This window comes from Vibrio sp. SCSIO 43153 (assembly GCF_023716625.1).
Classification (GTDB): domain Bacteria; phylum Pseudomonadota; class Gammaproteobacteria; order Enterobacterales; family Vibrionaceae; genus Vibrio; species Vibrio rotiferianus.
In genome coordinates, this window is sequence record NZ_CP071856.1 from 1,898,994 (window position 1) to 1,956,664 (window position 57,671).

Annotated in this window: 50 protein-coding genes, 1 tRNA gene and 2 pseudogenes (2 of these 53 cut by a window edge); 32 read left to right on the forward strand and 21 right to left on the reverse strand. The window is 44.5% G+C overall.

Annotated elements, in window-relative coordinates:
* Nucleotides 1–502, forward strand: the 3' end of a protein-coding gene (locus tag J4N37_RS24700) for a nucleotidyl transferase family protein (protein WP_252042691.1). 1,280 nt of this gene lie to the left of the window's left edge; only the last 502 of its 1,782 coding nucleotides appear in the window; its start codon lies off the left edge, out of view; it ends in the stop codon at nt 500–502.
* Between the two features lie 392 nt (nt 503–894).
* Nucleotides 895–968 (forward strand) — tRNA-Cys (locus tag J4N37_RS24705).
* 199 nt (nt 969–1,167) lie between these two features.
* Here the strand turns inward: J4N37_RS24705 and J4N37_RS24710 are convergent.
* Both J4N37_RS24710 and J4N37_RS24715 read right to left on the reverse strand, forming a co-directional pair.
* Nucleotides 1,168–2,360, reverse strand: a pseudogene (locus J4N37_RS24710) (ISL3 family transposase).
* Nucleotides 2,361–2,492: 132 nt separating this feature from the next.
* Nucleotides 2,493–4,028 carry a methyl-accepting chemotaxis protein gene (locus J4N37_RS24715; protein WP_252042693.1) on the reverse strand — a complete coding sequence of 512 codons (1,536 nt, stop codon included), beginning with the start codon at nt 4,026–4,028 and terminating at the stop codon, nt 2,493–2,495.
* Between the two features lie 476 nt (nt 4,029–4,504).
* Here J4N37_RS24715 and nirB point away from each other — a divergent pair, with 476 nt between their 5' ends.
* The 4 genes from nirB to cobA all read left to right on the forward strand — a co-directional run bounded on the left by nirB (nt 4,505) and on the right by cobA (nt 9,478).
* Nucleotides 4,505–7,063, forward strand: a complete 2,559-nt coding sequence (nirB, locus tag J4N37_RS24720) for a nitrite reductase large subunit NirB (protein WP_252042694.1) — start codon at nt 4,505–4,507, stop codon at nt 7,061–7,063.
* 14 nt (nt 7,064–7,077) lie between these two features.
* Entirely contained in the window at nt 7,078–7,401 is a 324-nt protein-coding gene (gene nirD / locus J4N37_RS24725; protein ID WP_005473845.1) for a nitrite reductase small subunit NirD, read from the forward strand.
* Between the two features lie 172 nt (nt 7,402–7,573).
* Nucleotides 7,574–8,422: a formate/nitrite transporter family protein gene (locus tag J4N37_RS24730; protein WP_252042695.1), complete on the forward strand. Its 849-nt coding sequence runs from the start codon at nt 7,574–7,576 to the stop codon at nt 8,420–8,422.
* A 297-nt stretch (nt 8,423–8,719) separates the two neighbouring features.
* Nucleotides 8,720–9,478, forward strand: coding sequence for a uroporphyrinogen-III C-methyltransferase (gene cobA / locus J4N37_RS24735; RefSeq protein ID WP_252042696.1), 759 nt, complete (start codon nt 8,720–8,722; stop codon nt 9,476–9,478).
* Nucleotides 9,479–9,500: 22 nt separating this feature from the next.
* Here the strand turns inward: cobA and J4N37_RS24740 are convergent, their stop codons facing one another.
* Nucleotides 9,501–9,941, reverse strand: a complete 441-nt coding sequence (locus J4N37_RS24740) for a DUF4174 domain-containing protein (protein WP_252042698.1) — start codon at nt 9,939–9,941, stop codon at nt 9,501–9,503.
* Between the two features lie 120 nt (nt 9,942–10,061).
* Here J4N37_RS24740 and J4N37_RS24745 point away from each other — a divergent pair, with 120 nt between their 5' ends.
* Nucleotides 10,062–10,550 (forward strand): NYN domain-containing protein, encoded by a 489-nt coding sequence (locus tag J4N37_RS24745; RefSeq protein ID WP_252042699.1) that lies wholly within the window; start codon nt 10,062–10,064, stop codon nt 10,548–10,550.
* 104 nt (nt 10,551–10,654) lie between these two features.
* Here J4N37_RS24745 and J4N37_RS24750 read toward each other — a convergent pair whose 3' ends face one another.
* On the reverse strand, nt 10,655–11,986 hold the full coding sequence (locus tag J4N37_RS24750; RefSeq protein WP_010451687.1) for an anaerobic C4-dicarboxylate transporter: 1,332 nt from the start codon (nt 11,984–11,986) through the stop codon (nt 10,655–10,657).
* Between the two features lie 475 nt (nt 11,987–12,461).
* Here J4N37_RS24750 and J4N37_RS24755 point away from each other — a divergent pair, with 475 nt between their 5' ends.
* The 3 genes from J4N37_RS24755 (at nt 12,462) to J4N37_RS24765 (ending at nt 17,242) form a co-directional block, all read left to right on the forward strand.
* A complete protein-coding gene (locus J4N37_RS24755) occupies nt 12,462–14,078 on the forward strand; it encodes a methyl-accepting chemotaxis protein (RefSeq protein ID WP_045388846.1) in 1,617 nt (538 codons plus the stop codon).
* Nucleotides 14,079–14,240: 162 nt separating this feature from the next.
* Entirely contained in the window at nt 14,241–14,981 is a 741-nt protein-coding gene (locus J4N37_RS24760; protein WP_252042700.1) for a siderophore ferric iron reductase, read from the forward strand.
* An 89-nt stretch (nt 14,982–15,070) separates the two neighbouring features.
* Nucleotides 15,071–17,242 carry a TonB-dependent receptor gene (locus tag J4N37_RS24765; RefSeq protein ID WP_252042701.1) on the forward strand — a complete coding sequence of 724 codons (2,172 nt, stop codon included), beginning with the start codon at nt 15,071–15,073 and terminating at the stop codon, nt 17,240–17,242.
* A 70-nt stretch (nt 17,243–17,312) separates the two neighbouring features.
* On the opposite strand, the gene J4N37_RS24770 is transcribed toward J4N37_RS24765, so the two are convergent.
* Nucleotides 17,313–17,501: a DUF2986 domain-containing protein gene (locus J4N37_RS24770; protein WP_252042702.1), complete on the reverse strand. Its 189-nt coding sequence runs from the start codon at nt 17,499–17,501 to the stop codon at nt 17,313–17,315.
* A 72-nt stretch (nt 17,502–17,573) separates the two neighbouring features.
* Between J4N37_RS24770 and J4N37_RS24775 the strand changes: the two genes are divergently transcribed.
* Nucleotides 17,574–18,083 carry a GNAT family N-acetyltransferase gene (locus J4N37_RS24775; protein WP_038883169.1) on the forward strand — a complete coding sequence of 170 codons (510 nt, stop codon included), beginning with the start codon at nt 17,574–17,576 and terminating at the stop codon, nt 18,081–18,083.
* A gap of 58 nt (nt 18,084–18,141) precedes the next feature.
* A complete protein-coding gene (locus tag J4N37_RS24780) occupies nt 18,142–18,531 on the forward strand; it encodes a nitrous oxide-stimulated promoter family protein (protein WP_010451695.1) in 390 nt (129 codons plus the stop codon).
* 31 nt (nt 18,532–18,562) lie between these two features.
* On the opposite strand, the gene J4N37_RS24785 is transcribed toward J4N37_RS24780, so the two are convergent.
* Nucleotides 18,563–19,723, reverse strand: a complete 1,161-nt coding sequence (locus tag J4N37_RS24785) for an MFS transporter (protein WP_010451697.1) — start codon at nt 19,721–19,723, stop codon at nt 18,563–18,565.
* Nucleotides 19,724–19,899: 176 nt separating this feature from the next.
* Nucleotides 19,900–20,334: a thioredoxin TrxC gene (trxC, locus tag J4N37_RS24790; RefSeq protein ID WP_010451698.1), complete on the reverse strand. Its 435-nt coding sequence runs from the start codon at nt 20,332–20,334 to the stop codon at nt 19,900–19,902.
* A 165-nt stretch (nt 20,335–20,499) separates the two neighbouring features.
* Between trxC and J4N37_RS24795 the strand changes: the two genes are divergently transcribed.
* Nucleotides 20,500–21,597 (forward strand): ketoacyl-ACP synthase III, encoded by a 1,098-nt coding sequence (locus J4N37_RS24795; RefSeq protein WP_252042703.1) that lies wholly within the window; start codon nt 20,500–20,502, stop codon nt 21,595–21,597.
* Nucleotides 21,598–21,667: 70 nt separating this feature from the next.
* Here the strand turns inward: J4N37_RS24795 and J4N37_RS24800 are convergent, their stop codons facing one another.
* From J4N37_RS24800 to J4N37_RS24815, 4 genes are all read right to left on the reverse strand, one after another.
* A complete protein-coding gene (locus tag J4N37_RS24800; protein ID WP_252042705.1) occupies nt 21,668–22,993 on the reverse strand; it encodes a DUF1501 domain-containing protein in 1,326 nt (441 codons plus the stop codon).
* Between the two features lie 9 nt (nt 22,994–23,002).
* Nucleotides 23,003–24,550 (reverse strand): DUF1800 domain-containing protein, encoded by a 1,548-nt coding sequence (locus tag J4N37_RS24805; protein ID WP_252042706.1) that lies wholly within the window; start codon nt 24,548–24,550, stop codon nt 23,003–23,005.
* A gap of 392 nt (nt 24,551–24,942) precedes the next feature.
* A complete protein-coding gene (locus J4N37_RS24810) occupies nt 24,943–26,211 on the reverse strand; it encodes a hydroxymethylglutaryl-CoA reductase (RefSeq protein ID WP_252042707.1) in 1,269 nt (422 codons plus the stop codon).
* 541 nt (nt 26,212–26,752) lie between these two features.
* Nucleotides 26,753–27,766: a helix-turn-helix domain-containing protein gene (locus J4N37_RS24815; RefSeq protein WP_252042708.1), complete on the reverse strand. Its 1,014-nt coding sequence runs from the start codon at nt 27,764–27,766 to the stop codon at nt 26,753–26,755.
* Between the two features lie 149 nt (nt 27,767–27,915).
* Between J4N37_RS24815 and J4N37_RS24820 the strand changes: the two genes are divergently transcribed.
* The 4 genes from J4N37_RS24820 to J4N37_RS24835 are packed head-to-tail and all read left to right on the forward strand — an operon-like array spanning nt 27,916 to nt 31,847.
* Nucleotides 27,916–29,037: an HlyD family secretion protein gene (locus J4N37_RS24820; protein WP_041052960.1), complete on the forward strand. Its 1,122-nt coding sequence runs from the start codon at nt 27,916–27,918 to the stop codon at nt 29,035–29,037.
* The gene (locus tag J4N37_RS24825) at nt 29,027–30,040 is read left to right on the forward strand and encodes a DUF2955 domain-containing protein (RefSeq protein ID WP_017189078.1); all 1,014 of its coding nucleotides are present in this window, start codon (nt 29,027–29,029) and stop codon (nt 30,038–30,040) included. Before J4N37_RS24820 ends, J4N37_RS24825 begins: the two co-directional genes overlap by 11 nt.
* A gap of 29 nt (nt 30,041–30,069) precedes the next feature.
* Nucleotides 30,070–31,191, forward strand: a complete 1,122-nt coding sequence (locus J4N37_RS24830) for an AI-2E family transporter (RefSeq protein WP_252042710.1) — start codon at nt 30,070–30,072, stop codon at nt 31,189–31,191.
* Nucleotides 31,188–31,847, forward strand: coding sequence for a potassium channel family protein (locus J4N37_RS24835; RefSeq protein ID WP_009705362.1), 660 nt, complete (start codon nt 31,188–31,190; stop codon nt 31,845–31,847). The genes J4N37_RS24830 and J4N37_RS24835 overlap by 4 nt, the downstream gene beginning before the upstream one ends.
* A 67-nt stretch (nt 31,848–31,914) precedes the next feature.
* Here the strand turns inward: J4N37_RS24835 and manA are convergent, their stop codons facing one another.
* The 5 genes from manA to uhpT form a co-directional block, all read right to left on the reverse strand.
* Nucleotides 31,915–33,138, reverse strand: a complete 1,224-nt coding sequence (gene manA / locus J4N37_RS24840; RefSeq protein WP_252042711.1) for a mannose-6-phosphate isomerase, class I — start codon at nt 33,136–33,138, stop codon at nt 31,915–31,917.
* 118 nt (nt 33,139–33,256) lie between these two features.
* The gene (locus tag J4N37_RS24845) at nt 33,257–34,597 is read right to left on the reverse strand and encodes an MFS transporter (RefSeq protein ID WP_252042712.1); all 1,341 of its coding nucleotides are present in this window, start codon (nt 34,595–34,597) and stop codon (nt 33,257–33,259) included.
* Nucleotides 34,598–34,602: 5 nt separating this feature from the next.
* A complete protein-coding gene (uhpB, locus tag J4N37_RS24850; RefSeq protein ID WP_171357279.1) occupies nt 34,603–36,102 on the reverse strand; it encodes a signal transduction histidine-protein kinase/phosphatase UhpB in 1,500 nt (499 codons plus the stop codon).
* Nucleotides 36,102–36,710 carry a response regulator transcription factor UhpA gene (gene uhpA, locus J4N37_RS24855; RefSeq protein ID WP_045367819.1) on the reverse strand — a complete coding sequence of 203 codons (609 nt, stop codon included), beginning with the start codon at nt 36,708–36,710 and terminating at the stop codon, nt 36,102–36,104. Before uhpA ends, uhpB begins: the two co-directional genes overlap by 1 nt.
* Before the next feature lie 297 nt (nt 36,711–37,007).
* Nucleotides 37,008–38,405 (reverse strand): hexose-6-phosphate:phosphate antiporter UhpT, encoded by a 1,398-nt coding sequence (gene uhpT, locus J4N37_RS24860; protein ID WP_045388798.1) that lies wholly within the window; start codon nt 38,403–38,405, stop codon nt 37,008–37,010.
* Between the two features lie 396 nt (nt 38,406–38,801).
* On the opposite strand from uhpT, the gene J4N37_RS24865 reads away from it, so the two are divergent.
* The 6 genes and pseudogenes from J4N37_RS24865 to J4N37_RS24890 all read left to right on the forward strand — a co-directional run bounded on the left by J4N37_RS24865 (nt 38,802) and on the right by J4N37_RS24890 (nt 43,767).
* Nucleotides 38,802–39,800: a helix-turn-helix transcriptional regulator gene (locus J4N37_RS24865; protein WP_252042713.1), complete on the forward strand. Its 999-nt coding sequence runs from the start codon at nt 38,802–38,804 to the stop codon at nt 39,798–39,800.
* Between the two features lie 266 nt (nt 39,801–40,066).
* Nucleotides 40,067–40,411: a hypothetical protein gene (locus J4N37_RS24870; RefSeq protein WP_252042714.1), complete on the forward strand. Its 345-nt coding sequence runs from the start codon at nt 40,067–40,069 to the stop codon at nt 40,409–40,411.
* Nucleotides 40,408–41,397: a metal-dependent hydrolase family protein gene (locus tag J4N37_RS24875; protein WP_252042715.1), complete on the forward strand. Its 990-nt coding sequence runs from the start codon at nt 40,408–40,410 to the stop codon at nt 41,395–41,397. Before J4N37_RS24870 ends, J4N37_RS24875 begins: the two co-directional genes overlap by 4 nt.
* A gap of 80 nt (nt 41,398–41,477) precedes the next feature.
* A complete protein-coding gene (locus tag J4N37_RS24880) occupies nt 41,478–42,110 on the forward strand; it encodes a DUF3299 domain-containing protein (protein WP_010451735.1) in 633 nt (210 codons plus the stop codon).
* Nucleotides 42,111–42,221: 111 nt separating this feature from the next.
* Nucleotides 42,222–43,449 (forward strand): annotated as a pseudogene (locus tag J4N37_RS24885) (carbohydrate porin).
* A gap of 99 nt (nt 43,450–43,548) precedes the next feature.
* Nucleotides 43,549–43,767 carry a DUF6500 family protein gene (locus J4N37_RS24890; RefSeq protein ID WP_005446898.1) on the forward strand — a complete coding sequence of 73 codons (219 nt, stop codon included), beginning with the start codon at nt 43,549–43,551 and terminating at the stop codon, nt 43,765–43,767.
* A 44-nt stretch (nt 43,768–43,811) separates the two neighbouring features.
* Here J4N37_RS24890 and J4N37_RS24895 read toward each other — a convergent pair whose 3' ends face one another.
* The gene (locus J4N37_RS24895; protein ID WP_252042717.1) at nt 43,812–45,515 is read right to left on the reverse strand and encodes an FAD-dependent oxidoreductase; all 1,704 of its coding nucleotides are present in this window, start codon (nt 45,513–45,515) and stop codon (nt 43,812–43,814) included.
* 151 nt (nt 45,516–45,666) lie between these two features.
* On the opposite strand from J4N37_RS24895, the gene J4N37_RS24900 reads away from it, so the two are divergent.
* The 3 genes from J4N37_RS24900 to J4N37_RS24910 are packed head-to-tail and all read left to right on the forward strand — an operon-like array spanning nt 45,667 to nt 46,842.
* Nucleotides 45,667–45,960 (forward strand): ArsR/SmtB family transcription factor, encoded by a 294-nt coding sequence (locus J4N37_RS24900; protein WP_010451739.1) that lies wholly within the window; start codon nt 45,667–45,669, stop codon nt 45,958–45,960.
* A 25-nt stretch (nt 45,961–45,985) separates the two neighbouring features.
* Nucleotides 45,986–46,387 (forward strand): YeeE/YedE family protein, encoded by a 402-nt coding sequence (locus tag J4N37_RS24905; RefSeq protein ID WP_010451740.1) that lies wholly within the window; start codon nt 45,986–45,988, stop codon nt 46,385–46,387.
* 14 nt (nt 46,388–46,401) lie between these two features.
* Entirely contained in the window at nt 46,402–46,842 is a 441-nt protein-coding gene (locus J4N37_RS24910) for a YeeE/YedE family protein (RefSeq protein ID WP_010451741.1), read from the forward strand.
* 16 nt (nt 46,843–46,858) lie between these two features.
* Here the strand turns inward: J4N37_RS24910 and J4N37_RS24915 are convergent, their stop codons facing one another.
* Nucleotides 46,859–47,722 carry an endonuclease/exonuclease/phosphatase family protein gene (locus tag J4N37_RS24915; protein WP_010451742.1) on the reverse strand — a complete coding sequence of 288 codons (864 nt, stop codon included), beginning with the start codon at nt 47,720–47,722 and terminating at the stop codon, nt 46,859–46,861.
* Between the two features lie 307 nt (nt 47,723–48,029).
* Here J4N37_RS24915 and nrdD point away from each other — a divergent pair, with 307 nt between their 5' ends.
* Complete coding sequence (nrdD, locus tag J4N37_RS24920) at nt 48,030–50,150, forward strand: anaerobic ribonucleoside-triphosphate reductase (RefSeq protein WP_010451743.1); 2,121 nt, start codon at nt 48,030–48,032, stop codon at nt 50,148–50,150.
* A gap of 86 nt (nt 50,151–50,236) precedes the next feature.
* The gene (gene nrdG / locus J4N37_RS24925) at nt 50,237–50,707 is read left to right on the forward strand and encodes an anaerobic ribonucleoside-triphosphate reductase-activating protein (RefSeq protein WP_010451744.1); all 471 of its coding nucleotides are present in this window, start codon (nt 50,237–50,239) and stop codon (nt 50,705–50,707) included.
* Nucleotides 50,708–50,855: 148 nt separating this feature from the next.
* On the opposite strand, the gene J4N37_RS24930 is transcribed toward nrdG, so the two are convergent.
* Nucleotides 50,856–52,241 carry an MATE family efflux transporter gene (locus tag J4N37_RS24930; protein WP_252042718.1) on the reverse strand — a complete coding sequence of 462 codons (1,386 nt, stop codon included), beginning with the start codon at nt 52,239–52,241 and terminating at the stop codon, nt 50,856–50,858.
* 155 nt (nt 52,242–52,396) lie between these two features.
* On the opposite strand from J4N37_RS24930, the gene J4N37_RS24935 reads away from it, so the two are divergent.
* The 3 genes from J4N37_RS24935 to J4N37_RS24945 all read left to right on the forward strand — a co-directional run bounded on the left by J4N37_RS24935 (nt 52,397) and on the right by J4N37_RS24945 (nt 55,284).
* Nucleotides 52,397–53,254 carry an AraC family transcriptional regulator gene (locus tag J4N37_RS24935; RefSeq protein ID WP_252043311.1) on the forward strand — a complete coding sequence of 286 codons (858 nt, stop codon included), beginning with the start codon at nt 52,397–52,399 and terminating at the stop codon, nt 53,252–53,254.
* Between the two features lie 155 nt (nt 53,255–53,409).
* Nucleotides 53,410–54,597, forward strand: coding sequence for an amino acid aminotransferase (locus J4N37_RS24940; RefSeq protein ID WP_252042724.1), 1,188 nt, complete (start codon nt 53,410–53,412; stop codon nt 54,595–54,597).
* 12 nt (nt 54,598–54,609) lie between these two features.
* The gene (locus tag J4N37_RS24945; RefSeq protein ID WP_038883119.1) at nt 54,610–55,284 is read left to right on the forward strand and encodes a putative ATP-dependent zinc protease; all 675 of its coding nucleotides are present in this window, start codon (nt 54,610–54,612) and stop codon (nt 55,282–55,284) included.
* A 31-nt stretch (nt 55,285–55,315) separates the two neighbouring features.
* Here the strand turns inward: J4N37_RS24945 and J4N37_RS24950 are convergent, their stop codons facing one another.
* Both J4N37_RS24950 and J4N37_RS24955 read right to left on the reverse strand, forming a co-directional pair.
* Nucleotides 55,316–55,864 carry a hypothetical protein gene (locus tag J4N37_RS24950; RefSeq protein ID WP_038883116.1) on the reverse strand — a complete coding sequence of 183 codons (549 nt, stop codon included), beginning with the start codon at nt 55,862–55,864 and terminating at the stop codon, nt 55,316–55,318.
* Between the two features lie 137 nt (nt 55,865–56,001).
* Nucleotides 56,002–56,373: a YgiW/YdeI family stress tolerance OB fold protein gene (locus tag J4N37_RS24955; protein WP_252042725.1), complete on the reverse strand. Its 372-nt coding sequence runs from the start codon at nt 56,371–56,373 to the stop codon at nt 56,002–56,004.
* 164 nt (nt 56,374–56,537) lie between these two features.
* Between J4N37_RS24955 and J4N37_RS24960 the strand changes: the two genes are divergently transcribed.
* On the forward strand, nt 56,538–57,671 hold the 5' portion of the coding sequence (locus J4N37_RS24960) for a cobyric acid synthase (RefSeq protein ID WP_252042726.1). The gene runs 318 nt beyond the window's last position; only the first 1,134 of its 1,452 coding nucleotides appear in the window; the start codon lies at nt 56,538–56,540; its stop codon lies off the right edge, out of view.

Consider the following 57,671-nt stretch of genomic DNA (forward strand, 5'->3'; position numbering starts at 1 on the left):
AGAGTATGCGGCGGGAGATGTTGATGAGTTATTCGTATTTGTAATTGAAGAAGATAAATCCTTTTTCAAATTTGAAGATCGCTTGAAGTTAGTCTGCGAAGCTACAAATCATCTTGAGAATGTGACTGTTCTTAGGGGAGGCCGGTTCATTTGTACAGAGTTGACGTATCCAGATTACTTTGAAAAAGATACTAAAGAAGCTAAAGCAGATGCGTCAATGGAAGCTTGGTTCTTTTGTGAGTATATTGCAAAGAAACTTAATATTGGCAAAATATTTCTAGGCGATGAACCCAATTGTATGATTACAAAGCAGTACAATGACAAGATGCAAGAATTACTACCAGGCTATGGTATAGAAGTTGAAATAATCGATCGTATATCCACAGGTGGGCAGGTGATAAGTGCTTCGAAAGTAAGGGCTTATTTGAAGGAGCAAGATTTTCAATCGATTAAACCAATTGTTCCTGAGGCTACATATCGCTTCTTAAAGGCAAACTTTTAAATGTAATTGGGCCCGATTTGATAGAGCTCTTAGTGCTTGAGAACAATAAAATTCGGTAAGGCGCCTCCATTCGAATATATAGAATTATTAGGCCCCGTCAGTGATGACGGGGCTTTTTGCATTTGTTAGTTTGTTTTTCACACGACAGCACGGCAGATTTTTAGTGGTCGTAATCGTTATTGGCGGGAGAGTTGAAGCTTAGTGGTTTGACAAAGTGCTAAAGGCATACGGAGCTTGTATGCAAAGTCGCCATCTTGATGGTCTTTTTAGCTAACGTTCTTTTTTAACAAATTAATCTTTGACTAAACGAAATAAATCATTAAAGTACACGCCTGTTCTAGGGGGAAGTCCCGAGACAACTTTTCAAATGTTTCTCTACGAAACTCAAAGATGGCGCCTTGGCAGAGTGGCTATGCAGCGGATTGCAAATCCGTGGACCTCGGTTCGATTCCGGGAGGCGCCTCCATCTATATTTTCCATTTTATTCACCAACTGAACTGTCGCTACGTATCAAGCAATGACTTTGTTTCACCCTTAATTTTGTTGCATCGATGGCCCCAAAACAACCGCATTCAAAACCGAGCAGTTCTTTGCTTTTGCGTTATTACTATGTCTCTAGCTAGGCAATAGATATAGGAATGTTTTCTAAAGGCAAAAAAGAAGGTTCATCGCGGCTTTCCGGGGAAAGCCGCTTTTATCTTTAAGAAGAAGTAATCAGTATCTCGATAGCCATATCCCATCCGCTTGATTAACTTTATCTTGTTATTTATCCCTTCAAGCGTACAGGTATTCAGCGGATAGCTTGCTGAAGCAGTGATCCCATGAAGGTATGGACGGAGTTTTCGAGCGAACTCTTTGAGCGGCTTAATTCCACTCTCATTCACTTGTTCCAACCATACCTGCCACAAGTTTTTAGCCTGAAGTTCAGAGCCGCAACGCCACAGTTCCTTTAATTGCGCACCCAGTAAGTAGGTTGTCATTAAGTCCCGATTCATATTCAATATTTCAGTGAGGTAGCTTTCCTGTTGTGTATTTAAATTATCCCTATTTTTCAATAACACCCAGCGCGAACGCTTGACCCATTGCCTTGCTTTTTTATCCTGCTTTAGTTTATTGGCTTGGTCGACTCTGACTCTATCCATCACTTCACGACCGAACTTAGCAACAACGTGGAAACAAGTCAAACGACACGGGCATTTGGGCAATGCTCTTGGACTTCAAGGTCAAAAGCCGTATTCATATCCATTGCTACTGCTTCGATATTTTTGCCATGCTCACTTAGCAGTTCAAAGAACGGTCGAATATCCTTGCGGCCGACCTAGCCTATCCAGATAACCTGATGACTTTTCGCATCTGCAATGACTGTCGCGTAACGGTGCCCTTTAAAAATGGCAAACTCAAGAGTTGCCTCCCCCCATTCCCTTGCTTTTTTACCCCATTGTGGTACTACTTGTTGAAGCCGACGTTTATCTATCTCTTTGATTGTGTGCCAATGAACGCCTGTCACTTGGGCTATATGTTTAATTGGTAGCAGGGGCAACAACTGCTCTATATAGCTTCGTAGGCGGTTAGTGATACGAGCATAAGGTTCCAACCAAGATAGTCGTTCTGTTTTAATGCCACAGTGACTGCACTTGATGCGTCGGGTTTGAACGGATAGTTCAACGGGAACTCCTAGCAGTGTGGCTTCCTTCACGTTACGCCATTGATACTCATGTATGGCTTGAGCTTTAAGCCCGCACGAACACCTAGCGATAGAATTAGGTTTGAGAGTGAGCTTTATTAATGATGCAGTCTGATGAGACTTTACTATATGAAAGCCTTCCCAGAATGAAGATAGGAAAGTATGATTCGACATGAAAACGGTAGTTTGTGTAGGTTTTGTTTGGCGATAAAACTCTATCACTTACTACCGTTTTTGTTTTCAGTTCCCGCTTATCCGCGATGAACCAAAAAGAAGGGCCTTATATGATTCAGGCCCTTCGTTTCATTAGCGGTTGAATTGAGTCATTAAGCGCTGCATTGCTTCGATACTGTCGACGAGTTGACTGGTTCGCTCAATTGAAGTGTTTGACGTCTCTGATGTGTCGTCTGCTAACTGCTTGATGTTGATGACGTTTCGGTTGATCTCTTGTGTCACACAAGCTTGCTGTTCTACTGCGGTAGCAATTTGATGACTACTATCAGTTACAGAGTCAAGCTTAGCCGAAATCATTCGAAGAACTTCACCCGTTTGGTCAGCTCGTTCCTTGCAGTTATTCGACAGTTCATTACCTTTTTGCATTGCTTCGACCGCAAGGTTAGCAGTGTCTTGCAGTTGCTTAATCATAGAGTGAATTTCACTAGCAGAAGAGCCAGTCTTCGACGCAAGATTTCTCACTTCATCTGCAACGACTGCAAAACCTCGACCAGCTTCACCGGCTCTTGCTGCTTCAATTGCAGCATTGAGGGCCAGTAGATTAGTTTGCTCGGAAATTGCAGTAATGACTTCCAAAATGCTGTCTATTTTTTGGCTGTCATTGGAAAGCTGATTAATGATAGATTGCGAACGAGTAAGCTCCTCATCTAAGGCGTCCACTTCAGATATTGTCTGTTCTATGCTCGTTAAACCTTTCTGTGATTCAACATTTGCTTGTTCGGTTAGTTGAGAGGCGTCAGTAGCTGCCGTTGAAACTTCATTGATGGAGTTAGTCAGCTCTTCAACTGCGGCTGCGACTTGTTCAGTTTCGCTACATTGTTGCTGAAGGCTTTGACCAATACTCTGTATGGTGCCGAATTCATCTTCTGCTGATGCCAATATTTTCCCTGAAGTTTCACTCGCTCGACCTGAAACTGCTCTTAGCTCAGCTTTGCGCATCATTAAAGCCAACTCAATGCGTGAGTAGTCATCTTTATGATTCGTGTATGGGTACTCCATTAACTCATTTTCATACGCTTGCTTTGTTAGCTCAGACAGATCGTCAAAGCGTTTCTTTTGCATGAGAGCATTCCCGCAAAGCAGTAACGCAAGTAGAGCTGGTATTAGCAGTAACCAGTTTGCTGACATCACGCTTAAAGCGAGTAAGGAAGCCAGAAGGGCAGGTAAGCCAATAGCATTTATAAGGTGATACTTGAAGCGAGGTCTTACTTTCGCTTTATTGTGTGAGATTTGTTTGTAAAGGCTTTCTGCGCGTAGGATTTGTTCTTGGGAAGGCTTAGACCGAACCGATTGGTATTCAATCACGTTACCTTGAGGATCTCGAATTGGCGTTACAAATGCGGAAACCCAATAGTGGTGCTCGTTGTCACTGCATTGGTTCTTTACCAGCCCCATCCAGCTCTTACCAGCTTTGAGATATTCCCACATTTGTTTAAATGCGGCTTTCGGCATGTCTTTATGACGAACCATATTGTGAGGGTTGCCAATGAGTTCATGATCTTCATACCCAGCTATGTCACAAAAGTCACTATTTGCATAGGTGATATGACTGCTAGGATCGGTTGTGGAGATCAAGTTGGCAGCTTCGCTAAATTCCTTGTTGAGCATATTAGTCGTTCTATTTTTACTGTTGGTTAGAAGAGTTGTGCTAAAAGCAAGAACTCAGACTGTTGATTTTCAAGCAATAGTTTAGATTTGGAATGAAGATCAACATATGACACAAGTCAATTTGAGCAGATTATTTATAAACAAAAGTGAAAACTATGAAATCGATTCTTATTATTTGCCAAATCAATTTAATTAATATTATCAATTTCATTTTTGCCTGATTGGTGTCTCGAAAACGGCCTAGTTTGACGACTTTTACTTGATTTATTAAAAATTATTAACAGCCTAGTGAGGTGGTGACGGTTTACTACATAAATATGTGGCAAATTTACTGCTAAACCCTCTTGCAGCTAAGGTTTTTTATCATCTACCCCTTTAGGGTAGTTTGATTCCGTAATTGATTTACATCATGTATTAATTTTCTTTCACATTTAACAATGCGCTCAGTTATAAGAACCTAACCCTTAGGAAGTATTATGAGCAAGTTGAAGCTGGTCGTTATCGGTAACGGTATGGTAGGGCACCGTTACATTGAAGACTTAGTCGAAAAAACGGATGCATCTCAATATGAGATCACCGTTTTCTGTGAAGAACCACGTGTCGCTTATGACCGTGTCCACCTTTCTTCTTACTTTTCTCACCATACAGCGGACGAGTTATCTTTGGTTAAAGAAGGTTTCTACGAGAAGCATGGTGTGAATATGTTAATTGGCGAGCGTGCCATTAACGTAAACCGTGAGAAGCGTATCGTTCATTCAAGCACTGGTCGTGAAATTCAATACGACAAGCTGATTATGGCAACTGGCTCATTCCCGTTCGTTCCACCTATCAAGGGCCGTGAAAGTAAAGACTGTTTTGTTTACCGCACTATCGAAGATCTAAAAGCGATCGAAGCGTGCGCGAAGAAGAGTAAAGTCGGCGTGGTTATCGGTGGCGGTCTACTTGGTCTTGAAGCGGCGGGAGCATTGAAAGCGCTTGGCGTTGAAACTCACGTTGTCGAGTTTGCTCCGAAGTTGATGGCTGAACAGCTAGATCAAGCGGGTGGTAATCAACTTCGCCAAAAAATCGAGAACATGGGTGTTAAGGTTCATACGAGCAAAAACACACTTGAAATCGCTCCTGAGGGTAAAGATGCGCGTAATGTTATGCGTTTTGCCGATGGTACTGAACTAGAGACAGATTTCATCGTATTCTCTGCAGGTATTCGTCCACAAGATAAGCTGGCTCGTGACATGCAGTTGGATGTTGCACCACGTGGTGGTATTGCCATTAACGACTTCTGTCAGACATCTGATGAGAACATTTACGCGATTGGCGAGTGTGCTTCTTGGAATGAAACCTTCTACGGGTTAGTTGCTCCTGGTTACAAGATGGCAACGGTAGCGGTTGACCACATTGTGGGTAACGACAGCAAGTTCGAAGGTGCTGACATGTCAGCGAAGCTTAAATTACTTGGTGTGAAAGTTGGTTCTATCGGTGACGCTAACGGTCGTACTCCTGGTTGTAAGAGTTATGTTTACCAGAACGAAGAGCAAGAAGTTTACAAACGCTTAATCGTATCAGAAGACAACAAGAAGCTTCTTGGTGCGGTGATGGTCGGTGATACTTCTGACTACGGTGATCTTCTACAGTTAATGTTGAATGAAATCGACCTACCAGAACACCCAGACGCATTGATTCTGCCAGCTCATGCAGGCGCAGAAAAACCAACACTAGGCGCAGATGCTCTGCCTGATTCCGCGGTTATCTGTTCTTGCTTCGACGTGACTAAGGGCAAAATCGCTGAAGCTGTTGCACAAGGGCACCACACTATTGGTGACATCAAAGCGGTAACGGGTGCAGGCACAGGTTGTGGTGGCTGTATCCCACTTGTAACGTCAGTGCTAAACGCTGAGCTTGAAAAAGCGGGCGTTGAAGTAAAAGCAGACGTTTGTGAGCACTTTGCTTACTCTCGCCAAGAGCTTTTCCACCTAGTGCGTATCGGTGAAATTAAATCGTTTGAAGAGTTGCTAGAGAAACACGGTAAAGGCTACGGCTGTGAAGTGTGTAAACCACTAGCAGGCTCTATCCTTGCTTCTTGCTGGGGTGACCACATCCTCAAGCCATCTCTGGTTAAACTGCACGATACCAACGATAACTTCCTAGGTAACATGCAAAAAGATGGTACGTACTCTGTTATTCCACGTATGGCTGGTGGTGAAGTAACGCCACAAGCGCTTGCTGCACTTGCAGATGTTGCCGCTGAATACAACCTGTACACCAAGATCACAGGCGCTCAACGTATCGGTCTATTTGGTGCGCAGAAAGATGACCTTCCTGCAATCTGGAAAAAGCTAATCGAAGCAGGTTACGAAACAGGCCAAGCTTATGCGAAAGCACTGCGTATGGCTAAGACGTGTGTCGGCTCTACGTGGTGTCGTTACGGCGTTCAAGATTCAGTTGGCCTTGGCGTAATGATCGAGAACCGTTACAAAGGCATTCGTACTCCTCATAAGATGAAGTTTGGTGTGTCCGGCTGTACTCGTGAATGTGCAGAAGCGCAGGGTAAAGACTTGGGCATCATCGCAACCGACGCAGGTTGGAACATGTATGTTTGTGGTAACGGTGGTATGAAGCCTCGTCATGCAACGTTACTAGCCGGTGACCTAGACCAAGAAACACTGATCAAGTACATCGATCGATTCATGATGTTCTACATTCGTACAGCAGCACCACTACAGCGCACATCGGTATGGTTCGAAAACCTAGAAGGCGGTATTGATTACCTACGTGAAGTAATCATGGAAGACAAACTGGGTATCAACGAGCAGCTTGAAGCAGACGTAGCGAAGTTGGTTGAAGAGTACCGCTGTGAGTGGACTGACACTATCAACGATGAAACTCAGCTGAAGCGTTTTGCACACTTCGTGAACTCTGATGAACGTGACGACAACGTTATGTTCGTGACAGATGGCCGTGAGCAGCATCGCCCGGCTACATTCACTGAAAAACATCCTGAAGCGAAAGGTGACATCCTTCACGTAGAAGTGGTTTAAGGGGAGAAGAGATCATGGCATTTACAAAAGTTTGCAACATCGAAGACATCATCCCAGGTACTGGTGTAGTGGCACTGTTTGAGGGTGAGCAAGTCGCCATCTTCCGTCCACGAGCGACTGAAGAAGTCTTTGCAATCAATAATATGGACCCATTTTTTCAGTCAAATGTACTGTCACGAGGCCTGATTGTTGAACACGATGAGCAATTATGGGTAGCAAGCCCACTTAAGAAGCAACGTTTTAACCTAGCAACAGGTGCATGTATGGAAGATGAGCGCATGAGCGTGAAATCGTACAAAGCACGTGTCGCAAAAGGCAAAGTAGAGATCGCCGCGTAAATATTCAGCATAGCCCAAATAGTTGTCGCAGCAGCTAGGTGACTAATAAGAAGGCTATGGAGATTTAATAGCTTAAAGATTCGTTGTTTCTCAGTTGGGGAACAGAGGAACAGCGAGTCTTTCACTATTCAATTTCAACTTTTAACTTTCAATTTTGAATAAGGACACATTCATGTCTACAGACTTTAAACCTGCTGAATTCGTACAAACCATGATCAACGTGGGTGAGGCGAAAACCAATACCAGCACCCGCGATCTTATGCTTCGTGGTACTATGGCGGGTATCATCCTATCGCTTGCGGTTGTTGTAGCGATTACCACAATCGTACAAACAGGTGTTGGTGTTGTAGGGGCACTTGTCTTCCCAGTTGGTTTCGTGATTCTAAGCGTGATGGGTTACGATCTCGTAACGGGTGTTTTCGGTTTGGCTCCTCTAGCTAAATTTGCAAACCGTCCTGGTATCACTTGGGGTCGTATCTTCCGTTGTTGGGGGCTTGTAGGTTTGGGTAACCTAATCGGTTCTCTAATCGTAGCTTACCTAGTGGCAATCTCTCTAACAGGTAACTTCTCTCTAGAACTAAACGCAGTAGCGAAGAAATTTATCGCTGTTTCTACCGCACGTAGCCTTGGTTTTGAAAACATGGGTATGGACGGATGGATCACGTGTTTTGTTCGCGGCATCTTCTGTAACCTGATGGTGTGTCTAGGCGTTATCGGCAACATGACTGCACGTTCAGTGTCTGGCCGTGTAGCAATGATGTGGTTCCCAATCTTCATCTTCTTCGCGCTAGTATTTGAGCACACAGTAGTAAACATGTTCCTATTCCCACTAGGTATGATTCTAGGTGCGGATTTCGGTATTGCGACTTGGTTGAACTTCAACCTTATTCCAACCATCCTAGGTAACATCGTTGGTGGTCTTGTAATGACTTGTATTCCACTGTACCTAACTCACGCAAAAACTGCGCCTTCTATCAATGCAGAAGAAGAAGTAAAAGCAGAGCCTGTAGTGGCTAAGTAATCGAGGTTTATTGCCAATATTAGGTAATGAACGAGTCGGGACTCTCTTTGGACTTGAACTGAGAGATTCCCGACTACGCTCCTTCGTCGCTCTCGGGAATGACTCAAAAGGAGCAATTCAACAAAGACTGCTCATCTAATGCGATGAGAAGCAAAGCGATAAGTCTGTCATTTCCTAGATGGAGGAACGACAGAGTAGGAAATCTCGTTCCCATCTACAAATAAGCTATTTGGCTATAAAAAGCGCTTCTTTGCCAAGAGTCTCTCTTTATATCTAAATTTTTCGATAGGCGTTGATATGACTACTGTTAACTCATCTTTAAACAGCGGCTTTGTTTCTCTTGTTGGCGCAGGCCCTGGTGACCCAGACTTACTTACTGTAAAAGGGTTAAAAGCAATTCAAGCGGCTGAAGTTGTGGTGTACGACCGATTGGTGTCCAAAGACATTCTTGAATTGGCTCACGCATCAGCAGAGATGATTTATGTAGGCAAGAAATTAGACTTTCACTGTGTGCCTCAAGATCAAATCAACCAAATCTTGGTGCAAAAAGCGCAAGAAGGTAAGCGTGTAGTGCGTCTGAAGGGCGGTGATTCATTTATCTTTGGCCGAGGTGGTGAAGAGCTCGAAGAATTAGCTGAATTCGGTATCAAATATGAAGTGGTTCCGGGTATTACTGCGGCAGCAGGAGCAACAGCTTACGCGGGGATCCCATTGACGCACCGCGATCATGCTCAAAGTGTTCAGTTTATTACAGGCCATGTACAAAAAGATGGTCGCGAGATTGAATGGTATTCGCTAGCGCAATCTAACAACACACTTGTGTTCTACATGGGTTTGAAGCAAAGCGGTCATATCATGGATAAACTGATTACACATGGTTTGGACCCTGAAATGTCATGCGCAATCATTGAAAACGGCACGCGCCCAGAGCAACGCGTTTTCCAAGGTAAGTTAAATGAGCTATCGAGCATGGCGGAACAGGCTGTAAGTCCTGCGTTAATTGTGGTTGGCAGCGTAACGCAGCTGCACAACAAATTGGACTGGTTCGGCAAATAACGAAAGCCCTAACCGCTAAGTATTAAATGGCGCAAGGACTGCGTTTCTGTTGCATCTCTCTTTTCCGCATTGGCATTTGATCGATAAGACTATTGATGAATTGCCAATCGGTCTTTGCCCCCCAGCGGTGTTTCTCTTCGCCATCTTTACCTAGCAGAATTGCAGTGTGTTGACCTGCTTTGACGTCGTAGAGTGCGGCCAGCATTTTCAAATCGAACTCTTCTTTTAGCCAAGAAGGTTCAGTAAAGCCGTCTTCCGCTATGACCAAGGTGATGACGTCTCTATCTTCCAATTCGCATTCATTCATCAATGCTTCTAGCAAAAATTGCTTAACGTGATTGTCGTTTGCGGGGGCAAAATAGAGCACGCTACGATGTGGCCAGTATTGGGCATGTGCTGGATATCCAAATGCTGGACTTGATAAGAGGCATGAAAGCAACAGGGTCATGATCGTCTTACTCATGGCTTCACTCCTTGAAACGCGGATACCAAGTTATACGGTAAGTTTAGTGGAATTAGCTCATTGTGCTTTGGTTCAAAGTGGCATAGGGTATGCGACAAACAAATAAAGTGTATTAAGAAGATGAATTCGGATAGCAAACAAAAGATCGCAATCTTAGTCGACGTACAAAACGTCTATTACACCTGTCGTGAAGCGTACCGCAGCAATTTCGATTACAACCAGTTTTGGTATGTTGCAACACAAGGGAAAGAAGTGGTAAGCGCGCGAGCTTATGCTATTGCGAGTAACGACCCTAAGCAGCGCCAGTTCCACCATATTCTGCGTGGCGTTGGCTTCGAAGTGATGCTTAAACCGTTTATTCAACGCCGTGATGGCAGTGCTAAAGGGGATTGGGATGTGGGTATCACGCTTGATGCGATTGAAGTAGCGCCGGAAGTAGACGAGATCGTTCTTGTTTCTGGCGATGGGGATTTTAGTATGCTGGTGGAACGTATTCAGCAACGATTCAATAAAAAAGTTACTGTGTATGGTGTACCAAAGTTAACGTCTCAAACACTGATTGATAGTGCCGATCACTTCGTTGCAGTCGATGATGATTTTCTTCTTTAGACTCAACTAGCCATGTGGTTTCGAGAATAAAGAAAGGGCGAGTCACTTCAGGCTGTACGCAAACGTACAATGACTCGCCCCAAACTTTCTTACCTATGTTCGCTTTATGATGGGATAATCATTTGTCCTAACACGTAACCTAGGCAGCAAGCACCAATAACCCCAATCAAGCCCACAGACATGAATGAGTGGTTGAAGTACCACTTACCAATCTTAGTCGTACCCGACGTATCAAAGTTTACTGTCGCGATATCTGAAGGGTAGTTCGGGATAAAGAAGTAGCCGTAAACAGCTGGCATTAGGCCGATAAGCAGCGCTGGCTCCAAACCAAGACCCAGACCCACTGGTAGCATCATACGCGCTGTCGCAGCTTGAGAGTTCACCACAACAGACACAATGAATAGTGCTAGTGCGAATGTCCAAGGGTAGTTGGTTACCATCTCTACGATGCCTGACTTAAACTGAGGCATTGCGTATTGGAAGTAAGTATCTGACATCCAAGCAATACCGAAGATAGCAATCGCTGCCACCATACCTGATTTAAAGACAACGCCATTTGGTACATCACGTGGATCGGTTTTGGTCGCAAGTAAAATGATACCGCCAAAGCAGAGCATCATCATCTGAATAACCACTGCCATGCTGATTGGTTTTGCTCCGTCAACGATGGTACGTACTTCCGGCCACATCGCGATAACGACGATCACAAGAATTGAAAGAATGAACAGCAATACCGAGTTACGTGCGCTAGTTGGTAACACTTCGTCCAAAGACGTTGCGGTTGTATTCAAGATCTTCTCGCGCCAAACCGGATCTTTCAGACGCTCTTGGTATTCTTCATCGTCTTCAAGTTCTTTACCGCGTTTTAAGCTGTATAGCGACATCAACAAAGTACCGAACAAGGTTGCAGGTACCGTCACAAGTAGAATCGACAATAGTGTGATTTCGTGTTGAATGTCAGACAGTTGCGCTAGGTAATAAACCACGGCTGCTGAAATTGGTGACGCAGTGATAGCAATTTGCGATGCAACCGATGCCGCTGCCATTGGGCGTTCAGGGCGAATACCGTTTTTCAAAGCAACGTCGCCAATGATCGGCATGATGGAATAAACCGCGTGACCAGTACCAAGTAAGAAGGTCATAGAATAGGTTACAAAAGGAGCAATGAGAGTCACACGTTTTGGGTTTTTACGTAAGACACGTTCAGCGACTTGCAGCATGTATTTTAAGCCACCAGCGGCTTCAAGAATGGATGCACAAGTGACCACCGCTAGGATGATAAGCATAACGGTGACGGGTGGAGAGGTTGGCGGCATTTTGAAAATGAAAACTTCAATCACCAAACCAATGCCAGAGACGACACCAAGACCAATGCCGCCATACCGAGAACCGATATACAGCATCACGAGCAAAAAGAGAAACTCAAGATACAACATGTTTAATTTCCTTATTAGAAACAGGGACATCTATTGTTTCTATATTCAAGGAAAAAATACTTTGCCTTGTTCACATTCCATTTTATAAGAAACGTTAATGTTCAGTTATTTGGGACAGTTCACGCTCAGAACGAAAAGTGTTATCAGGATGATATCTAAGGTTTGCGTAAGCTTATTTTGCTTCAACATCATTTGTTAACATTCGCGCAAAATGTGACCGCGGGGTGCTGTTCGATAAAGTTAATAGAATGTTTTGTTGTCTTTTATCTAAGACATAAATTTATCAATAAGTGACTGTTTGGTAATATATAGTCCAGTTTTTAATGACTGTATGTTATATGGGTGTGAGCCATTAGAGTATTTAGATACTTCGCGGTAACAATTTTCTTAAAGATTGATATGCATCAGGAATTTATGCGTTCAATTTAATAGATTCGGTCTACGTCAGTAAAAAATATAAACAAAAGGCTAGTCTATGAAATTGAGTAACCTCTCTATCAAATATAAGCTCTTATCACTCGTCGTCTTTTCTGCTCTTCTTCTTATCGCTTCATGTGCGTATAACCTGAATGAACAAAGAAAGTCCTCGTTACAAGAACGAGAGAATAAACTGAGTGCACAAGTAGAAGTTGTGGTTAATTTACTGAGCTACTATTACGAGCAGAGACAAACCATGGGTGAAGACGCAGCGAAGCAAGCAGCGATCGGCGCGATCACCAAAATGCGATACGACGCCAGCAACTACTTTTGGGTCGTCACACCCACTCTAGAAGTTGTGTTGCATCCAACAAAACCAGAATTAAATGGTGTCGATGCGAGCAGCTTTAGAGATGGTGCAGGCAAGTATCATTGGCGCGAAATGGCACAGATCGCTAAAACGACACAATCAGGATTCTTAGATTACCAATGGAAAAGCCCTCAAGGAGACTTAAAAGACAAGATCTCGTATGTGAAACTTTTCCCAGAATGGCAATGGATTGTTGGCTCAGGAATTTTAGTCGCCGACATTCAAGAGGTGTTTTACGCTAATGCGATAAAAGAGGCGGTAGTTGCATTCGTGCTTATCATCGCGTTGACCGCTTTGGGCTATGTTATTTCGAGCAATATTGTTGAGCCTCTACAACGCCTAATTAAAAACACTCATAAGATCGCCGATGGTGATTTGACAGTACGCCTAAATGCGAGTCGTAAAGATGAGCTAGGTGAAATGAGTAATGAAATTGACCGTATGTTAGAGCAGCTACAAGGTACATTACTTGCTGCCCATGAATCGGCGCTGCAATCATCAAATATGGCACAGAGTATTGCTCAAGCGAGTGAAGAAGCCGCAACAAGTGTAAATAGCCAACATGCGCAGTTAGAGCTTCTTTCTACCGCCATGACTGAAATGAGTACCACTATTGCTGATGTGGCCAATAACGCAGAAAACACTGCTCATAGCACTTCACTTGTAACCACACATGCTGAGCAGAGTGGTAAGGCGATGGAGCAGACCGCGACGACGATTTCTGATGTTTCAAGAGAGATCGCATCAGCCGATCAGTTGGTAAGTGAACTGCAAGCTGGGGTTAATGATATCCGCGCGGTAGTTAGTGTGATCCGTGAAGTTTCGGAGCAGACCAATTTACTTGCCCTGAATGCTGCGATAGAGGCGGCACGAGCTGGAGAGCAAGGTCGAGGATTTGCAGTAGTTGCCGACGAAGTGCGCAATTTAGCAAGTCGTACTCAGCAATCGACAGATGAAGTTCAACAAACGATAGACTCGCTCATTGAACGTACAGATCGCACTGTAAAAGCAATGGAACGCAGCAACGCTAGAGTGGAGGAGAGTGTTGGTATCTCACAATCTACTCAACACCAGTTGGGAGACATGGTAGAAGAGCTTGTTCGCTCAAACGACATGGTCTCGCAAATTGCCGCAGCGTCAGAGCAACAAGGGTTAGTTGCCAATGAAATGACGGAAAATGTCAGTACGATTCATTTAGCTGCCAATGAAGTTAAGCATGCTTCTCAAATGCTTGCTGAAGAAAGCCAACATTTAGCGGCCGCTTCAGAGGTACTGCACGACCAACTGAAGTACTTTAAAGTATAGAAAACAGCTGGTTAAGCCCCAGTTAAACTGGGGCTTTTAGTACCTTCGGTAGTTTGCTAGGCCACTAACGTGATAAAATGCAAGTAATATTGATAATTGTTTGCATTACTAGCTTTGCATGCGTATAACTCTGTTCAAATCTAAATACGATTAAGAACATTGATGTCTACTCAGTTTTTCCCACAACTCTTCCATTACTCAAAAGAAGTCACCCCTTTTTTACAAGGCAGCATAGGTGAGATTGATGCCAGTGCCATCCATATCGATAACAATATCAACCCAATTGTCCAGTCTCTTTATGAGTCGCTTTCTCACGCCCATCCAGAGGCGGGCAAAGCTTATTGGCTTACCAGAACTTGGGATCTACTATGTTGGCAACCTATGTTTGTTGCTTTCATTTCTATCTATGGATTTCATACGTTGCCGCGCTTAAGGGGTATGGGGCAATATGTGCAAGATGGGTTTGTCACTGGTTATCGTTTTGAAGATGAGCAGCATATTCATGGTGATATCGAAGAATTGATTGTCGAGGCGGGTAAGCAAATACGTGAACTTTATGACTTTTACCAACTTCAAATGAGTGAATGGATACGTATTCGACCGGGTTTTACTCATCAATTGATGTCAGATGGCGTGATGGCATGCTTGATACGCCTCCAACAGCACTTCCCTCAGTTTAGTAATGACATCATCCATGCCCACGGAATCCTTTGGCTACAAGCTTTAGGGTTGGATGTAGGTAATGTTTCATCTTTGCATAAGCTTACCGAAGATCAGCCCCTAAAGCTCGTTCGCAAGAGTTGTTGTCTCGTGTATAAATGTGAGGGAAGGGAGCTATGTAAAGACTGCCCAAGGACAGAAGGAAATAAGCGGCTAGTGAAATCAAAAAGCCTTTCTTATTAACAATTATTAAACATATGTAACAGTGCTAGATCTGCTGTTGAGAATGAGTATTATTGTCGCTTCTTTTGGTTTATAAAAAGATAAAGACAATGATAAAAAGGAAGTTCTCTCTAAATCTCATCGTGCTCGCGATGAGCAGTGGCTATGCATTTCACGCACTCGCTGACCAACCGAACCCAAACAAACAAAGCAACACCGATGAACAGATGGTTGTTGTTGGCAGTATTATGCCTAAGTCAATTTCTGACATTCCAGGCACGGTATGGTTTGTTGACCAAGAACAGATCGCTCAACAATACCGAGCAGGTAAAAGCCTTGGTGACATCTTATCAGCGACCATCCCTTCATTAGACGTTGGTACTGGTGGTCGCACTAACTACGCGCAAAATCTTCGCGGTCGTGCGATGTTGGTGATGATCGATGGGGTGTCGTTACAGTCTTCACGTCCCATTAGTCGCCAATTAGATGCCATCGACCCATTTAATATTGAACGCATAGAGGTGCTTTCTGGTGCAACTTCTATTTATGGTGCTGGTGCAACGGGCGGTGTCATTAACATTGTTACCAAGAAAGCGACGTCGGATGAACTTTCTTTTGAAACCTATGTAAGTGGTACAACTGGCTTTAATAACAGCGATGATTTCGATTACAAAGTCGCGCAATCTGTATCTGGCGGTAATGAACAAATTACTGCTCGCGGCTCAGTAGTCTATGGTGAAACTCAGGGTTTCTATGATGGGAATGGTGACATTGTCACTCCAGATATTTCTCAAGGCTCTTTACAATACAACTCAACGCTCGATGTAATGGGTTCTGCGGAGATTCAAACGTCAGATGAAAGCCAACTAAGCCTTATTGCACAATACTACGACAGTCAGCAGGATTCTCCTTACGGTTTGTATATTGTGGGACGAGACTTCGTTGATGTACGTAAGGGATTTGAATCTGACCGTGAACAAGGCACAGAGCGTATTTTACTGAGTGCCAATTACAGCCATGATTCTGTATTCGGACACCAATTGATTGGCGAACTTTCTTACCGAAGCGAGAATCAAACTTTCACGCCTTACTTTCAGAGTGCCTCTCAACAAGAAACCGAAGTATTAGCAGGGCGTTTAGCACTTGCTAAAGGCTGGGATGCACTCAATTTAGTTTATGGTGTTGATGCGTACCTTGACCGTTTTGATAGCAACCAGGCGTTGTTTGACCCAACTATCGCGAATGACTCAGGTAACTTGGTTAACAAGACTTATGCGCAAGTAGGGCGCTACCCAGGCGTCGATGTTTCATCATATGCTCTGTTTATTCAAGGTGATTACGAGATAAATGCCGACTGGTCTATTCAGGCGGGTTACCGTTACCAGTACATGAATAACAAGATCGATGATTTCGTCGCTTACAGCGTACAGAAGAAGATCGCTGCAGGAACAGGAACATCTGCAGATGCCGTCCCAGGTGGCAGCACAGATTACTCGGTAAGTCTTTTTAATCTAGGCACTATCTATGAGCTGAATGATGACTCACAAATCTGGGCGAACTTTTCTCAAGGCTTCCAACTGGCTGACCCAGCGAAATACTATGGACAAGGCAGCTACGATGCACCGGATGCAAACGGCCATTACGCTCTGAAAGACAGTATCAACGTATCTGATTCGAAACTCTCCGGTATTAAAACGGACAGTTATGAGCTTGGTTACCGCTTGGATACAGATTCATTATCACTGCAAGCGGCAGGTTACTATTCGCAGTCCGATAACTCGATCAAATACGACCGTAAAACCTTGTTGATCACCAGTGTGGATGATGAGCAACGCGTATATGGTGCGGAAGCGAACATCAACTATTGGGTGACGAGTGATATTTTGCTAGGTGCTTCGGGCCACTATGTTGTGTCTGAACTTAAGACCGATGGCAAGTGGGAAGATTTAAGTGCTGGTAAGGCGAGTACGTCAAAGGCAAACGCGTGGGCGGCTTGGTATCAAAACGACTATTCTTTGCGCCTACAAAGTCAAACCATGTTTGATTACAAAGATGAAGCCGACAACAAGCTAGATGGCTACACTACGTTCGACTTACTGGGTAACGTAATGCTGCCAGTTGGCCAACTTGGGTTCGGAATCCAAAACTTATTTAACGAGGATTACACCACGGTGTGGGGACAACGTGCACAAATCCTATATGCGAGTCACTATGACTCAGCTGCTTATGACTACAAAGGAAGAGGTCGTACGTTCACGCTTAACTACAGCCTTAACTACTAAAAGTCTGTATCTGAGATACAAGTAAGCACGTTAAATTTGGATAAATAAAAGCCGCGTTGTGCGGCTTTTTTTATGCTTCGTCAGCAGGCTGGGTTACTTCAGTTCCTTCTGAAGCTTGCGCAGCGGCTTGCTCTTCTGCTTCCATTTTCGCACGCTCAGTTTTAGAGATGTAACGTGGCTTGTTGCTCTTATGAAGCTTTGCGTTTTGCTTTTTCAACTTCGCTTTTAAGATCGAATTGATTTTCTTCTTGCGGTTCATGGTGTTGGTCCTTTAATTTAGCGGGGCAGGATAGTGATTTTTCCGCCAAGTTACAACCCTAATGGATTCCCTATGAAAACACTTACAACCGAGCGACTCACACTGCGTCTTGTCAGTGTAGAAGATGCACCGTTTATTTTAGAACTCTACAACCAACCCGATTTTTATCGTTTCGTCGGTGATAAGCAAATTCGTACCTTAGACGAAGCCAAGCGCTATATCCAAGAAAACATGCTTCGCATGCAAGAGCTTAAAGGGGTTAGCTTGCTGGTGGTCGAAACCAAGCATGACCAACAGCCAATTGGTATCTGTGGCTTGGTCAAGCGCGATACATTAACCGCGTTTGATATTGGTTATGGCTATTTACCAAGCGCGTATGGCAAAGGTTACGCGAGTGAAGCAGCGAGTGTTGTCGTGGATTTTGCCCGTGAGGATATGAAAATAGAAAACTTGGTTGCCATCACTAATAATGACAATATACGTAGTATAAGTTTGCTAGAAAAATTGGGATTTCAGTTTGAGCGCATCGAGCAGACCTACGATAATGGTCGGAATTTACAGCTTTATACCATGAAGTTGTAACTCGATAAGCCGTAACTAAAGTAGTTGCAGCTAAAGGCGATTTAGCTAGAGGAAAAGAATGAGCGACATTTTATTGGGGAAGCTCGCCACAGAGTTTAAAACCGTCAAGGCGATGGTAGAGATCTATTGCAAAGATAACCATGGCACGAATGGTGAGTTGTGCTCAGAATGTCGCGGATTATTAGAGTATGCGGAAGTTCGGCTTGATCGTTGTCCTTACGGAGAAGAAAAGCCGACTTGTAATAAATGCCCAATTCACTGCTACAAACCGGAACCTAAAGAGCAAATGCGACTTATTATGCGTTACTCCGGGCCTAGAATGTTGCTTAAGCACCCAATTCTAGCAATTCGGCATTTAGTACACGAGAAACGTGATGTTCCGGAAAAGCCTGCTGCTAATGCTTCGAATCGCCATAAGCGGATGGAAAACAAAAAACGAGGGTGCTAGACCCTCGTTTTTGTATTTTGCTTCGCAGATATTACAGCCCTGCGGCCATTTGGTGCTTTGATTTGGTTGCTGCGATTAGCATGTAGATACAAGTCGCAAGCAGAGCGGCGAACAAGTAACCCAACAAGCCGTGCATCTGACCCATGAATTTATCAGCAACCACTGGGCCAGCTACTGAACCGACGCTGTAACTGAACAACATAACTTGCGTTGCAGATACGATGAAACGCTCGTCTAATCCTTCGCAACCTAAGTTAATTGCGATTGGGTATAGTGCAAAAGTTGCCATACCCAACAGGAACAGTGCCGCTGCAAGTACTACCGCTGATGAAGATACAAAAGTCAGGCCGATAGAGAAAATACCTAAGATACAGAAAAACGCCATCAACACAGTACGTGCCATGTACTTGTTTAATGCTGTAACCATAGGTTGAACAAGCATGCCCCCTAGGATCACGAGCGCCATCAATGTACCGATGTCTTGGTGGCTGATCTTACGGTTTGCGAGTTCTACTGGCATCAGGCCATAAATCGCACCCAAAGTTAGGCCTGAAACAATACAACCAATGATTGCAGCGTGACTTAGTTTAGAAATCTGTTTGAACGATAATGCTGTTGATTCATGGCTGTTTGGTTGTTCGCAATCAATGAACAGCAAAACCAGTATTGCCATTAGGATCAGTGTAGTGATCGCGACAAAAGGAACACCGCCGCTTACTCCTAGGATACCAATACCAAACTGACCAAGAGCAGAGCCACCGTATAAAGACAGCATGTAAAGGCTCAAGCGTTTTGCTCTAGAAGATTCATCACCGGACATTAGCCATGATTCCACAATCACAAACACGCCTGCAACTGCCATACCCGCAATGAAGCGCGCAACAAGCCATACGATACCATTTGGAACCAATGGAAGTGCGACGATGGTGAATGAGAAAGTCGCTAGGCAGCCGACAAATGCTTTACGGTGGCCCACACTACGAACAATACGTTCAAAGAAAATAGCACCAACTAATAGACCGCCATAGAACACACTCGCCAACCAACTCGCGTAATCAGCAGAGATGTTGTATTCACCAAGCATAAGAGGGATCAAGCTCATCAAATAGCCTGATGCCACTGCATAAAGAGACAGTGCTACAACAGGAACTGTGACTCGTGGTGATGTTGCAGGAATGGCTGTGTTTTCCAATGTTTTGCGCCTATAAGTTAAGTAAAAATCAGGGGTTATTCGGCGCGAATATGAGGCTAATTAATAGGCAAGTAAAATGATATATTTAAGTCGTTTCGACAAAAGATATTTATCGATATTCTATGAGGGAATGCTGCATAAAAACGCCAGCCTAAGAGTTAGGCTGGCGAAGAGATTTATTTGCTAAGTGCTTGATTTAGCCATTGATCAAATTGAGTTTTTGGTAGGGCACCATTGATCATGTCAACACGCTGACCATTCTTAAAAACCATAATCGTTGGAATACTGCGAATACCGAACTGCGCCGCTAATTGTTGTTGCGCTTCGGTATCAATCTTGACAAAACGAGCGTTTCCAGCCTGTTCTTGCGCGACATCCGAAAAAACAGGAGCAAACCCCACACATGGATTGCACCATGGTGCCCAGAAATCGACCACGACTGGCGTGTTGCTTTCTAGCAGCGCTGAGAAATTATCGACAGTGCCTTCTATTGGGGCACCATCAAATAGAGCATTCTTGCATTTACCGCAGCTTGCAGCTTCCGCAACTCGCTCATTAGGGACGCGATTTAAACCGCCACAAGACGGACAACGAGTTTTAAACGATGACATGACTTCTTCCTTTATGACAACTTCATGAAAACATGACTTACCAGTCAGCCTCATAATTTGTATACTTCTTTTTTAGCCTGCCGATATATAAGACGGCAAGTCTGTATTTGGACCCGAACAGGTTCTAAGAAATTTCATTAAAATACAACAATAAATAGGTCTGCGATGACAAATTACTACGCTGAAATTACCGGTTGGGGAAAATGTCTTCCACCAGCCACGCTCTCTAACGACGACCTTAGCACTTTCCTTGAAACTTCAGATGAATGGATTCGCACCCGTACTGGTATCGAAAACCGTCGCATTAGCCACGTAAACACGTCGGACATGGCAACGATAGCCGCGCAACATGCAATGGCACGTGCAGGTGTAGAAGCGAGTGATATCGACCTTATCATTGTTGCTACATGCTCTCCTGACTCTCTTATTCCAAACATTGCTTCTAAAGTTCAGCAAAACCTTGGTATTCGCTCTGCAGCGGCTTTCGACTTAAACGCGGCATGTACTGGCTTTGTATACGGCCTTGAAACAGGTACACGTTTGATTCAATCAGGTAACTACCGTAATGCAATAATTATTGGTGCTGAACGTCTCTCTTTCTACATTGACTGGGCAATGCGTGATACTGCGGTATTGTTCGGCGATGGTGCAGGGGCCGTAGTTCTGACTCGTACAGAACAAGAAACAGGCCTACTGCAATCGCAAATTGGTTGTGATGCAAAAGGGCGTGACATCCTTTCTGTGCCTAAGTTTGGCACATGCATGGATCGTTTTGCGGAAGACAACGGTTACTGGGATTTCAATTTTGTAGGTCAAGAGATCTTCAAACGTGCCGTAAAAGGCATGGGTCTAGCGGCGAAAACGGTTTTGAAAGCTTCAGAGCTAACCACAGATCAAATCGACGTGGTAATCCCGCACCAAGCGAATATCCGTATCATCCAAACGCTGTGTGACCTTTCAGGTATTCCACAAGAAAAAGCTTTTGTGAACATCCAAAACTACGGCAACACATCAGCAGCGACAGTGCCAATTGCACTGTGTGAAGCGCTAGAACAAGGCCGTGTTAAGCCAGGCGACAACATGCTATTAGCAGCGTTCGGTGCTGGCCTAACATGGGGTGCGGCGGTACTGAAATGGGGTGACCGCGTAACGCCTATTGCTGAAAGTGACGCAGCGCTACCAGAAAGCGATAAGACAGCACTTGAGCTTTTAGAGCGAGCAATCAAGTTGTGTAACGAACGCCCTCGCGGTGAAGGCGCGTAAACGAAGCAATACATGCGATAAACAAATGGGAGCATTTTGCTCCCTTTTTTGTCTTTTGTGTTTTGGTAAATTAAGCCATAAAGCCTAAGTTCGATGTCGAGAAATTTCGAATGTTAGGGAATACGTAATCTAGTGCCGCGCCATCACTGATCCCCATCCACTGAGCCAAAGTAGCACCGACTTGGTCTGCGGCAATCTTAGGAATTAACCGACCTTTGGAGTAATCATCTTCACCACCTAATACTAGTTCAGGCCAAGTACCAATTGGTTGAGTGCTTTTTACTGCCCCTCCAATGACGAGCTGATGCCCACCCCAACCATGGTCAGTGCCGTTACCATTGCTGGTCATTCTTCTGCCAAAATCAGACATGGTAAAGGTAGTTACGCTGTCACTAAGTCCTTGTTCATCAAGGGCTTGATATAGAGCACTGAGGTTTTCCGAAAGATCTTTTAGAAGCGAAGGATGTTTTGTTAACTGAGCATCATGCACGTCATAGCCAGTATGTTTAACAAAGAAGATTTGTCGTTGTTGTGACAGAGAGCTCTGGCGTGAGATTAGCTTAAATACCATATTAAGCTGTTTCCCTAAGCTTGATTTACTAAACCCTGCAACTGGCTCGACGGATTTAAGCTCACTCGCTAAAAGTTGGCTCATCAACATAGATTGCTCTGTCATCGTATTGAAATGGTTACCGAAAAGACTTGCAGGTTTAATGGCCTGTATTTTTGCGTATGCCTCGTTGAAATCACTTTTATGAATTGCTGTTAGTTGAAGTACCCTGTCTTGTTTTAAAACCGTCTGTGTATGGTCGACAGATCTGAGCCATAGAGAATCTCCATGGATACTATATAACGGTGTTACATCAGCCTGTGAACTCAATACATCCAACATTCTTCCGGCCCAGCCTAAATTTGAATCAACGGGCATTCCACCGGATAACCAGCTATTCCTTTGAGAGTTATGAGAAAATAAGTGAGTAGGGAGTACATCCTTGTCTTGTTCTATTTCAGACTTGCTCAGAGGGCGTTCAAGAATACCACTGTTTAAAACGACGTTAGCATCACCGCGTTCGAACAGGGGCTGAAGTGCTGAAAGGCTTGGATGTAAGCCCAGAGGGACTTCATTTCCATAATTATCGGTGGCAGTTAAGTGAGTTGAGAGAATCGTATCTCGCTCTACAGCCAAATTACTTCTCACCGCTTTATACGCTTGATAATGGGAATCAGACAGAGGTAGTACGGTGTTAATTGCATCGTTTCCGCCGGACAAATATACACAAATCAGCGCTCTGTAATCATTACTTGGTGAGGCAAGCGTCAGACTCGGCAAGCCCAAGGATGCTAGGACGCTAAGGGAGGCAGTGCTTTTCAATAGGTTTCTTCGAGATATATCCATGTTGAGCTCCTAATCTTGAACAAAGAATTCTTGGCTAGATAACACGGTAAAAAAGGCCAACGACAATTTGGTTTTGGCAACGTAATTGGATTTGTAGGCATCTAAAACGTTGAGCAGAGTCTCTTTGAGTTCAGTTGATGCGTCACCACCAAGCAGTCGTTGGTCGATTAATGTAACGAGTGCTGGATGATCATCAAGCAGTTGGTAGTACTCATTAAGTGCCAGAGCATGAGTCCTTCCGCCATTTTGGCGTATTTCGTTGTACATTGTGTTCACCACATCGGTGTAAACAGACCAATCAAGCAGTTCAAACTCAGGGGCCACTAAACCCGCATTGCTAAATGATGTAGAAGGCACATAATCTGGAGAATAGAAATTGAAAACGCTTCGCGAGCGTAATGCGCCTTGGTTAGCTGAGTTCATTAGGCCGACAGCACCGTAATAGCGATTATCGATTGGCTCAAACCCTAGAGCACGGTGAAAGTTCATAAAAACTATAATGGGCTCTTTTAATTTAATAGGTTGTACCGTGCTTAAGCCTAAGGCTTCGGGATCAGTCAATATCGCACTAACAACCGCGCCTAAATCGCCTTTTGTCCCGCTACCGTTGTCATTAAATACCGACGCAACTCGCTCGACATAGTCAGGTGTTGGATTCGATGTTACTAAGCGTTGTATTAGTTGTTTTGACACGAAAGGTGCAATATTGTCATGGGCCATTAAAATATCCATGACTAGATTTAGTTCATCATCGGCGTTCAAACCGGAAGGAATCGTGCTCCCAAGAAAAGCTTTTGAGCCATCGTCATGGCGCCAGTCAACAACACGCATCGGTTTTGTAAAAGCGCTATCTGATTTCAACCATCCCGTTAGTGAACGAGCTAACTCTTGCACATCTGACTGGCTATAGGTAGGAATGGCGTTTCCTGCGGAGTCTCGTTTCTTTGTACCATCCAGATTCAACTCATATAAGCCAATAGTAAATAACTGCATAAGCTCCCTGGCATAGTTTTCATCGGGTAGGGAGCCAGTCGTATTATCTGCTTTTTTACTTCCCATCATCGAGAGGTAGCTGCCCATAACTGGATGTGTGGCCGTTTTATAAAGTAGATCCCGATAATTACCGAATGCGTTTTCAACTAAAAGATCGTAGTAGGTCACGAGTCCTAGGGCTTTGCCTGAAAGGCTGTTTCCATACCTAGACACTACGAGTATTTGACTTAGTGCGAACGCAGTTCGTTGTCTTAATTGATCTTGAGACGTTACTGAAATTTGATACCAAGAATTTTCTCTATTTGCTTGGGCTCCTCGAGTAAATGGAGTTTGATACAAGTTTATGTGGAGAGTGGGTGGATAATTGAGTTGATTCTCTAGCCAAAGGTTTAAGCCTTGCGACTCAAGCTGCGCTCTACTCTGAGGAGTAGGCCCAAAAGTCGCTTGATATAGTGTGCGCGTAATCTGTTGCTGTGTTAATTCAGCCATAACGGGTTGCATGGAACCAACTGAAAGCACGAAGAAGAAAAATAGGGTTAAGTGATATAGTTTCTGACGTTTCATATAAACTCTCTTACCTACGTATAGCCGTATGGGAGTGAGTGACAATGAAAGAGCAAAATCGTTTGAGCTAATTAAGAAAAAGCTAACATACTGTTTCAAAGCGAGTATAGACAAACTAAAGCGGAGATTTAGCGGGTGCGTGAGACAAATACTAAAATCAAGGCTTTCGTTAGTTCAAAAAAACGAGGTAAAAGATTGAAACAACCGTATAAAAACGTGATCTAAGCATCAATTAATTTTATGTAAACAATAAGTATTGGCGGGCTATTTAACGGCGTGTTGGGGGCAAAAACCATCATGCAAAAGCATTAATTACTTTAGCTGATAGCTCATTTTTCAGGCTGAGGGATAAGGTAGGCAGCACTTCGCGTGCTACCTATACAACAAAGTAATCAGTTACTTTTTCTGGCGAGCTTATGATGTGCTCGAGAAAAATGATCGGCACAGAATGCGCCAACAATGGAAAGCTCACCTGCCAAGCATAGGCCAGCAGCGACTTCTGCTAACGCTTTTGCTTTGCCATTACCATGCAGACCAAGTATATCCAAACACGCTTTTTGAGTTGGTAGGCCAGTACCACCGCCTACAGTACCAACCATAATGTTTGGTAAAGTGACTGACGTATACAAGTTACCGTGAGAATCCACATCCATTCTAGTAATACCAACCGCAGATTCTGCAACGCACGCTGCATCTTGCCCGCAGGCGATGTACAGAGCGGTGAGGGCATTAGCGTAGTGCGCATTAATACCGATAGTGCCGCTTAGCAATCCACCAACGGTATTCATTTTGCCAAATTTCACCATCGCCTCTGGTGTGGTGTGCAGGTATTTCTCGATCAAAGCTGCAGGAATCGTCACTTCAGCTGAGACTTTTTTACCGCGCACAGAGCGTAAAGTGTGGGCGTTGGCTTTTTTATCACCAGACAAGTTACCGTCAAGGTAAGCATCAGCCGGCGCGACTGGACTGTGTTCAAGAATGTAATGGAAGACTTTGTGTGTCGCGATGGTCACCATGTTCTGGCCAGACGCGTCGCCCGTTACGTATTCAAACACTAAGTAAACATGATTGCCTTCGATGTTAACGTTGATGTCTTTCAGCTTGCCGTGCGTGGTGGTGGATTCCGCTTCTTTACGGAAGATATCGTATTGAGTGACCACCCAACTTACGAACTGCGCTGCTTCTGCAAGTGATTGGAAACCAAACACCGGAGTACGACTGACGCCTTCGCTGATCAGAAGTGTACTTGCACCACCAGCTGCGGTAATCAAGTTCGCGCCGCGGTTATAAGAAGCAACAAGCGCGGCTTCTGTTGTTGCGAGTGGTACTAGGTAGTCGTCATTCGCGAACAAGCCGTTAATACGTAGAGGCCCAGCAACACCGACAGGGACGTTAACGGTACCAATAAAGTGTTCAATGTTGTTGGCGTATTGGTCGTAATGCGATTGTGTGAAAAGATCCAGAAGAAGATCTTTGTCCGTCATGGATTCGAGTACTTTCCAACGGCGTTCAATGTGCTTTTCCGTCAGACCCGCACTGAGGCAAAGTTTCTTTTCTGGCTTGTGGTATTTCGGTTCTAATGCCGATTGTACTTTTTCGCAGGTTTCATTATCAGAGAGTGCAGAGCTATTCCTTGCGCTGTCTAAATTTAATTTCGGCATACAAACGTTTCTTTATTCATTTGGTTTGGAATTGTAGTGATACAAAACGTGATTACAATCCCGCGTATACGTTTTGCAACAAAAGGCTGCTCAGCTTCAAACTGATGAACATTCGGCTTGACCAATAGATAGAACGTTATCCATTGGCTGACAAAAACGACATTCTGGCTAGCCAATGCAGTATATTGTTGAAAAATATATAAAAACCAAGATAAGCACCTGGCTTAGAAGTAAAACGCAATGAACAAACCACCGAATGTCTTCTTATTGTAAAAATTGTGCAAAGTGGGCGAACTACCCTAATTTGAGACTTCAAATAATGAGATTGGAATGTGGTCGGGTGGCGTAAAATGGTAAATAACTTGGTTTGCGCCACGGCATAATAGCCGCACGTTTTCAATTGAGGGTAACGTATGATTGTTTACTTTCGAGTTCAGGACGTAGAAGTGCTGTGTGATGAAATAGACCTCGCAACACTGATGCAGGCCAAGCTCAAACAATTACCAAGTACCAAGCCTCAAATGGACTGAGCAGTATAACGTCACGAAGTGCTGGATGCGTTTAGCGCAATAGATTGTTTATACACTTTAGGAGATAACCCGGACACTCTTTTAAAGGCGCGCGAAAAGTGCGAAATACTGGTGTAGCCAAGTTGATTGGATATATAAGTGAGAGAGTGTCCTTCTTCCATCAATTCGCAAGAAACAGAGAACATCAATGACTCTTTAATATGCCGAAAAGAAGTGCCTTCATTCTTTAACTTTCTTTGAAAGGTTCGAACAGAATAGCTCAGCAACTGAGCCGCTTCTTCTATCGACAAATTACGCTCTCGCACATAAGGGCGAAGGAGTTCAAACACGCTATCGGTAAAACTTGTATGCCACTGGATCTGACTCGGTTCAGCGCCTAACTGTGAGTCCGATATTTGGATTGGTACGTTAAGAATGTCCGCGGGAATGTAAACTCCGGTTTTCTCTTGACCCACAAATATCTGGCACTGGCTAGGAACAACACTTTTTACGATATCACTGTTACTGCCTTGCAGGCGTACCTTGCTTGGATACCAAGCGGTTTTGGTCAAAATGCTGATGAGCTCAATGATGTAAATCACAGCAAATGCTTCTGACCAGTTAGCGATTTGTGTGTCTTTCTGTTCCGAATATCGACAGAACCAGGCGTGGCCATGATGGGTTTCGAAAGAAACGTTACTACCAGGCGAGTCTAAACTGAAGATTTCATCAATGTGCTGCATTGAATCGCCGATGGTTTTAAATGGTACAAACTGATGCAAGACATTGGGTATAACGCGGCGACGAAAGACTAACACCAATAAGTCGGTGAATCTCGTTACGCCAAGTTGGGAAGAAGTGAGATGAATTAAACGTTTTATCGATTCAGACGGAATGTAGTTGCTCTCGGTTTGGAATAAGTCCGCAGGTAAGCCAGCGTCACTAAGGAGTTTATGCTTGTCTAAGCCATAGTCAGCAAAGACTTCGACGAGGATTCGAGCATAGTTAGTTTGAATGACAGGTAGATGAAACGTTTGATTTGGCATTTTGGCGGATACTCCTTTATCACTGTTTTATCTTAGCGCATAACGCACGGTTTTAGATATAGCTCGCTATTTATTATTCAATTAATTGAAGGTTGAGCAGGACGGTATATTCTTAAAATGTTCAATCTATTCAATGGCAAGGGGATAACATGTCCGAGAACGAAAAACAAAAACAGCCAACGGAAGTGGCAGAAAACAAAGAGACGAATAAAAAAGACAAAGTAAAGACGGTCACCAACTATTTGCTTTTGTTTATTGTCGTCATGCTCGGGTTCAGCATTGTGTCAGACCGCATCATTCCAGTGACTGACAATGCACGTGTCAAAGGCTATATCGTGCCGATAAAACCTCAGGTTTCTGGCAATGTTTTAGATATTAAGGTTCGTCCGAACCAACTTGTTGAAGAGGGTGATGAGCTCGCCGTTCTCGACAAATCAGATTATGAAATTGCAGTAAAGCAAGCTGAAGAGAATCTGGAAATTGCTGGCCAGAACGTTGGTGCGCAAACCGCTTCAATCGCTTCGGCTCAAGCGAGATTAACTTCTGCGATTGTGGAGCGCCAAAACACCGAAGCGCAAGCCAACCGCGTTCTTGCCATGGCAGAGAAAGGGGTGGTGTCGAAATCGGATGCAGACAAAGCCAGAGCATCATTGGCAACGGCGAGAGCAAACGTAGTAAATGCAGAAGCGGATCTTGAAAAAGCGAAACAACAACTTGGCGCAGAAGGTGAAGAAAACAGCCAAGTCAAAGCAGCATTGCTGGCACTTGAGCAAGCTCAACTGAACTTAGAACGTACTGTGATTCGTGCGCCAACTCAAGGTGGTGTTTCGAACTTCAGTTTGACCGAAGGCTTCTACGCTTCAGCCGGTCAGCCAATCATGACGTTTGTGTCGACAGAAGACATTTGGATTGAAGCGTACTTCCGTGAAAACAGCTTAGGCAACGTTAGCATTGGTGACGAAGTAGAAATCGCCCTCGATTTTGTTCCCGGCAAAGTCATCAAAGGTAAAGTGAGCAGCATCGACTGGGGTGTCGATTGGGGACAAAACCAACAAGCGGGTAAGCTGGCGCAAGCCAACCAACAAACAGGCTGGTTACGCCAAACGCAAATGCTACCGATCGCTATCGAGTTTGATCGTGAAGAGGTAACGGGAATGCTACGTGTTGGCGGTCAAGCAGACGTGATTGTTTACAGCGGTGACAACTTCGTGTTCAACACCCTTGGCAAACTTTGGATTCGTCTACTGAGCGTACTGTCTTATGTCCGATAATCTGAGCATTGATAACGCAACTCAACGCCGGATTCTGCGCTTCACCATTGGTGTAGGTCTGGCGGTGTTTCTCGCTGCTTGGATTAATTGGCAACTGGCGTTTGTCGCGCCGGTATTTACCGCGAAGTTCTTGGTCGATAAGCCAAACCTTCATAGAGAAACGATTTACGAGTTGCTGCTGGCATTGATTGCCACCATGGGGTTGGGGTTGCTTCTTTCAGGAGGCATTACTCAGTACCCAATTGTTCTACTGATTGCCGTCGGTTTGATGATGGCATGGGGTTACTACTTGTTTACTGACCCCAAATGGAATCTGTTCGCGACCATTTTGTTGATTGCGGTGTTGATGTTGCCGTTTATGGCAATAAATAACCCAGCAATTTCTGTTGTGCTCGCGAGTGGCTTGGCAATTTCCGGTGCGGTATCGGTGGCGATTTTTGCCCTGGTTCATATTTATCTACCAGAGCCAGACAGTGAGTTCGCTGGTTATGCGGCTCCACCGATTGGTAAGGAGCAACGTTGGCATGCTTCATTTCGAGCCATGTTGATTTCGTTTCCTGTGGTGTGCTTCTTCTTTGTCTTTCAGATTTCAGAAGCGTTGCTCACTATGATGTTTGTCGCGTTGCTGTCTTTGATGATTACGTCAGAGAAGTCAGTCAAATTAAGCGCCTTCTTAATCATCAGTAACGGTATCGGCGGGATACTTGCCATCTTGGCTTTCTCGATTCTCGCCATTGTGCCAAGCATATTCTTTTACACCGCCTTTATTGCGTTATTGGCGGTATTGATAGGGAAGAAGATTTACACCGTGCCAGAGAAGGCACCGATATTCGCTACGGCGTTCAGTACCTTGCTTGTCTTGATCGGCAGCACGCTAATGAGCTCCGGAGATATCGACAGCAATACATTTATCCGAATCTTCCAATTGGTGTTGGTCGGGACGTACATGATCCTCGCATCACTCTTTTTGGAAACCCGACAATGGAAGTTTTTGCAAACATAACACTTAACAGACAGTGAAAAGGTAACGCTATGAAAGCTTCAAATGATTTCTCTAAACAGGCGATAGACGCCGCTATCAAGATCGGAGCCGTAGCGTTACTGATCTGGTGGTGTTTCTCTATCCTCAGTCCATTCATTATGTTGGTTGTGTGGGGCGGCATTATTGCCATCGCGCTCTACCCAGTCATGATGTCCCTTCACAATCGCTTAGGCATTTCAAAAGGTAAGGCGAGTGCGCTCCTCAGTACTATCGGTGTGCTGTTACTTTTAATCCCACTTATCGCGCTCTCATCCGGTCTTTATACCAGTGGTACCGAGGTCGTCACTGGGTTGCAAGATGGCACCTTAGTTGTACCCAAGCCGCAAGAAAGCCTGAAAGAGATCCCTGTGGTGGGCGACAAGCTGTTCGTAGCGATTAACTACGCATCGACCAACATGGAAGGCTTCTTGGTTAAGTATGGCGAGCAAGTGAAAGGCTTCCTTTCTCAAGCGGCATCTATTGTTGGCTCGGTAAGTGGTGGTTTCATCCAGTTCATTATTTCGACCATGATTGCAGGTGCGTTCATGAGCAATGCTGAAGTGTGCCAGAAAGGCTTTACCAAGCTGGCTGATCGCCTCACCAACAAGAAAGGCGAAGCGTTGATTGATCTTTCAAAGTCGACTGTTCGCAGTGTCGTTCAAGGTGTGATTGGCGTTGCGCTGATTCAATCTGTCATGGCGGGTGTTGGTATGGTCGCGGTTGGTGTTCCTGCTGCTGCGCTTTGGATGGTTGCTGTGATTCTGGTTGCGATTGTTCAGTTGCCTCCGATTCTAGCTTTGATTCCTGCGATCATTTACGTGTTTAGCGTCGAATCGACACTGGTTGCTGGCATCTTCCTCGTTTGGTGTATTTTGGTGAGCGCGAGTGATGCGGTACTGAAACCAGTACTTCTAAGCCGTGGTTCTGACACGCCGATGCTTGTGACCCTGTTGGGTGCACTGGGTGGTATGGCAATGTCTGGTATCGTAGGTCTGTTTGTTGGTGCCGTGGTACTGAGTCTGACTTACCAGTTGATGGTGAACTGGTTAGATGAAGATGACGCGGAAACAAACAAAGCACTGAGCATTGAGCAAAGAGCGAAGGAGGAAGACAAAGTAGAGGTGGCATCATGAAACCGATGACCAGGGAAGACAACTTCTACTTTTTGTTTTTCGCACTCATTGCGCTGTTTTTCGGCTGTGCTGTGATGCATCAGTTTTATCCAGATGGGCAGGAGTTTGTTCTTGCTCTTTTGGTGGTGACACTAGGTGCTTCGATTGCTGGTATCAACAAGAAGAACAAAACCAACCGAACATGGTATGGCGTGCTACTGATTGTGGCCGTCATCTCCTATGGGATGTCGTTCTTAGAGCATTTAGATCTGTCTATTTTGACGCTAGGTGCGTTATTGGTGTTCTTGTTTTCGCACATATACTCGGCGCTAAAGCAGGTAGTATTAACCAAGTCGGTAACGACAAACCACATCATCGGTTCGATTTGTATCTATTTATTATTGGGGCTTGCGTGGGCGGTGATCTACTTGTTGGTGTTGGAGTTCTTCCCGAGCTCTTTCACAGGATTAGAAGCAAAACCTTGGCTGTCGAACTTGTTTAATGCCTTGTACTTCAGCTTTATCACGTTGACGACGGTGGGCTATGGTGACATTTCACCAACGGTTCCAGTGGCTCAGTTCTTCGTTTTCTTTGAAGCGATAGTCGGGAGCTTTTACTTAGCTATCATGGTGGCAAGTTTGGTGAGTATTCGTTTGGCTCAAGCACAGAGTGAGTAAACAAATGAATGGTTTGAATGGCGGAGCTGAAAAGTCTCCGCCATTTTTGTTTTAAGAGGAAATGAACTTAGCCATTAAATGCACGAGCTACGCGACCTTCACAGCTGAGCGTGTAGTTCCCTACATAAGCAGGGATGAAAGCCGATTGCCCTTTGCCAAGCACCAATGTTTCGCCGTTTTCTGCAAGCAGCGTTACGTCCGCATCGATTGGCATTAAGATTTCTGCACTGGTCATCTCGACTTGTTGATCTTTTGGCTCTTGGAACACAGAGAACTTGAAGTCTTGTACAGGGACAGGGAAGTTGTGCTCACAGTCTTTGATTTCTGCTTTGGTTAGCAGCGTGTTCATTGGCTTTGGAATAAAGTCGGTACACTTAACCAGTTCCTCCACATCCATGTGTTTTGGTGTTAAGCCAGCGCGAAGTACGTTGTCTGAGTTCGCCATGATTTCCAGACCAGTGCCTTTAATGTAAGCATGAGGTGTTCTTGCGCTCAGGAACATGGCTTCACTGGGTTTAAGCGTAATAACATTCAGCAGTAATGGGGCAAACAAACCCACGTCATTCGGGTATTGCTCTGCAAGGTCTAAAATCAATTCGCACACAGGGCGTACTTGGTTGGCTGCTGCGTAACTTAATAAGTGATCCACTGCGTTAGCCTTGCGTGCCTCTTCCATGGAAAGAATCTCTACGAAGAACTGACACAAGCCATCTTGGTTGGGGTTGCGCTCAAACTGTTCTAGGTAGCCGTTGATTTCAGGAATGTCACACTGGCGGAACTGAGCGATGATTTCATCAAATGGACGAAATCCGTTCATCGCTTGGTATTCAGTAAGGGCGTAAACCAGCTCTGGCTTGTGGTTAGCATCTTTGTAATTACGATTGAATGCACTCAGCGGTACACCTAGCTGTTGTTCTTTTGCATAACCGAGCTCCGCATCTTGCTTGTTTGGGTGCACTTGAATAGACAAGGCTTTATCTGCTGCAAGAATCTTGAAGAGGAAAGGTAGGTCACCAAATACTTCAGCCGTGCTTGGGGATAGAAACTCTGACGGATCTTGTTTGATCAATTCTGATAGCGAAACAGTTGTACTTGAAGCGTCAGTGTTTCCTTGTGTGACGATAGAGCAACCGTTCGGATGCGTGCCCATCCAAACCTCGGCTTGAGGTTGTTGATCTTCGTTAGCAAAGCCAAACAAATCGTGGATAGCCGTGCGACTTCCCCAGTCGTAGTTTTGGATCTTATTGTCCATTTTGAAGAAGCATTTTGATGAAATAGTATTCGAATTCATGAATTTTACCCGTAGAAAACCCTCCGAACTGAATCGGAAGCAAAAAATAGTGGAGATTGGACGGGTGAGCGGTTAACTCACCCTAAGAGGTGTAGAAGTCGCTTCTACAATCAGATGTCTACAACCTAAGCTTGGGAGCCAGCGGCTTTCTTGAAGGTTGAGCCTGTAAGAATGGCAATAACAACAAGCCAATAACGGCTGCGCATACCGAGATGGTGATAAAGAATCCAGTCCAGCTGTATTCTTCAAGAATCAATGCCAATGGATAGCCAGAAAGAGCGGCACCCATGTAAGCAAACAAACCAACAAAGCCCGTTGCAGCACCAGCGGAGTCTTTGTGTGAACATTCCGCTGCTGCCATACCGATCAACATTTGTGGACCAAATACGAAGAAACCAATCGAGAATAGCCCAGCAGCTTGGAACGCAAAGTTAGTTAACGGCATCAACCACAGTGCAGCAACAGATAGGAATATACCTGCGGCAAACAATAGGTTCATTGGACCTCGGTTACCACCGAACAGTTTATCCGAGCCCCAACCAGCCACCAGAGAACCAACAAAGCCACCGATTTCAAACATCGACAATGCCGCGTTAGCATTGATTAGACTGTAGTGGTGTTGTTCTGTCAGGTACAAGTTACCCCAGTCATTAATTGCGGTGCGCACGATATAAACCAGTACATAGCTGAATGCGAGCAACCAAATGTACTTGTTGTTGAACACGTATTGTTTGAGGATTTCTTTATAACTCAGACCTTGTCCGTGATTTTCTTGAGCGAGTTCTAACTTGTCATCTCGCCATTGACCAACCGTTGGTAGCCCTTGAGTGGTCGGTTTATCGCGCAAACGCCAACAAACAACCACACCAAGAATCACGCCGATAACGCCCGGTACGATAAAGCCTTCTCGCCAGCTGTAATGGAATGTAAGAAATCCAACGAGTAGGGGAATTAAAGCGCCGCCTACGTTATGGGCGGTGTTCCAAATTGCCCACAAGAAACCACGTTCTGAGCGCGAATACCACGTCGTAAGTAACTTAGAGCACGAAGGCCAGCCCCAACCTTGGAACCAAGCGTTCATCACCCAAAGAGCAGCGAGTGCAACCAAAGAGCTAGAGAAGCCAAATGCGATATTGATAAGGCCCGTCGCGATTAAACCGACACCCATGAAAAAGCGAGGGTTAGAACGGTCAGAAATGGTGCCCGAGATAAACTTCGATAAACCATAGGTGATGTAGAAAAGCGTACCTATCATACCGATATCGGCTTTATCTAAACCTAAATCAGCAATCATCGCGGGTGCAGCGTAGTTAAATGTTTTACGAGTGAAGTAAAAGCCGGCATAACCAAGATACATACCCAGCATGATGTGCAGACGCCAATAGCGATAGCGTTCATCCACTTGGCCTTTGCTAAGGGGAGCTTGGTTGTAGCTCGGAGACTGAAATAATCCAAACATGCTCGTTACACCTTAGGTAATGTGATGGCGATTTGAGTGCCATCCACATGATCGTTCAAAGAGTAGATATACATTTTGCCGCCAAGTGCTTGTACCCGTTCTTGCATGCCGCGAACGCCCATGCCTTTCATGCAGTCTTCGGTTTTGAAGCCAATGCCGTTGTCAGCGATGTTCAACGAAATGTTCTCGTCAATAGATAGCTCGATAACGATTGACGTCGCACACGCATATTTGGCTGCGTTGTTTAACGCTTCTTGACACAAACGGAATAGGGTGACTTTTAGCGTGTCGCCTAAAGACTCATAGTCACCTTGCCAATCAAGCACAACGCGAGTGCCATGATTGTCGAACTCCATTTCACGGGTTAACTGGTGAACGGAATCTTTTAAATCCAAATCATCGAGCATTTTCGGACGCAGTTTGCTCAGCAAATGTTTAGTGGTGTCATAAACATTGAGTGATAGGTTCTCGATCATGTCGGCACAACGTGTGTTCATTTCTGCGTTATCAACGCGCTTAATGATGCTCGCTTGGGTACGAATAGCCGTGATGTTCTGACCAATCTCATCGTGCAGTTCTCTTGCCACGTCACGACGAACCGATTCTTCCGCTTGAATGAGTTGTCGGGACAAGGTTTGGTTTCTCGACAATTCGCCACGAAGCTTTTGGTTAAGATCTTTTTGTTTCTGCACCGCTAAACCGAGCATGATGCCCGTTAAGGTTTGTGCCGAAAGGGACAACAGAAGGTCGGTGATTTCCAGATTCGAAACACCACTTCGCGCAGCAATCAGCGCAATACTATTTAACATGGTCGCAAGAAGAGCGCCTTGCCAGCCATAGCGTAGCGCCAGCACAATGATTGGGATTGCCATACAGAAAGGCGCGAAACGTTTTAACTCATCTGGCAAACTGGTTTGAACTAAAATGCTGGCAATCAATAGCACGCTATAAAGCAGAATATGACGAACTTTGAACTGAACTTCGTTGGCTAACAAATTCGAGGTCAGCGGTGACCAAGGGCTTTGGAAGAGGTAGTTCCAGAGTAGGTAACACATTGGCAGCACCAACAACCCCCCCGCAATGCTCGCTAACCACGCCATGTAGACAGATTGAACGTGATAACCAACCGCAAGTACGTTAATACAAGACGTCACGAGCAACACGACCGCCATCACCGCTAAATGCTGGTTCTGATCGCCTTTGTAATAACGCTTAGCAAAGTAAACAACCGGAATGCTTAGGAAACTGGCCACCAACACCATCAACCATTGTGGCTGCTCAAGAAGTAGAGCAAGTGCGACCGTCAGTCCCCATTCGGCGAGATAAATCGTTGCCCAATACTTTGTGCGCGTGTGCAGTGTTAACCCTAAACGTAATGCGAAGGGGAACAACAAGATCGCAAGCTCTGCATCGTTCACAAAGTAATAGGCGATCACCCACAGACAGAACCACGAGCATCCTGTCATGAATAAACCGCAAATAGAGGTGATGGTGTAGCTGCGCATTAAAATGACTCTTGCGAGAACAGTTTGGCGAGTTCAACGTTGTTCTTTACGCCAAGCTTATCCATAGCGTTTGCACGGTGAACGTGAACGGTTTTATGGCTTAATCCAAGCTCAGTCGCGATAGACTTTACATCCAAACCACGAGCCAGCAATTGGCACACTTCGTTTTCTCGGCGAGTCAGTTGAGTTAACGTCGCCGCTTTATCACTTGGTGTGGCGAGCTTCAACGCAATATCGGGCGTTAGGTAACAACCGCCTGAAGCACTGGTTCTGACTGCTTGAATCAACTCGTCAGGGCTGCAACGTTTACTTAGGTAACCTTTTGCACCGAGTTTTAGTGACTTTTCAACCATTGCGGGAGAGTCATGCACGCTAAGCATGACACAAGCAATGCCTGAAGGGATTTCGGAGAGTAGGGTAAGCCCACTTTCGTCTGCCATCGAGATATCTAGGATAACCACATCTGGCTTGCACGCAGGTAATCCCACTCGAGCTTCTGCTACCGAGCTAAATTCACCTACAACATTCATGTCTGTTTCGAGGCTCAGCAATTGAGCAAATCCAGAACGAACAATGACATGGTCATCAACAAGCGCTACGTTAATCATCTTAAATACCAAACTTCAGCAATACACAAACGAAAATGAGCTCAATACCAATCGGGATAAATAAGTGTTTATAAAATTGCGCAGAAAAAATCGCTTAGAGCGAGGCGGAGATTGCCGTTAGCTAGTTGCTCTAACTACAAAATTTCCAACAAAGCTATAAGTGATTTTAGCCAGCAAGAATAAACACCTATTTGTTTTGATTGGTATCTAAGCTCAATAAAAACCTACTATGATACTAAATTGACCAAGTTTATTTAATGATCTAGCGCGCTTTGACTGGCAAAGCGCGCTGTTTGATTAAGCTTGGTTTTCTGCGAGTTCAAGCTTCTTCTTGTTTTGACGAATCTTTTTCTCTTCTGCGATAGCAACGAAAGCAAGCAAAATAATACAAATCATTGCTGAGGTATCTAAGGCAGCGAATGTGCCTTTCCAACCCGTTAGACCAAAGATTGGTGTACCGTCTGCAATCATACCTAGACCCAATTTCGCGAAGCTGTCACCAATTAGGTAAGCGAATGTGCCTTTTACGCCGTCAGCCACACTGATTGCTTTCTTAGGAACAAAGCCAACCGCAGCAACACCGATAAGCAGTTGAGGACCAAAGACTAGGAAGCCAAGAACAAATAGTGACGCTAGGTACATGAACTCGCTGGTTGCGTGTTGGTAGAACTCAAGTGATACGATGATCAAACCCAAAGAAACACAAGCCACTAGCGCACGGCGACCATTAGCAAGGTCAGATAAGTAACCCCACATCAAAGTACCCACAAGCGCACCCACTTCGAATAGGGTAAAGCCAGAGATTGCTGCTTCTTTTGATAGACCAAGTTCTTGGTATGCGTAAACCGTTGACCATTGGTCTATACCGATACGCACGATGTAAAGGAAGATGTTTGCGAAGCAAAGTAGCCAGATCACTTTGTTTTTCAGAACGTACTCAACAAAGATCTCTTTCTTAGTCATTTGATTGCCTTCAGCCGCTTCGTCTTCTTCGCTGACTGCTTCATCAAATAGCTCTTCTACTTTACCTAGGCCGTAGGCTTCAGGAGAGTCGTTACCATAGCGCATACCGATGAAACCAACGATGATCGCAATGATAGAAGGGAACACGAACATGCCGATTACGTGACCGTCGAACAAGTAGTTTGCACCAAACAGAGCCACACCTGCAGCACCTGCGCCACCTACGTTGTGAGACATGTTCCAAAGACCTAGGTAAGAACCACGCTTGTTACGCGGTGTCCACTTAGTGATGGTCGAGTAACTAGAAGGACCACCAGTACTTTGGAAGAAACCACTTAGTGCGTAGAACGCCACCATCAAGAACAAGCTCGCGCTGCCACCGCCCATGCTGAAGCTGAAACCAAGCATTGCCAGACCAGAAAGGATAAGCATGAAAGGAAGGAACTGCTTGGTATTCTTACCATCGGCGTAGTAGGAAACCACGGTCTTACCGATACCGTAAGTGATCGAGAAACCCAGACCAATCAAACCTAGATCTGTCATCGACAAACCGTAAGTAGAAATCATGTCGTTTTGTGCGACGTTGAAGTTTTTACGGATCAGGTACATGGTCAAGTAACCAATGAATACCACTAGGTAAGATTGGATAAATGGTTTGAACCACATTTTTCTACGCGCTTCGACCGGAAGGTCTAGGGTAGGCTTCCGGACTTGTTCAAGGAATTTTAACATCGTGAACTCTCTTGTATTAGTGTGATGCACTTGCGTGCTCGCTTTCTTTTAACTGTCGGCGATTGTAGAGAGTCCTCTTTTGAACCACATGAGAGGAGGGCTTAGATCGACTAGGAAAAATTCCTAGAAAACGATTGCTGATTACGAAAGCGTGAAAATCATCACATTCATAGAAGTATAACTAGCGCTTAAAAAGCGGATAGAACGTAACTGTGGCGTGAACTGGCAAGTATTCGTTCTGGCGCTGATCTATGTTGAAGGCCGATATTGGTGGGCTTGTTTGTTCGGAGTGAGTCACTTCTCAATATCAAATTGCACTTGGATTGTGACTAATGACAGCCCGGAAGTTTGTGCTTAAACTAAAATAATCCTTGGTATTTTAAGATGATAGCTTGCATGCCCAATACAGATATTCCTTTGGTTCACTCGGAAGAAGTAAAGCTTTTTGCCACTATGCTCAATGAGCTTGATGGAGATATTCACTCATTACTTGAATCCGCCCGAATGCCACAGGATATCTTGTCTAACCAATCCCTTGACGCGTTTGTTCCCGAGAGCGCGCTAAAAGCAGTCTTCCAAACGTTAGGTGAACGCGCATCACCAGAGAAGTTTGCCTTGCTTACTTGGACGCTTTGTCACGACATTTACGTACCTAGATTTGCAAACCAAATTACTCAAATTCACTCGCTAAAAGCAGCCCTAGAAGATGTATCCCAACTGCTTAAACAAATCTCCGATAACGTGAGTATTTCTGTTCAATCACGCGGTGGGAAGTGGTGGCTAGTGAGAGAAAAACAGAACGCAGAGAGAGAATGGTTCCGCTACGCAGAAATGTTCTCCGCGATGTTCATGAATGAGTTGCTCAAAAAGCTTGTTGGCCCCCAATGGCGATTGGCAGAAGTCGGCATTCAAGATCTAGAAGCCGAACCTTTCAATCTGTTGCCGGGTATGAAGAGCGCGCAGTTCTTCACTGGTAGACCGGTTACTGCAATCTCAATCCCTAATGAATGGATTAACCAGCCGATTGCTTTCACGCCATCCCAAACTGCGCCAAGTACAAGTTTTCGGGGTGAGGATGATAAGTTCAGTGACGCATTAGCAAGGGCGCTGACGCCTTATCTCTCGATGGGTAAGATCTCTATCCAGTTAGCTAGCGAACTGATTGACATGAATGCTCGCACCATACAAAGGAGGCTAGCAAATGAGGATACGACGTATAGAGAAGTGATAGAAGGCTTGGTGCTTAAACAAACGTTAGACCTACTAGCTGACCGAGACCTAAGTATCACGCATATTGCGCTCAAAACAGGTTACTCCGATTCTGCTCATTTCACCCGTGCGTTTAAGCGAATGATGAATCTCACGCCTAAAGCGTACCGTCAATCCTTGTCATAATGAGACCTCTGAATAATCGGAGGTTTTCGTCTCAACTCACATTTCTATAACAATATCCGCATGTTGTCGTGTAAAGGCAATTAAACCACCTTGAAAGTCGTCATTATGACTTCTATGTTTTTAACGTAAGTCGTCTGTTTCATATGTATTTTTATCTGATCAGTTGTTTTTGGTGATCACTGAAATAGACGCCCTCATAACGCCGCTGTTTAAACAGGGAGGTTATAGGAAATGGACCCCAACTATCCAAAAACATAGGTGTAATAATGACAATTTCTAAGAAGAACCTTTCTTTAGTTGCGCTATCTTGTGCGTTCGCCCTCAATGCCAATGCAGCCTCAACGCTGTTTACCAACGTCGATGTTTTCAATGGCACGGATGAAAAGCTACTGCAAAACCAGAACGTATTGGTTGTCGATAACTTAATCAAAGAGATTTCGGCTAAACCGATAAAAACCGACAAGCAAACCACGACGATTAACGGCGAAGGCTTAACCATGATCCCTGGCTTGATCGACATGCATTCCCACATGTGTATTCAGGAAGGCATGTTGGTAGGTCGAGATGGTTACGATCAAATGGCAATGGGGCTCGTGCCCACGTTTCCATGATGCAGTACCTCGACCAAGGTTTTACCACAGCTCGTGACGCAGGCTGTAACATTCTTGGTATGGCAAAAGCCATCAACAATGGTTTGCTAGAAGGCCCACGACTATTCCCAGCGGGTGGTTTCTTGAGTCAAACCGGCGGTCACGCAGATACCGGTAGCTTTAACGATGTTCCGGGGCGTGTAGATGATCTTGAACGTCACGGCTTTGGCTATATCGTTGATGGTGAAACAGAGGCTCGTCGTGCTGCGCGCCAGAACCTACGTTCGGGGGCAACTCAAATCAAGATCATGGCTGGCGGCGGTGTCGCAAGTGAGTTTGACCCAATCCATATGACGCAATTCTCCAAAGAAGAAATGGAAGCGATTGTGGGTGTAGCGGAAGATTACGGCACTTATGTCATGGCGCACGCTTATCATGACCGTTCGGTTAACCGTGCCATTGATGCTGGCGTCAAAGTCATCGAGCATAACTTCCTTATCTCTGAGGAAACCATTAAGCGAATGAAAGAGAAGGGCGTAGCACTTTCTGCACAAGCGGTGATGTCTCTCGAAGCGTTTGCCGAACCTGAAAAGATCACCTTCTTCAGTCCAGATCAAAAAGCCAAAGCGACCAAGGTAAACGAAGGCGCGAAACAAATGTTTGAATGGGCACGTAAATACGACCTGTTGATTGTGACGGGCGGCGATATGTTTGGTCCGGCTTACAATACACGCCAAGCAGACAATATGGTATGGATGGAAAAAGTCGGGTTTACGCCGTATCAGATCATGAAAATGGGCACATCGAACGCAGCGGAAGTCTTGAGCTGGTCGGGCGGTATGAACCCTTATAAATACGGAAAACTAGGCGTGGTAGAGCCGGGGGCTTATGCTGATGTTGTGCTGGTGGACGGAAATCCTCTGCAAGACATCACAATTCTTAACGATTACCAAGATAAATTCAAAGTAATTATGAAAGACGGCAAGATCCACAAGAACACCTTGTAGTAAACTCTTTCGACTATTTGGGGGCACAGGTTGTCCCCAAATTTTTCTCAAAAAGACAAAGAACCTATTCAAGGGAACGTATGAAGAAGTACCTATTGGCTGGCTTAGTTTTGCTAGCTTCATCGAATGTATCTGCCGATCAATTGAGCTGGGAGCAACTGCTGCCGGTGAATGTTCCTCAAATTGAAGACCCATTTGTAAAACTCACCGATCAACAGCTTTTCGAACTTGGTTCTCTTGCTAGGTATCGCGATTCTCAAAATCTCAATGACCAGCAAAAGCAAACCATGAAAGAGTTGGAAGATAGCTTAAAAGCTGACGATTTAGACATTGAATGGCTGTTCAAAAAGCGCAAAGAAATTACTCAACATCGTCGCATGCTAGCGTCGACGCCAAACGTAACACTAACAGAAGAAACGTATGAAATTCCTGGTTTTGTAACGCCTGTAGAATTTAACAATGACGTTGTCACAAAATTCTTTCTTGTTCCAACCATGGGCGCTTGTATCCATACGCCACCACCACCAGCAAACCAGATTGTATTAGTCGATTACCCGAAAGGCCTAAAGCTCACATCTCTTTACGAACCTATTTGGGTTAAAGGGGATCTGCACATTAAAAAGACCAAAGCGGATGTATCTTATTCGGATGGAGCTGCAAACGTAGAGACTATTTACCAAATGGATGATGTCTCTATTCGACCTTATCAGTAAGAATCGAATACAGAAAACTCAGAAAGCAGTGAGCTGTCGCTTAATGGCAATTTTCAAAAATCTGAATCATTAAACTCTTGTTGTATACATCAACTTAATGAGAAGCCAGATATGAAAGTAACTGTTCCAAAGCTTAGTTCTATTGCTCTTTCACTTGTAGTGGCGTCATCGGTTAACGCGGCAAACTTCGGTAGCCCAAATTCGGTAGACAATACTATTACAGAGAACACTCGTGAAAAACGCACATGGCGAGAGTCGCTAGCCGAAGATCATAGCTTAACGTTTGGTTTGGATTACCAAGCGCTTGGCTTAACTGCCTCTGACCCACAACGTGCCGGTGAAGATGCCGCAAGTGCTGGCGTAGCGCGTTTTTATGGTAGTTGGAATTTGGTTGGTCTTGAATCTGGTAATACTGGTGGATTGGTTTGGAAAGTGGAACACCGCCATGCTTACAGTAAATTATCGCCAAAAGAGTTTAGCTTTATTGGAAACGGGTTAGGTTACGCGGGCATGATTGGTTCTGCATATAGCGATCAAGGCGCGCGTTTGACCAACCTTTACTGGCAGCAGCAACTGAATGGTGGAAAAACCGCGTTCATGGTCGGCTTTTTAGATACAAGTGACTATGTTGATACATATGCATTAGCCAGTCCTTGGACAGGTTTTACTAACCTTGCTTTCAGTACAGGCGGAGGGGCAATTGGTCTGCCTGATGATGGTATTCTCGGCTTAGCCGTTGGACACATGCTGACAGATAAACTTCTATATGGTTGCTGGTGTGGCTGATGGTAAAGGGCGTTCAGACAAGCCTTTTGATGGTTTCGATACCTTATTCAACGATCATAAATTGTTTACGACGTTTGAACTGGGTTGGACGGCTTCTCAAGATCAAATCTATACCGATAACGTCCACCTAACGGCGTGGCATTTGGATGGTGATACGCAGCATAACTTGACGAATAAAGACAGCGGTCAGGGGATTAACTTCTCAGCAAGTTACTTTGCTACAGAGCAATTGATGCCATTTGTTCGCGGTGGTTTCTCGGAAGGTGATGTAGCGCTTTATGATCGCTCGCTAACGGTGGGGATTGGTTACTTTGGTTTAGGTAAACCAACCAACAACCTAGGCTTCGCGGTTAACTGGAGCCATGTAAACGATAACCTAGAACACGCTTATGGTGTGGATGACTCTGAACAATTTACCGCCGAGCTTTACTACAACATGCAGTTGAACGACTACATTCAAATCACACCGGATATTCAGTACATCAAAGACCCAGCATTTTCGAACAAAAGTAGCACTTGGGTATTAGGTCTTCGCGCGAGAATATTCATCTAGATGATTACGTTTATTTGCCTTACCAAGAATAGCTGTATATAAATACAGTTATTCTTGTTTTGGGTTAATTTTGCTATCGCAAAGAGAAAGGGAAAGGCAATGAACATCGCGTTAAGAGACAAAATCATTCAGGTGTGTAAGAAGAAAATAGAGCAGAAAGGCGACAATGTTGGCGTGTCCTTTTATGCCTTTTTCGCTAATAAGAATGACAATCCTGAGTTATTGATGGAAGCGGCGACTTGGTGGATTCAAACTCATCAACTCGACCACTTTGAAAAAGCGACTAAGATTATTCAATTAGTCGAATCCGAGATGTAAAAAGGGGCACATTACGTGCCCCTTTGTCCAAGCAAAATTAGAGATTAAGCTTTTGCGAACTTGTAAGTACGGTAACCGCCAAGCAGGTTACATGCTTTAAACCCTGAGTTTACAAGTTGACGATAAGCGACGTTACCGCGTAAACCGACCTGACAATAAATCACGATCTCTTTGTCTTTCGGCAGTTCATTCATACGTTGACGAAGTTGGTCAACAGGAATGTTAATAGCGCCTTCAATGAAGCCTACAGATTCCAACTCTCCCGGATTACGAACATCAAGCAGCACTTGGTCTTCTGACAGATTGTCGATTTCATCAAAGTGAATCGCAGTTGCATCGCCTTTAATGATGTTGCTGGCAACAAAAGCTGCTTGGTTAATCACGTCTTTTGCAGAGCCATACGGTGGCGCATAAGTTAACTCTAGATGCTGAAGCTGTTCTACGGTCATTCCAGCACGTTGAGCTACAGCCATTACGTCAATTCGCTTATCGACACCATCTTTACCTACGGCTTGCGCCCCTAAGATCTTGCCGGATGCAGGATCAAACAACATTTTGAATGATACAGTTTCTGAACCAGGGTAGTAGCTAGCGTGGCTTGCGGCATGAACATACACTTTTTCATAAGCGATGTTTTCACGTTTAAGCTGTTTCTCATTTTTACCGGTAGAAGCCACTGCTAAATCAAAGATCTTACAGATCGCAGTACCTTGTGTTCCTTGGTAAGTTTCTTGGCGGCCAAGCATGTTGTCTGCCGCCATACGGCCTTGACGGTTTGCTGGGCCAGCCAAGGGAACAAGCGTTTGTTCACCAGTGACAAAGTCTTTCTCTTCGACTGCATCACCAACCGCATAGATTGAGGGATCGCTGGTTTGCATGTATTCGTTGGTGTAGATACCGCCGAGGGCGCCAATTTGTAGCCCCGCTTCTTGTGCGAGTTTTGTCTCAGGACGCACACCAATCGCCATGATCAGGATATCGGTATCCAGTTGCTCACCATTGTTGAGTGATAGTGTTAGCTTGCCTTGAAGGTGTTGATGCTCATCATCTTCACCTGCTTCTGTGTTAGCGACAGATTGGTTCGCAACGTATTCGACCGAAGAAAGGGCAACGCCTAAGCGCAGGTCGACGCCTTTCTCACGAATCTCGGCATGAGCGAAGCCAGCCATTTCACGGTCTACTGGCGTCATTACTTGATCCGCCATCTCAACTAATGTGGTTTTCACGCCTAGCTGGTGGAATGCTTCCATCATTTCTAAGCCAATAAACCCTCCACCAACAACCGTTGCATGTTCAACTTTGTTAGTCTCAATTGTTTTGATGATGCCATCCATGTCAGGGATGTTACGCAGAGAATGCGTCAGTGGGTTATCAATGCCCGGGATAGGCGGGACAACTGGACCTGCACCAGGGCTTAATAGAAGAAAATCGTAGCTTTCTTGGTATTCAGAACCATCAAGTAAGTTCTTTATGGTTACGCTTTTGTCTTGACGATTAATTGAAACCACTTCGTTCATCACACGAACGTCTACGTTGAAGCGGGTTAAAAAACTCTCCGGAGTTTGAAGTAGTAATTTGCTGCGTTCTTGGATGTCACCACCAATGTGGTATGGCAAACCACAGTTTGCGAAAGAAACAAATGGACCGCGTTCAAACATAATGATTTCTGCGTCTTCACTAAGACGACGGGCACGAGCTGCTGCAGACGCACCGCCAGCAACGCCACCAATAATCACGATTTTGCTCATGGATTTCTCCTACTGAATGATCGAAAACGCCTACACCTTACTTAAATAAATTAGCAGTGTCTAATGTTATTTATTCTACATTAGTATTGACTTAATAATGTTAATTAGTAATATCTAATAAAAGTTAACGTATTGATGAAGGGGCATAAGAATGGGCGACAGTATGCTACAAAGCGCAACTGAAGCGAGTGATCTACTTAAAATTATGGCTCATCCAGAGCGTTTAATCGTAATGTGCAAGCTGATAGAGGGCGAAAAAGGGGTTGGAGAGTTGTTTGAAGGTTCTACTTTAACCCAATCTGCTTTTTCACAACATTTAACCGTTTTGAGAAAACACGACATTATCAAAGCCCGCAAGGTTTCTCAGCACGTCTTCTATTCTATTTCAGATGAAAGAGTTGGGCCGCTTATTGAAGCGTTTAACCAAGTTTTCTGTAAGCAATAATTCAAAGTTTATTTTGGTGGTAGCTATGTTTGAAGTTCCTTGGATGTCGTTATTAGGCGGCATAATGGTTGGCGCATCGGCAGTCATATTGATGTTATTTACTGGTAAGACTGCTGGAATTAGTGGGATCTTAAATGGTGCAGTTGAGAATGCAGATCGCGTTTGGCGAATTGTCTTCTTAATTGCGATGGCATTGGGCGGTGTGTTTGCTGTTTATGCCCTTGGCAGGCATGTACCAACTGAGTACAGCGGCTCTCTTGCTTTAGTTGTCGCTGCTGGCTTATTTGTCGGTGTCGGTACCCGTATCGGTAATGGCTGTACGAGTGGTCATGGCATTTGTGGAATGGGGCGTTTCTCTATCCGTTCTGTAGTCGCTACGTGTACTTTTATGGCAACAGCCATGTTAACTGTCTTGCTAGTATCGTGAGGGATAGTGTCGTTATGAAAACTGATGTTTTGAAAAATGTTAAGCAAATTTCCATCGTTGCGTTTTCTGGTGCGCTCTTCGGAATTGGAATGGTAATTTCCGGTATGGCTGATCCGGCAAAGGTGATTGGTTTTCTTGATATCACAGGTGCATGGGATCCAAGCTTAGCCTTTGTTATGGGCGGGGCTCTTGCTATTTTCGTTCCGGCTTATCTTCTATTAATAAAGCCAAGAAATGAATCTGTGTTTGGTGACGAGATCATATGTCCGACTTCAAAAGCGATAGACAAAAAGCTAGTTGTTGGTGCGGCACTGTTTGGTATCGGGTGGGGCTTGCTGGGAGTGTGTCCGGGTCCTGCGGTTGCCAGCCTTTTCACTGGCAACACGCAAGTCCTGCTATTTATTGCAGCGATGCTGGTCGGTTCGTTCACCGCCAAAAGAATGGTTCAACGCTAAAAAGAGTTCTTCAATGCTAAAAAGTGAGCGTCGTAGAAACCGGGCAATGGTCACTCAGTTTATAGTCAAGCACATCTTGTGTTTTGAAAACGTTTTGCACACCAGAAGATGCATTTAAATCACCGCTCACAATAATGTGGTCTATCACTGAGCGGAATTGGTGGGTTTTATTCGGATTACGATTAGAGCGCACCTTACATTCCGCTTTGGTGTTTTTGGTCACTAGCCTTGCATCGGTATTATCCGATAGCACTTCCCATAACCAATCACCTCGATAACCTAGGTTGTGGTTAAAGTCGCCCAGCACGACATATTGTTGTTGATTGTCCTCGCGCGCTTTTATCCACTTGGCTAGCGCCTGTCCTTGTTGTTTCACAATCTTACAATCGCGGTTATTGCGATACGCGCCACTGCAACCCGCTTTTAGATGTACAGAGAGTAGGTGAGTCTCTTCATCTTGATTTGGATTCAAAACAAGGTAGCTAGCGAAGCGCAGCTTGCTATTGCCTCGTGTGATAGAAAAATCGGGCTTATCTAACACACTCACACCGCTACGTACTGCGAAGCCCGTGTACTGATTGGTGTCGTTGAACTGAAGATGTTGGTTAGACTTGTTAGCGCGATCAGACAGATAGATAGTGAAATTATTACCAACGGCTTTTTGTATAGCAGCGGCGCTTTCTACTTCTTGGAAAGCAAGAATGCCCACCTGGGTTTTATCCACATAGTGGTTCAGTTTTTCAAAATCTTGTGATGTTCTAGAAACTTTACTGCCATCTATAGATAACCATTCAATATTCCAGCTGGTTAATTTGATTGAATTTTGAGCAAATGAAAAAGAACTAAAAAGTAATATCGTCGTAACAAAAAGTGATCGCATTTTGGTCTGTTGCACTCCTATTTTTTAGCGCATTCCTTTCCATCCTTTATCCTATAAGACCTCTAAAAAAAGCAAGTGGATTTCGCTCCAATTTTGCAATTTTCACAGTTTTCTTCGCAACTGAGATCAACTCCGATAAGATCGATTTGATCTTATCCGCTAGCCAATTTTTATTGATCAAAATCAATGTTTTCAGTTGGTGCTTCTCGTTAAATACGCCACAATATATTGTGTCAGTCGAATAAAAATTAGCCCTATATAGTGTGTTTGTGGATAAGTCTGTGAACATTCTGGGTAAGGAGAAAAAGTGAAACCAATCGTAATCAAGCGTGACGGCTCAAGAGCTCCGTTTAGCAGGGATCGTATTCAATCAGCAGTGGAATCTGCAGCGGAGAAAAAAGACAAAGATATCGCAATTCATGCATTAAATGTTGCGCTTGCTGTTGAGCTTAAGTTACAGGGTCACGATGAGGTTCACATTCATGAGATTCAAGATCTAGTCGAAAATGAACTCATGCAAGGTCCTTACAAGTCACTTGCACGTTCGTACATTGAATATCGTCACGATCGCGACATCGCGCGTGAGAAGCAAAGCGCACTGACTCGCGAAATTGAAGGTTTGATTGAAGAAAGCAACCTAGACCTAATCAATGAAAACGCGAACAAAGACGGTAAAGTAATTCCGACTCAACGCGACTTATTGGCAGGTATTGTAGCGAAACACTACGCGAAGACACACATCCTTCCACGAGATGTGGTTCAAGCGCACGAAGTGGGCGATATCCACTACCACGATTTGGATTACGCACCGTTCTTCCCAATGTTTAACTGCATGCTTATCGACCTTAAAGGCATGCTAACGCACGGCTTTAAAATGGGTAACGCTGAGATTGATACTCCAAAATCAATTTCAACAGCAACAGCAGTAACGGCACAGATCATTGCTCAAGTAGCGAGCCACATTTACGGCGGTACAACCATCAACCGTATTGATGAAGTTCTAGAACCGTACGTAATGACAAGTTACGAGAAACACCTAGAGATCGCTAAAGAATGGGATATTGCGCAGCCTGAAGAGTTTGCAAAAGCGCGTACAGAAAAAGAGTGTTACGACGCGTTTCAATCTCTAGAATACGAAGTAAACACGTTGCATACCGCAAACGGTCAAACACCATTTGTTACGTTCGGTTTCGGTCTTGGTACAAGCTGGGCATCTCGCCTTATCCAGAAATCTATTCTGAAGAACCGCATTGCTGGTCTAGGTAAAAACCGTAAAACAGCGGTATTCCCGAAACTGGTATTTGGTATTAAAGATGGTTTGAACCACAAATCAGAAGATCCAAACTACGACATCAAACAACTTGCGCTTGAGTGTGCGACAAAACGCATGTACCCAGACATTCTTAACTACGACAAAGTAGTAGAAGTGACAGGTTCATTTAAAACGCCAATGGGTTGTCGTAGCTTCCTAGGTACCTATGAAGAGAACGGTGAGCTAATCCACGAAGGTCGTAATAACCTTGGCGTAGTGAGCTTGAACCTTCCTCGTATCGCTATCCGTGCAAACGGAAGTGAAGAGAAGTTCTACGAGTTACTCAACGATCGTCTTCGCCTTGCTCGTAAAGCACTAGAGACACGTATCCAGCGTCTAGAAAACGTGAAAGCACGTGTAGCGCCAATCCTATACATGGAAGGTGCGTGTGGTGTTCGCCTAAAAGCTGATGACTCTATCGCAGAGATCTTCAAGAATGGTCGAGCATCTATCTCTCTTGGCTACATCGGTGTACATGAGACAATCAACGCGCTATTCGGTACAGAAGCGCACGTATACGACGATGCGGTTCTGAGTGAAAAAGCAGTAGCTATCATCAAGCACCTAAAAGATACGGTTAATGGCTGGGCTGATGAAACTGGCTATGGTTTCAGCTTATACGCAACACCAAGTGAAAACCTATGCAGCCGTTTCTGCCGCATCGACGCAAAAGAGTTCGGTGTAATTAAAGGTGTAACAGACAAAGGCTACTACACCAACAGCTTCCACTTAGATGTAGAGAAGAAGGTGAATCCATACGACAAGATCGACTTTGAGATGCCTTACCCAGAAATCTCAAGCGGCGGCTTTATCTGTTACGGTGAGTTTCCGAACATGCAGCGTAACGTTGAAGCTTTAGAAAACGTATGGGATTACAGTTATACACGTGTTCCTTACTACGGTACCAACACACCAATCGATGAGTGTTACGAGTGTGGCTACAACGGTGAGTTTGACTGTACAAGTAAAGGCTTCACTTGCCCAAGCTGTGGCAACCATGACTCCACGAAAGTGTCAGTAACACGCCGTGTTTGTGGCTACCTAGGCAGCCCAGATGCACGTCCGTTTAACTTCGGTAAACAAGAAGAAGTTAAGCGTCGAGTTAAGCACCTGTAAGGTTTACTTAAACTCAGACCCAAATAATGAAAATCAACCTGTCGTGGGTTGATTTTCTTTTCTAGCCAGCAGAACAAGGCACGATTATGAATTACCACCAATATTATCCAATCGACGTTGTTAACGGACCAGGTACACGCTGCACGCTGTTTGTGTCGGGCTGTGTACACCAGTGTCGCGGCTGTTATAACCAGTCGACACAACGTTTGGACTCGGGTGTGTTTTTCACGCAAGAAGCTGAAGATAAAATCATCGCAGACTTAAACGACACGCGCATCAAACGCCGTGGTTTATCTCTGTCTGGTGGTGATCCTCTGCATCCAGCAAACGTGCCGCACATTCTTAAGCTCGTGAAACGGGTAAGAGAAGAGTGCCCAGGCAAAGATATTTGGGTTTGGACGGGTTACACGCTTGAAGAACTCGATGACGCGCAGCGTGAAGTGACGCAGTACATCGACACCTTAATCGATGGGAAATACGAGCAAGATAAACGAGACCTCAATCTAGAATGGCGAGGCAGTTCGAATCAAATTATCCATCGATTCACTGACCTCTAAGCGTTCCAACTCAAGAAAAGCCAAATATAAAAAGGGCACATTCGTACATTTCGAATGTGCCCTTTTGGTGTGAGTTCTTTAAAGCTATTCATTATAAACAGAGACTTATGCTAGCTCTTGCTTGTATAAACATAGCATAATCTTATAGTTACGCTGTCACTCCGGAGTCATCTTCAACCATATTATTAATCCAACGCTTAGACTGGATGCGATGGGTGGTCAGAATGCCTTTCACTAGTTCCTCAAAAAGTAGGGACATCAACACCCAATGCAGTGGTAAACCCAATACCATCCCAGTGTAGTAAGTGAGCGGAATACCAATCGCCCATTGACCAAACGTGTCGATGAAGATGCTATAGCGGATATCTGCGCCACTTTTCAACACGCCGCCGATGCCGACCATGTTGAATACTCGCAGAATCATACCTAGTGCTAACACCAAGCATACATTTAGTGCCATTTGCTTATCGGTAAGTGGACTCATCTCAAGTAAGTTCAAAATCAATGGTGAACACGCCCAAACGACTAAGAATAATATTGTTGCAAGCACAGCGCTGGTAAACACATACCACCAAGCGGTTTTCTCCACTCGGTCATATTCTTGAGCACCAATGTCATTGCCCAGCAGCACGGATGCAGCGACAGCAAATCCCATAAAGGTTGAAATCAATACACCTTCAATCGGGGATAGGAAAGAGATAATCGCGAGCTCCGTGACACCTAATTGACCGTAAATAATGCTGTAGACAATCAAGCCGCCGGTCCACAACGCATCGTGGATCAACATTGGCATCGACACTTTGAAATATTTGTTTCGGTACTTCTTTACTGTCCCTTCAAGCCAATCTGAACGAGTAGGGAGAAGATGTGAATATCGACGACAAAAGAAGTAACCCAGCACTGCAGTTTGGAAAAAGCGCGAGATAAAAGTACCGACAGCAGCTCCAAATACGCCCCATTGTGGGAACCCAAGTAAACCAAAGATTAAAACCGCATTGAGGAAGACATTCACAACGATGGCAGCAATGCTTACATAAGTTGGCATCTTTGCTTCGCCTACTGATCTCAAGACTGACTCAATAGGTACCACGACAGCTGTGCCTAATAAACTCAATCCAGTCACCACCAGATATTCACGAGCATAGCTAACATACTCAGGGTCATCTGCCATGAATGAGACAATCTCTTTGTCATAAACCACATACAGCCAAATGAATGGTAAGGTAACAAGCATCGAAATAAACCAAGATTGGGCAAGTGTTCGACGTATACCAGCCATGTTGCCAGAGCCAAAATATTGAGACGCTAATACCGTCACTGCGCCACACAATCCGAATACGACGGCCAAGTTAAAGAAAAAGATTCGGTTGCCAACACCAACAGCTGCAGTGGCTGATTCACCAAGTTGACTCACCATAAAAATGTCTACAGCACCCAGCAGAGAAAACAACATGGATTGCAGTGACACAGGAACACCAATTGCAACCAGTTTTTTCCAAAATGCTTTGTCTATGTATTCGCGTGTTAAGAGCATCGCATTTCTCCTTTAAGAACAATGCGAGTAGTTTATCCCCATGATTTGACGTTGTATTTTTCAAATACATCCAAAAGTTTTGTCAAACTATCCAGTGTCTGTCGATTGTTTGATAGAGCACGCTTTCCCTTAGTGCACTTGTGAGCCATCGGATCATGGAAGAAAAGCAAGAACGTTACACAATTTCAGAGAAGACCTACCAAGAGTTCGTTGACCATACGCGAGTCCTTGCCCTCGAAGAAAGGGGGATCGTCCAATGTGGTATCGCCACTTGTCGAGAGTTCTTTTCTGTTTACCGCAAAAACCAGAAGAAACACATGTTGCTGTATACGGTTCGTGGAAAAGGCTGGTTACAGAGCGGCGCCTGCCGCTATGATTTGGAGCCAGGATCGTTAGTGATCGTGCCCGCGGGTATTGAAAATGGCTTTGGAATGGAAGATGAAACGTGGCAAATCGCGTGGGTATTCCTTTCTCAAAATAAAGGATGGCCGATGGTGAATGAAGAGATCGAATATCAACTTACATCTGCACCAGAAGTGATGTATTCCTGCATTCAAACGCTATTACGTAGTATTAATCTGCCTATCGATTATGGCGGTGAGGTAGGGGCGCATAGCGTTGCTCAGCTCGAACTCATGCTGAACATGCCACATTCAGATTCTATATCACGTAATCAATTAAAACTGCGTCGTGTGTTTGACTTGGTTCAAAGGCAGCTTCACAAAGACTGGACGGTTGAACAACTTGCTGCGTTGTACCCATGTTCTGAACCGCACCTACACCGTTTGACTCAGCAGCAGTTTGGACGAAGCCCAATGGCGCACCTAACCCGCATGCGAATGGAATATGCGGCGCGTTTATTGCGGTCAACTGAATGGTCAATTCAGCATATAGGCGAGATAGTAGGGTACCCAACAGGGGCGAACTTCAGTACGCGATTTAAAGCCTGGTCGAGCATGACGCCACGTGAATTTAGGAAAAACGGAAAGCTTGATTCGCACTTTGATGAGTGAATTGTACTTTTTGTGAACGATTGAGTTCATAAAATTCCGCAGTCACCAGAATTTTGTACTCTAATTGGCGAAATGAGTGAAAAATAGTTTCGCCATTTTTAACGAAAGTGTTACCGTGAGGTTCGATACTTGAATTTCAAAGGGTTATGACTTTCATGTTTTCTAATCTACCAACTCCCGTATTAGATCCTATTTTATCTCTTTCCGTCGCATACCGCGGCGATGAACGTCCAAACAAGGTTGACCTTGGTATTGGCGTGTACAAAAACAGTGCTGGCGAAACACCAATCATGAAAGCCATTCAGATGGCGCAAGAAGTGGTTATCGAAAATCAAAAGACCAAATCTTACGTTGGTCTAGCAGGCTGTGAAGAATTCAACCAAAGCATGATCGATCTTCTTCTGACGGATACGTCAGCAATGGATCGTGTAGCCGCTATTCAAACGCCTGGTGCGAGTGGAGCATTGCGTATGTTGGGTGACCTAATGAAGGTTGCACAACCAGATACGACAGTTTGGATTTCAAACCCAAGCTATGTAAACCACAAGCCAGTAATGGAAGCAGCTGGACTGAAAGTGAAGTTCTACCATTACTTCTCACCAGAAACGAAACAAGTTGATACGGCGAAAATGCTAGAAGACCTATCTAAAGCAGGCCCTTCTGACGTTGTGCTTCTGCACGGCTGTTGTCACAACCCAACGGGTGCGGATATTGATTTCTCTGCGTGGCAAGCGATCACCGAACTTTCGCAAAGAAACGGTTTTACGCCATTTGTCGACATTGCGTACCAAGGCTTTGGTGACGGTCTAGAGGAAGATGCAAAAGGTCTCCGCTTTATGGCTGACAATGTTGAAGAAATGCTGATCACAACTTCATGTTCGAAAAACTTCGGCCTGTACCGAGAACGAACTGGTGCTGCGATTGTGATCGGTAAGAACACCCAGGATGTAGCAAACGCGAAAGGCAAGCTGCTAACATTAGCGCGTTCGACTTACACGATGCCGCCAGACCATGGTGCCGCATTGGTAAAAACGATCCTGCAAGATGCAAATCTGACTTCAGTTTGGAAACAAGAACTAAGCGGAATGCAGCAACGCTTGCTGAATCTTCGTCAAACTTTATGTAACGAGTTGAGAAATAACCATAATACAGATCAATTTGATTTCATTGAGAGCCACAAAGGCATGTTTACTGTGCTAGGCTTTAGTGAAAACCAAATGGCGCAACTGCGTGAAGATTATGGTATTTATGGTGTCGGTGATGGTCGTATTAACATCGCTGGTTTGACCGAAACTCATATTCCTTACGTTGCTGACGCTATTCAAAAAGTATCTCAACGTTAATTGGGAGAGTTGATGAAGAACTGGAAACTGATTCTGCCGCTAATGATGAGCGGCGGTCTTATTGCGTGTACGTCGACGCCAACGACTACTGAGCCTGTTGAGCCAGATACACCAAAGGTAGAGCAACCAGTCGATGTACCGGAAGTGAAACCAGAAATTGAACCTAAGCCTGAGGTTAAACCCGAACAAAAACCTGAAGTTAAACCAGAGGTTAAGCCTAAGCCTGAAAAGCCACCGAAGGTAACAAAAACGCCGGATGGGAAATTGGTTTTAGGTGCGGAAGAATGGGTTTATGTACCAGCTATTGACCAGACATTTAAAGCTCGTATCGATACTGGAGCAACAACATCGTCAATTAGTGCAACAGATATTGTACCGTTTGAGCGGGACGGTAAAGACTGGGTGCAGTTCAAAATTGATGTGAATGGCAAGGCCAGCAAAGAGTTCAAGCTACCGGTGGAGCGATGGGCGAAGATCAAGCAGTCATCAAGTGATGAAGTTGATAAGCGAGCGGTTGTTGTGGCGTACATACAGGTTGGTGATATGAATGAACAAACCGAGTTTACGCTAGCTGAACGAGGCCATATGAAGTTTCCAATTCTACTTGGGCGTAGTTTTTTTAGAGACGTGGCAATCATAGATGTGTCTCAGAAATATGTTCAGAAAAAACCAAACAAGAAAAAGTAAATAAAAAAGCCTTCCATATGGAAGGCTTTTTTTAAAATGAAAATCTTGCAGCCATGGCTACCTGAGAACCGTAAACACCAGTATTTCTTACTTCTAAGCCAAGAGATAGCTGTTGGGTCGAATGAAAACGGCCCCCTAAAGAGTAGGTTGTTGCGTTACCGTCATTTGCAATCAACTGTCCAAATTGAGCATGTACCTCAATATCTTGCATCAACCACATTCTGGTACCTAAATTTACTTCTGCACGCCAGTTATTATCGTAGTAAGAGCTATACTGCTCGACGACTTCTTCATTAATATTATGAACGAGCATTTGGCCAAATATATCTGCAAATTGACCTGCTGGGCCATTAAAACCTATACCTCCAGCTACATCCCAATCAGAATTAAACTCGGTATCTCCACGGATGATAAAGTGAGTGTTTTCAGTAAAATAAGTTGTAAACTCACCACCAAAGGTGCCCGGGCTTGTCCCCATTCTAAACTCCAACATGTTGTAGTTGAAATTATTAGCATGTGATGAAAGTGGTAATAGGGCACACACGCCGATAGCTGTTAGTTTGAGAGCCTTTGCTAGCATGATGTCTCCGGGCTTTATAAAGTGAAAAAACAATAATATAGAAAAAGGCCTGCAATTAGCAGGCCAAAGTTGTGTTTTATATCACTTTTCTGAGATTACCTATGCTAGGTTAGACAGTAAGCATAGGTACTTGAGCTTTACAGTACCACAAGGTGCTCTACTTCAATTTCTGGTTTGTTACCACCTTCGAACTCACCAAACAGACGTACTTTCGTGGTTTGGTCGATTGGCGTCGTTAGTCGAATATCGTCATCTAGCTCAACCATGATTTCACCAGAACCGTCGCTGAAGATAAATTGGTCGGCGCGCGTTTGACGAAGTAGGTTACCTTCTACAACCACGTCTTTCTCGGTAAACATGCTTGAATCTTTAATCAAAGCGTCGACTTTCTCTACCGTAACAGGGCCATTAAATTGAATGCTTGATTGGCCGTGGTTGTCGTCTTTCGCCATTGCAACAGTAGGAGCGATAGCAAGTACAGCGATAGTAGCGATAACAGTGTTTTTCATAATTTGGCTTCTCTATATAGGTGTTCGTTTTTGATGGTGCTATTAAAACAAACCTTATTTGAACCATTACTGATTCGAACATTCATATTCGATTCATTTTCTTGAGTCCTATGCTGAGATAACGTTATGATTGTTCACCTTCTTTTTTCTCTTATTAAGCGTTCATGAAATCACCAATCCCATCATTAATGGTTCAAGGCACAACTTCAGATGCCGGAAAAAGTGTCCTTGTGGCAGGGTTATGCCGTGTGTTGGCAAGGCGAGGGGTAAAAGTTGCCCCATTCAAGCCACAGAATATGGCTCTGAATAGTGCAGTTACCAAAGATGGGGGGGAAATTGGGCGTGCTCAAGCCGTTCAGGCGCAAGCTTGCAACGTTGAGCCTACGGTTCACATGAATCCTGTGCTAATTAAGCCTAACAGCGACACAGGTGCTCAGATCATCTTACAAGGCAAAGCATTGTCGAATATGGACGCAGTCGGGTTTCATGATTATAAGAAAGTCGCAATGGGAACGGTGCTGGATTCATTTACACAACTGACGGACGAATACGAATCGATTATGATTGAAGGTGCTGGCAGCCCAGCAGAAATCAATTTAAGAGAAAATGACATCGCTAACATGGGCTTTGCTGAAGAAGCCGACGTTCCAGTCATTATTATTGCGGATATCGACCGTGGTGGTGTATTTGCCCATCTGTACGGAACGCTAGCATTACTATCCGAATCCGAACAAGCTCGCGTTAAAGGCTTCGTAATAAACCGTTTCCGTGGCGATATCAGCTTGCTTGAATCTGGCCTTGATTGGTTAGAAGAAAAGACAGGCAAACCAGTGTTGGGGGTATTGCCGTTCTTGCATGGTTTAAACCTAGAGGCAGAAGACGCCATTACGGCTCAGCAAGAGCTATCTTCACACGTTAAACTCAATGTTGTGGTGCCCGTATTAACACGCATTAGTAATCATACCGATTTTGATGTTTTGCGTCTTAATCCAGACATTAACCTTCGCTACGTTGGTAAAGGCGAAAAGATCGACAAAGCCGACTTGGTTATCTTGCCGGGCACTAAGTCAGTTCGCGACGATTTGGATTATCTGCGTAGCCAAGGCTGGGATAAAGACATTCAACGCCATATCCGACTTGGCGGAAAAGTCATTGGTATCTGTGGTGGCTACCAAATGCTTGGTAAGATTATTAACGATCCCAATGGTGTGGAAGGCACCCCTGGCCAAAGTGAAGGGTTAGGGTTGTTAGACGTCAATACGATTCTAACCAACAGCAAACAATTAACGCATACACAA

Coding starts and splice junctions, on each gene's coding strand:
- J4N37_RS24950 (WP_038883116.1), bottom strand. CDS start 55,864: ATGCTAGCAAAGGCTCTCAAACTAACAGCTATCGGCGTGTGTGCCCTA.
- J4N37_RS24825 (WP_017189078.1), top strand. CDS start 29,027: ATGTCCGATAATCTGAGCATTGATAACGCAACTCAACGCCGGATTCTG.
- J4N37_RS24930 (WP_252042718.1), bottom strand. CDS start 52,241: ATGCTCTTAACACGCGAATACATAGACAAAGCATTTTGGAAAAAACTG.
- J4N37_RS24805 (WP_252042706.1), bottom strand. CDS start 24,550: ATGAAACGTCAGAAACTATATCACTTAACCCTATTTTTCTTCTTCGTG.
- J4N37_RS24835 (WP_009705362.1), top strand. CDS start 31,188: ATGAAACCGATGACCAGGGAAGACAACTTCTACTTTTTGTTTTTCGCA.
- J4N37_RS24745 (WP_252042699.1), top strand. CDS start 10,062: ATGAATTCGGATAGCAAACAAAAGATCGCAATCTTAGTCGACGTACAA.
- J4N37_RS24910 (WP_010451741.1), top strand. CDS start 46,402: ATGAAAACTGATGTTTTGAAAAATGTTAAGCAAATTTCCATCGTTGCG.
- J4N37_RS24800 (WP_252042705.1), bottom strand. CDS start 22,993: ATGGATATATCTCGAAGAAACCTATTGAAAAGCACTGCCTCCCTTAGC.
- J4N37_RS24715 (WP_252042693.1), bottom strand. CDS start 4,028: ATGCTCAACAAGGAATTTAGCGAAGCTGCCAACTTGATCTCCACAACC.
- J4N37_RS24880 (WP_010451735.1), top strand. CDS start 41,478: ATGAAGAAGTACCTATTGGCTGGCTTAGTTTTGCTAGCTTCATCGAAT.
- manA (WP_252042711.1), bottom strand. CDS start 33,138: ATGAATTCGAATACTATTTCATCAAAATGCTTCTTCAAAATGGACAAT.
- uhpA (WP_045367819.1), bottom strand. CDS start 36,710: ATGATTAACGTAGCGCTTGTTGATGACCATGTCATTGTTCGTTCTGGA.
- J4N37_RS24765 (WP_252042701.1), top strand. CDS start 15,071: ATGATAAAAAGGAAGTTCTCTCTAAATCTCATCGTGCTCGCGATGAGC.
- J4N37_RS24865 (WP_252042713.1), top strand. CDS start 38,802: ATGCCCAATACAGATATTCCTTTGGTTCACTCGGAAGAAGTAAAGCTT.
- nirB (WP_252042694.1), top strand. CDS start 4,505: ATGAGCAAGTTGAAGCTGGTCGTTATCGGTAACGGTATGGTAGGGCAC.
- J4N37_RS24815 (WP_252042708.1), bottom strand. CDS start 27,766: ATGCCAAATCAAACGTTTCATCTACCTGTCATTCAAACTAACTATGCT.
- J4N37_RS24760 (WP_252042700.1), top strand. CDS start 14,241: ATGTCTACTCAGTTTTTCCCACAACTCTTCCATTACTCAAAAGAAGTC.
- J4N37_RS24955 (WP_252042725.1), bottom strand. CDS start 56,373: ATGAAAAACACTGTTATCGCTACTATCGCTGTACTTGCTATCGCTCCT.
- J4N37_RS24890 (WP_005446898.1), top strand. CDS start 43,549: ATGAACATCGCGTTAAGAGACAAAATCATTCAGGTGTGTAAGAAGAAA.
- uhpT (WP_045388798.1), bottom strand. CDS start 38,405: ATGTTAAAATTCCTTGAACAAGTCCGGAAGCCTACCCTAGACCTTCCG.
- J4N37_RS24940 (WP_252042724.1), top strand. CDS start 53,410: ATGTTTTCTAATCTACCAACTCCCGTATTAGATCCTATTTTATCTCTT.
- J4N37_RS24780 (WP_010451695.1), top strand. CDS start 18,142: ATGAGCGACATTTTATTGGGGAAGCTCGCCACAGAGTTTAAAACCGTC.
- J4N37_RS24895 (WP_252042717.1), bottom strand. CDS start 45,515: ATGAGCAAAATCGTGATTATTGGTGGCGTTGCTGGCGGTGCGTCTGCA.
- J4N37_RS24730 (WP_252042695.1), top strand. CDS start 7,574: ATGTCTACAGACTTTAAACCTGCTGAATTCGTACAAACCATGATCAAC.
- cobA (WP_252042696.1), top strand. CDS start 8,720: ATGACTACTGTTAACTCATCTTTAAACAGCGGCTTTGTTTCTCTTGTT.
- J4N37_RS24770 (WP_252042702.1), bottom strand. CDS start 17,501: ATGAACCGCAAGAAGAAAATCAATTCGATCTTAAAAGCGAAGTTGAAA.
- J4N37_RS24845 (WP_252042712.1), bottom strand. CDS start 34,597: ATGTTTGGATTATTTCAGTCTCCGAGCTACAACCAAGCTCCCCTTAGC.
- trxC (WP_010451698.1), bottom strand. CDS start 20,334: ATGTCATCGTTTAAAACTCGTTGTCCGTCTTGTGGCGGTTTAAATCGC.
- J4N37_RS24755 (WP_045388846.1), top strand. CDS start 12,462: ATGAAATTGAGTAACCTCTCTATCAAATATAAGCTCTTATCACTCGTC.
- J4N37_RS24775 (WP_038883169.1), top strand. CDS start 17,574: ATGAAAACACTTACAACCGAGCGACTCACACTGCGTCTTGTCAGTGTA.
- J4N37_RS24900 (WP_010451739.1), top strand. CDS start 45,667: ATGGGCGACAGTATGCTACAAAGCGCAACTGAAGCGAGTGATCTACTT.
- J4N37_RS24810 (WP_252042707.1), bottom strand. CDS start 26,211: ATGCCGAAATTAAATTTAGACAGCGCAAGGAATAGCTCTGCACTCTCT.
- J4N37_RS24915 (WP_010451742.1), bottom strand. CDS start 47,722: ATGCGATCACTTTTTGTTACGACGATATTACTTTTTAGTTCTTTTTCA.
- J4N37_RS24875 (WP_252042715.1), top strand. CDS start 40,408: ATGATGCAGTACCTCGACCAAGGTTTTACCACAGCTCGTGACGCAGGC.
- nirD (WP_005473845.1), top strand. CDS start 7,078: ATGGCATTTACAAAAGTTTGCAACATCGAAGACATCATCCCAGGTACT.
- J4N37_RS24795 (WP_252042703.1), top strand. CDS start 20,500: ATGACAAATTACTACGCTGAAATTACCGGTTGGGGAAAATGTCTTCCA.
- J4N37_RS24905 (WP_010451740.1), top strand. CDS start 45,986: ATGTTTGAAGTTCCTTGGATGTCGTTATTAGGCGGCATAATGGTTGGC.
- J4N37_RS24740 (WP_252042698.1), bottom strand. CDS start 9,941: ATGAGTAAGACGATCATGACCCTGTTGCTTTCATGCCTCTTATCAAGT.
- J4N37_RS24820 (WP_041052960.1), top strand. CDS start 27,916: ATGTCCGAGAACGAAAAACAAAAACAGCCAACGGAAGTGGCAGAAAAC.
- J4N37_RS24750 (WP_010451687.1), bottom strand. CDS start 11,986: ATGTTGTATCTTGAGTTTCTCTTTTTGCTCGTGATGCTGTATATCGGT.
- nrdG (WP_010451744.1), top strand. CDS start 50,237: ATGAATTACCACCAATATTATCCAATCGACGTTGTTAACGGACCAGGT.
- uhpB (WP_171357279.1), bottom strand. CDS start 36,102: ATGCGCAGCTACACCATCACCTCTATTTGCGGTTTATTCATGACAGGA.
- J4N37_RS24870 (WP_252042714.1), top strand. CDS start 40,067: ATGACAATTTCTAAGAAGAACCTTTCTTTAGTTGCGCTATCTTGTGCG.
- J4N37_RS24935 (WP_252043311.1), top strand. CDS start 52,397: ATGGAAGAAAAGCAAGAACGTTACACAATTTCAGAGAAGACCTACCAA.
- J4N37_RS24830 (WP_252042710.1), top strand. CDS start 30,070: ATGAAAGCTTCAAATGATTTCTCTAAACAGGCGATAGACGCCGCTATC.
- J4N37_RS24945 (WP_038883119.1), top strand. CDS start 54,610: ATGAAGAACTGGAAACTGATTCTGCCGCTAATGATGAGCGGCGGTCTT.